Origin of the sequence: Stenotrophomonas bentonitica, from assembly GCF_002887735.1 — a bacterium.
GTDB lineage: Bacteria > Pseudomonadota > Gammaproteobacteria > Xanthomonadales > Xanthomonadaceae > Stenotrophomonas > Stenotrophomonas bentonitica_A.
Map to the genome: position 1 here is coordinate 172,208 of NZ_PKQP01000004.1, position 57,370 is coordinate 229,577.

The following is a 57,370-nucleotide window of genomic DNA, read 5'->3' on the forward strand; positions in this document are numbered from 1 at the left end:
GCGCCTTCGATCACCGCCAGCGCGCCGGAGTTGCGCACGCCGAAGCGCTCGCCGGCGCGGCCCGCGGCGAACAGCTCGCCGCCGGTGGCGCCGTACAGGCAGGTGTTGCCGATGATCGCGGTGTTGCGCGCCTCGAAGCGTGCGCCACGGGGCGGACGCACCACCAGGCGGCCGCCGGCCATGCCCTTGCCGACGTAGTCGTTGGCTTCGCCTTCCACTTCCAGCTGCAGGCCACCGACGTTGAACGCGCCGAAGCTCTGCCCGGCGGTGCCACGGAAGCGCAGCGTCAGCGGTGCATCGGCCATGCCTTGGTTGCCGTGCGTGCGCGCGATCTCGCCGGACAGGCGGGTGCCGATCGAGCGGTCGGTATTGTGGATCAGGAAGCGGTGTTCGCCGCCGAGCTTGCCGGCGATCGCCGGGGCCAGCAGGCCATCCATCTGCGTGGCCAGGCTGTCCGGCGATTCGTACAGGCGCTGCGCGGCGCAGTGGCTGCCGGCGTACTCGGCCGGGTTGAGCAGACGCGACAGATCCACCTTGACGCCCGGGCGCGGCGAGACGTCCAGCTGCTGCAGCAGGTCGGTGCGGCCCACGATCTCGTCCAGCGAGCGCACGCCCAGGTAGGACAGCCAGCCACGCACTTCTTCGGCCAGCAGGCGGAAGAAGTTCTCCACGCGCTCGGGCAGGCCGGTGAAGTACTGCGCGCGCAGGCGCTCGTCCTGGGTGGCCACGCCGGTGGCGCAGTTGTTGAGGTGGCAGATGCGCAGGTACTTGCAGCCCAGCACGATCATCGGCGCGGTGCCGAAGCCGAAGCTGTCCGCGCCCAGCAGCGCGGCCTTGATCACGTCCAGGCCGGTCTTCAGGCCGCCGTCGGTCTGCAGCAGGGTACGCCCGCGCAGATCGTTGGCCACCAGTGCCTGGTGCGATTCGGCCACACCCAGTTCCCACGGCACGCCGGCATAGCGGATCGAACTGACCGGGCTGGCCCCGGTGCCGCCGTCATGGCCGGACACGGTGATCAGATCGGCGCCGGCCTTCACCACGCCCGCGGCGATGGTGCCGACACCGGCATGGCTGACCAGCTTCACGGAGACCAGCGCGGTGGGGTTGACCTGCTTGAGGTCGTAGATCAGCTGGGCCAGATCTTCGATGGAATAGATGTCATGGTGCGGCGGCGGCGAGATCAGGCCGATGCCCGGCTTGGCGTAGCGCAGCCGCGCGATCAGTTCGTTGACCTTGTGCCCGGGCAGCTGGCCGCCTTCGCCGGGCTTGGCACCCTGCGCGACCTTGATCTGCAGCACTTCGGCGTTGACCAGGTACTCGGCGGTGACGCCGAAGCGGCCCGAGGCCACCTGCTTGATCTTGCTGCGCTTCTCGGTCCCGTAGCGCACCGGGTCTTCGCCGCCTTCGCCGGAGTTGCTGCGGCCGCCAAGGCGATTCATCGCGATCGCCAGCGCTTCATGCGCCTCGGGCGACAGCGCACCGAGGCTGATCGCGGCGGTATCGAAGCGGCGGAACAGGTCTTCGGCCGGGGCCACCTGGTCCAGCGGGGTGGGCGTGGGCGCGGCCTTGAGCTGCAGCAGGTCACGCAGCGCCGACACCGGCCGGCCATGCACGGCTTCGCAGTAACGCTGCCAGTCCGCGGCATCGCCACTGCGCGCGGCGCGCTGCAGGGTCATGACCACGTCCGGGTTGTACATGTGGTATTCGCCGCCGTGCACGTACTTCAGCACGCCGCCGACATCCGGGCGCAGCAGGTCGTTCCAGGCACGCACGGTGAGCTCGCGCGCTTCATCGTCCAGACGGGCGAAGCCGACGCCGGCCACGCGCGAGGCGGTGTCCGGGAAGCACAGGTCCACGACCTCGTCATCCAGCCCGACGATCTCGAACAGCTGCGCGCCGCGGTAGCTGGCCACGGTACAGATGCCCATCTTGGAGATGATCTTGGACAGGCCCTTGTAGATGCCCTTGCGGTAGCGGCGGCCGATCTGCGACTGCTCGCCGCCCTTGCTCAGCTGCAGGATGCCGCGCCGGCCCAGGTCGAACAGCGTCTGGTAGGCCAGGTACGGATACACCGCGGTGGCACCGAAGCCGAGCAGGCAGGCCATGTGGTGCGGGTCGCGCGCGGTGCCGGTTTCCAGGATCAGGTTGACGTCGCAGCGCAGCCCGGCGTTGGAGAGGTGGTGATGCACCGCGCTGGTGGCCAGCAGGGCATGCACCATCGGCCGGTCGGCCACCGGATAACGGTCGCTCAGCAGCAGCATGACGATGCCTTCGCGTGCAGCCGTTTCAGCCTCGGCGCAGATGCGCTCGATGCCCGCCTTCAGGCCCTCGTCCAGGCTGTAGGACAGATCGATCAGCCGGTTCTTGTCGGCGTACTGCTCCATCTTGATCAGCTGGCGCAGTTTGCGCTGGCTGAGCACCGGCGAATTGAGGATGACGTGGTTCACCGTCTCCGCGCCGGCATGGAAGATGTTGGTCTCCTTGCCGAGCTGGGTGGACAGCGACATGACGCAGTCTTCGCGCAGCGGATCGATCGGCGGGTTGGTGACCTGCGCGAACGCCTGGCGGAAATAATCGTAGAGCGGACGGCTGTGCTGGCTCAGCACCGCCATGGGCGTGTCATCGCCCATCGAGCCGGTGGCTTCCTGCTCGGTCTCGGCCAGCGGGCGCAGGATCTGCTCGACCTCTTCGGTGCTGAGCTGGAACAGCTTGTGGTAGCTGCGCAGGGTGCGCTCGTCGAAGGGCTCTTCCACCAGCGACGGATCGATCAGCTCGGTCTGCAGGTAGGTCACGCCCTGCTGCAGCCACTGCTTGTACGGCGCGCGGCCACGGTTGATACGGTCGATGGCGTCCGAATCGAGCAGGTCACCGCGCTTGAGGTCGATGGCCATCATCTCGCCCGGCCCCAGCTTGCCCTTGCGTACCACGCGCTCGGCCGGCACTTCCCACACGCCCGCTTCGGAGGCGACCAGGAAGTGACGGTCGGAGGTGAGCATCCAGCGCGCCGGGCGCAGGCCGTTGCGGTCCAGGGTACAGGCAGCATAGCGACCGTCGCAGGCCACGATGCCCGCCGGGCCATCCCACGGCTCGCTGTTGAGCCCGTAGAACTCGTAGAAGGCGGCCAGGTCGGGATCCTTGAACTCCAGCGACTGGGTCGCCGGCGGCACCAGGATGCGCAGTGCCTGGATCAGCTCCATGCCGGCGCTGACCATCAGCTCGAGCATGTTGTCCAGGCTCTGCGAATCCGAGCCGTGCATGGAGATCACCGGATCGAACTCGGCGATATCGAAGCGCGGGGTCTTCCACACCTTGCTGCGCGCCTGGGCCCAGCGGCGGTTGCCCTCGATGGTGTTGATCTCGCCATTGTGCGCGAGCATCCGGAACGGATGCGCCAGCGGCCAGCGCGGCAGCGTGTTGGTGGAGAAGCGCTGGTGGAACACGATTGCACTGGAGGCCAGGTCGTTGCGCTGCAGGTCCACGTAGAAGCGGCTCAGCTTGTCCGGCAGCACCATGCCCTTGTAGCTGATCGCATTCGGGCTGAGCGTGGTGACGTAGTAATCGGCGTGGTCACGCAGCTGCTGTTCGCTGCGGCGGCGGGCCAGGAACAGGGCCAGGGTGAAGGCAGCCTCGTCCTGCGTGGCACCGGCATCGACGAACACCTGTTCGATATGCGGCAGCGTGTCGCGGGCGAGCTGGCCGCAGACGCTGGGATCGGTGGGCACTACGCGCCAGCCGACCGGCTGGCAGCCGGCGTCGCGCAGCTGCTGTTCCAGCGTGTCGCGGCAGGCCTGTGCGGCGGTGGGGTCGTGCGGCAGGAACACCACGCCGGCGGCGAACCGCGCGCCAAGGGTGAGGCCAGCCTCGGCGGCGAGCGCGTTGAGAAACACGTCGGGACGGCGCAGCAACAGGCCGCAGCCGTCACCCGTGACACCGTCGGCGGCGACGCCGCCGCGGTGGGTCATGCGCGATAGCGCGGCGATAGCGGTGTCGACCAGCAGTCGGGACGGCTGGTCGTCGAGCTGGGCGACCATGCCGAAACCACAGGCATCTCGCTCATCTTGCGGGTCGTAAAGCCCTTGGCGGTTGCGGGGGGCCATCTCTGCCTCAATGTCGGGTGAGCGGCGACACTCGTCCCCGCTCAATCCGTTGAGCGCATCTGGAGGCACCGGATGACTCGACTAGAGCATAGTTGCTGCAACGCCGCAATACACGGTTGCAGGCGCAACCAAACCCTTGTGTTTCAGGGGTTTCCGCAGCGCCTGTTCAGCCGCAACGGACGCCGGCCACGACGTTTTTGGCATCCACTTCCACGTTCAAGCGCTCGCCGATGAACTCCATCGTGGTCATGTCGTTGGGCTTGAGCACGCGCAGGCTGCTGGCGCCGGCATCCTGCTGGGCCTGGCTGCCGAGCTCGTCGGTGTAGGGCTGGCCGACCAGGCTCTGCACCTGGGTGGCATCGCAGCTGCCGACCGGCGGGGCTTCGGTGGCTTTGCCGGCTTCGTCGGTCGGCGCGGCAGCCGCTTCGGCGGCCTTCTGTGCATCGGTGGCGACCGCTTCCTGTTCGTCCATGGGCGGTGCGCTGCAGGCACCGAGGACCAACAGGGCGGGGAACAGGGCCATCAGCCCGAAAGAACGCCGCAGGCGGCGGAACGACAAGGACGACATCGGTACTCCAGGAAGCGAGCCAGTAAACCGGGGAGGATATCGCCAAGCGCGGTGTGAGGTGTTTGTGTTGCGTTATTGACGCGGTGCCGCACCGGCAGCGGCGACACTGCGCTTCCCTGATCCGCGTCGCGTCCATGAGCCCGAGCCGCACCGTCACCCCCGAAGCCGCCGCTGCCCGCCAGGCCGGCCTGCGTTACGTCAGCGATGAACTGCCCGGCATCGCCCGCCGCAAGGCCGGCAAGGGCTTCGCCTACCGCGATGCCGACGGCGCGGCGGTGCGCGATGCGGCCACCCTGGCCCGGATCCGCGCGCTGGCCATCCCGCCGGCCTACACCGACGTGTGGATCTGCGCGCTGCCCAACGGCCATCTGCAGGCCACCGGCCGCGATGCGCGAGGGCGCAAGCAGTACCGTTACCACGCTGATTGGGCGCGGGTGAGGGGCGATGGCAAGTTCGATCGCATCATTGCCTTTGGTACCGCCCTGCCCACGCTGCGCCGGCGGCTGCGCCGCGATCTGAAGCTGCCCGGCTTCCCACGCGACAAGGTGCTGGCGATCGTGGTGGCGCTGCTGGCACAGACGCTGGTGCGCGTTGGCAATGAAGTCTATGCACGTGACAACCGCTCTTACGGGCTGACCACGCTACGCAACCGCCACCTCGCGCTGGTCAAGGGCGGCCGGGCGCAGATGCGCTTCCGGGGCAAGTCCGGGCAGGCGCATGAGGTGGATGTGGATGATCGCGAACTGGTCAAGCTGATCCGTGGCTGCCAGCAGCTGCCCGGGCAGGCGCTGTTCCAGTATCGCGATGACGATGGCGCGGTCCAACCGGTGGACTCGGGCATGGTCAACGACTATCTGCACGATGCGATGGGCGAGGATTTCAGCGCCAAGGACTTCCGCACCTGGGGCGGCACGCTGGAGGCGATCCGTCAGCTTGCCGTGACCGAGCTGCCCGAACCCTCCAGTGAGCGCGCGCTGGCAGCATTGCAGAAACAGGTGGTATGCGAGGTCGCCAACCTGCTGGGCAACACGCCGTCGGTGTGCCGCAAGGCGTATATCGATCCTTGCGTATTCGATGGCTGGCGGGCCGGCTCATTGAAGGCCCTTGCCGGCCTGCGTGGCGAGCGCCAGTGGGAACTGGCCACGCTGAAAGTACTCAAAGCCGCGCGGCGCACCGTCCGGCGTGCCCGCGCGGGATGAGCGTAGCGATCAGCCGCAATAGATCGCGGTGATGTTGTTGGTATTGCCGGTTTCGATGGTCAGCCGCTCGCCACCGCTTTCCGCACCGGTGGTGGATGGCACCGCGCCGCTGGCGGTCGGGCCGCTTTCCAGGCGCTGACCGCGCAGCAAGATCACTTCCAGGCTGTCGCTGTCCACGCGTGCCCTTTCGACGGTTGCCGCCGACGCAGCCAGCCCGGTCGCACCGCGGACCTTGTCGATATGGCACTGGCCGGAAATGACGCCGTCGATCGGCTGGACCTGCGCGACGGGGGTGCTGCTGCAGGCGGACAAAGCGAGGACGGCCACAGCCGCGGACAGGTAACGAAGCATGCGACGTACTCCATGGGAATTGCGCTCAGGGTGCATCGGCGCCCGTATGCAGCGGATGAATCCTCTACACGGTGTGGGCACGCTCCATTCACCGTGCCTGGCCGCCCGGTTGACCATAGTGGAAGTGCGCACTGCCGACACGGGATCCCCGACACGGCGCGCATTCGAGTTTGATCCACGCATCTGATCCGGCAACAGGAGTCGAGCATGGCCACGGCCAAAACCCGTAAGACCACCAAGACCCCCACCTCCCGCAAGCGCCCGCGCCCGGCCGAAGCAGCCGCGACCGCGGCCGAACCGCGCAGCCGCACCCCGGTCGTCAAAACCGCGACCCGCAAGGCCGCCGCCACCGATCCGCGCGCTGCGCGCGTGGCGGCCCGCCAGCGCCGTCTGCAGGACCAGGAAAAGGCCAAGGACGCGCGTGCGGCGAAGAAGGCCGCCAAATCCACGACCAAGAAGGCGACCCAGGCAGGCCCGCGCCGCCAGCCGGAGAAGATGCCTGCCGAACAGTTGGCCAAACCCGGCAACGAACACGCGATGCAGCTGGCCCCGCGCTTCCTCGCGCCGGATTACCAAGGCAGCGGCAAGCTCAAGGGCAAGCGCGCCATCATCACCGGCGCCGACTCGGGCATCGGCCGCGCGGTGGCCGTGCTGTTCGCCCGCGAAGGCGCCGATGTCGCCGTGCTGCACCTGGATGAAAAGAAGGACGCCAAGATCACCCGCGAGCACGTCGAGAAGGAAGGCGCCCGCTGCCTGGTGATCGCCGGCGACGTGCGCGACCCGGCGTTCTGCAACAAGGCGGTCAAGCAGGTGGTCAAGGCGTTCGGTGGGGTGGACATCCTGGTCAACAACGCCGCCTTCCAGCTGCATTGCGACCGCCTTGAAGACCTTGAGGACGAGCACCTGCAGGAAACCCTGCAGACCAACATCGGCGGTTACATCCAGATGGCGCGCGCGGTGCTGCCGCACCTGGGCGAAGGCGCCTGCATCATCAACAGCGGCTCGGAGACCGGCCTGTTCGGCAGCAAGTCGCTGGTGGACTATTCGGCGACCAAGGGCGCGATCCATGCCTTCACCAAGGCGCTGGCCAGCCAGCTGCTGCCGCGCGGCATCCGCGTCAATGCGGTTGCGCCCGGCCCGGTCTGGACCCCGCTGAATCCCGCCGACAAGAAGGCGCCGGACGTGGCCGAGTTCGGCCAGGACAGCGACATGGGCCGACCGGCGCAGCCGGAAGAGCTCTCGCCGGCGTACGTGTTCCTCGCCTCGCCGATTACTGCCAGCTACATCAGCGGCGTGATCCTGCCGGTGATGGGCGGGCCGCGCGGCTGACGGTCGGCACCGGCGCACCCGCGCCGTAGAACGCGGCGATCTGCGGAATGAAGTTCTGCGGGTTGGCCCCGACCAGGTTGGTCAGCCCCACGATGGCCAGCCCCTGGTCGGGGTAAGCAATGAACGCCGAGCGCGCGCCGCCCATGCCGGCCACCTGGCGTTGCGGGGCTCCCTGCAATACCGCCCAGCCGTCTCCCCAGGCGCCCTCACTGCCATCGTTGAGCCGTTCCGGGGTCCACATCCGGCGGGTGCTGGCGGCGTTGATCCCGGCGACATCGAACTGGCGCGTCGCCACGTAGCGGTCGTACGCCATGGCCGACTGCGCGGCGATGATCCGTGCGAGCAGTACATATGTGACCACGGCGGAATGGCACGGCCGAACGACCGTTCGTCGGCGCGCGCCATCCGGCACTTGACGACACCTGTAGTCACTGGCACGGTAGCGACACGTGTAGTCATAGGGAGTGCGCCATGCGCGGCAAGACCATCGGGGACCAGGAACTGGCCCTGCTGCAGTACATCGCGGAACAGGAGCGCCCCAGTGTCGGGGAGGTCGCCACCGGCTTCGGGGAGCCGCGCGGGCTGGCACGCTCGACCGTGCTGACCATGATGGAGCGCCTGCGCGCCAAGTCGTACCTGAGCCGCAAGCAGGTGGACGGCGTGTACCGCTATGCCACCACCAGTGGCCAGGACAGCGTGGTGCAGGGCGCCGTGGCCAGCTTCGTGGAGAAGACGCTGCAGGGCTCGGTCTCGCCGTTCGTCGCCTTCATGTCGCACAAGGTGGATGTCAGCGATCAGGAACTGGCCGAGCTGGAAGCGCTGGTCGCACAGTTGCAGTCACGCAAGCGGGAGGGCTGAGCCATGGACACGATGATGAGTGAGCTGTTGATGCGGCTGGGCTGGACCAGCGTGCAGAGCGCGGTGCTGGTGGCGCTGGTGTGGGGCGTGTGCCGCCTGCTGCCGCAGCTGCCGGCCGCCACCCGCTGCCGCCTGTGGTGGCTGGTGGCCGCACAGGCGGTACTGGGCCTGGTGTGGAGCAGCCCGCTGGAGTTGGCCGTGCTGCCCGCACCCGCCACCATGACGGCACCGACGGTGGCGTTGCCCGCGTTCGATGCCGCCGTGCAGGCGGCCTCGGTCGCCTATGCGCCGGCCGCGGTCGAGACGGCGACGATGGTGTGGTCCTGGCCCTCGCTGCTGCTGGCCTTGTGGGCCGCCGGCGTGCTGTTGATGGTGGCGCACAGCCTGCGGGGCTACCGCGCCAGCCGCGCGCTGGTGCGCAGCGCCACCGAGTGCACCGACGCCGGGCTGCAGCAGGCATTGCAGCTGGCTGCCGAAGCCCATGGCCTGCGCCGTGCGCCGCGCCTGAAGCTCTCCGCGCAGATCCGCTCGCCGCAGTTGATCGGTCCGTGGCGGCCGGTGCTGCTGTTGCCGGCGCGCGAGCTGCCGGCGATGTCAGCCGACGACCTGGACATGGCGCTGACCCATGAGCTGATTCATCTGCAGCGCCGTGACCTGTGGTGGGGCCTGCTGCCGGCGGTGTCGCAGCATCTGTTCTTCTTCCATCCGCTGGTGCACGTGGCAGCCCGCGAGTACGCGCTGGCCCGCGAAGAAGCCTGCGATGGTGCCGTCGTGGCCGGGCATGGCCATTGCCGCCATGACTATGGCCGCCTGCTGGTGCAGCTCGGTGTCGCGCCGCGTCCTGCGGTGGGCGTGGCCAGCGCCTCGCCCAACCTGCGCAGTCTCAAGCGCCGCCTGTTGACCCTGCAGCAGACCCGCAGCGTGCCGCGCGTGGCTTCGTTGGCGATCACCGCGTTGTTCGTGGTGGTCGGCGTGGCGCCGCTGCGTCTGGTGGCTGCGCCGCCGCCGCCGCCGGCCGCACCCCAGGCACCGGTCGCGCCCAGCGCACCCACCCCGCCGGCAGCGCTGTCGGCACCGGCGCCGCGACCGGCCCCTGCGGCGCTGCCCGCGCCTGAGCCTGCTCCCGCGCCGGAACCGCTGTCGGCCCCGGAACCGCCGGCCGCGCCTGCCGCACCCCGTGCGCCGGAGCCGCCGAAGGATCTGGACGACGGCATGTCCTACGTCACCCACGGCCGGCTCGACATCAGCCGGCAGCCCGCGCAGGCTTTCGTGCTGATGGGCGGCGACGACAACTTCGTCGATGCGTCCGTCGCCGACCTCAAGCAGGCCCGACGCGACGTGGGCGGCAGCGCGCCGGCGCTGTGGGTACGCCGTGGCCAGGCGCGCTATCTGATCCGCGATCCTGCCGTGCTCAGCCAGCTCAGCCGCAGCCAATCCGACGTGGCCGCGCTGGGCAACGCACAGGCTGAACTGGGCGACCGCCAGGCCGTGATCGGGCAGCAGTTGGCCAAGGTCTCGATGCAGGTCACCGCAGACGCGCTGGCGGCGGTGGATGTCGAGGCGGTAGCCAATCACGTCACCCGCCAGGCCGGCCTGGATGCGGCCGCCGAGGCCAACCAGGCCGCTCGGCAGGCGCGTGCGGCGTCAGCCAGCGCCAGCCAGGCAGCACGCCAGGCGCGCGTCGCCACAGCCAACGCGGTGGATGCCCGCCAGATCACCCTGGTGGCACGCGAGCAGGCGCAACTGGGCCGCGAACAGGCGCGTCTGGCGCAGCAGCAGAGCCTGGCCTCGGCCCGCGCCGTGCGCGAGGTCCGCACGGCCATCGATCAGGCGCTGGCCAGTGGCAAGGCCGAGCGCCTGCGCGACTGACCCCGCCTGCCTGGCACGGCGGCCCGCAGATAATGGCGGGCCGCCGCCTTCAGTCGCAGCACGCGGCAGGGTTCAACCGGTCACCCGCAGTTGGCGCGCACGATCCTGTTCTGCGCGTCCACTTCGATGCTGAGCCGGTCTTCGCGGAAATCCATCGTCATCGCCATGCCCGGCTTGAGCACGCGGGCGTTGCGCGCACCGCTGTCCTTCACCGCTTTCTGGATCACCGCCTCGGTGGCGGTCTGCCCGGTCAGGCCGGTGAGTTTTTCCGGGTCGCATTGGGAGGCGCTGCCGGCCAACGCGGGTGGCGCGGTGGAGGTGGGGCTGTCAGCCGGCGTCGCCGCCGTCTTGCCGGGATGGCTGCACGCGGCCAGCGGCAGGGCGCAGCCCAGGGCGAACAGAAGGTTCAGACGCATGTGGTGGTCCTCCCACGGTAAGGACCCGCAGTGTCCGTGGGCCGGCCTTTACACCGCGTCAATGGCCTGCAGCGCCAACGTCTCCCGGTCACGCTGTTCCTCGGCCACCAGCCGTCGCATCAATAGCGCCAGGGTCACCACGTCCTGGTGGTTGTGCTCGGCCACGCGGCGCAGGTTCACCGCGCTGCCCCCGCGCAGGTAGTTCAACCACGCCGCCGGGGCTTCCGAGCCGGGCAGGTCGTCTTCGCGCACGATCTGCAGCAGCTGACGTTCGATCGTGGCCAGCCGGCAGTTTTCCCAGGTACCGCGATAGCGGCGGCGGGTCGGGAACAGCAGGTCGACGTGATCCAGCGGGGTGATCGGGCAGCGCTGCCGCGCCAAACGGTAGCGGGTCTTGAGCAGCGGGGCGTCGTAGCAGCGGCCGTTGTAGCTGGAGAACACCGTGGTTGGCCGCAGCCACCCGGCGAACTCGCGCAGCATCGCGGTTTCGGCGGCCATCGTGGTCATCAGCAGCTGGCGGATGCGCAGGCCATCGCCGCGTTCGGGATGGGCGTGCCAGTCCGCGGCGCCGATCATGAAGGCGCGGGTGCCGGTACCGCCGGCCAGGCCAGTGGTTTCGGTATCGAAGAACAGCAGGTCCTGTGGCTGCACCTGTTCGCCCTCGCGCTTGGCGAAGGCGAGCGACAAGGGCTCGGTGGGAATGGCCTGCGCGACGAACGACTCGATCAGGAACAGGCCCGGCGCGATTTCCTCGCCCGGTACATGGCGGTCCTTGGCGTTCTCGCGCGGGTGGGCGGTGCTGAGGCTCCGCTCGCGCAGGCCGAGCAGCCGGCGCAGGCCACCGATCTCGGGCTTGCGCAGCGCGGGCGCCGGGAGGGCAGGCGCTGCCGGTGCGGTATCGCGTGCGGCCTCACCGGTGGGCTTGTGTCGGATTTCCTGCTCCACCCAGCCGAACACGGAGGCGGGCGCGGGCGTGCGCGCACGGGCGTCGTTGGCGGCGGCCGGGAGGGGCGCGGGGGCGGCGACGCCGGTAGCGATGGTGTCACCCGCATCGGATCGGCCCGCAGTGGCGATGGACGGATCACGGGCCGGCGCCGGCGTTGCATCACCGGCCTGCCGGCGCAGCAGGCGCAGCTTGTCCAGGCTCAGGCTCACGGGGCGACCATCTCGGCGCTCTGGCGCTCACGCTCGGCGGCAGACGGCAACGCCGCGCTGTCGAACAGCGCCAGCACCTTCAGGGCCAGTGCCTTGGGCGTGGTGGCATCGTCTTCCTGGCCGGCCAGGACCGGCCCCACGCAGGCGGGGCAGCCGGCCTTGCAGTCGCAGCCCTGCACCAGCTCGCGCGCGCGCAGCAGCAGCTCGGCCTGGCGCAGCCACAGCGGCTCGCTCAGGCCCACACCGCCGGGGAAGTTGTCGTACAGATACACCGTCGGCACGAACTGCTGCTGCAGCTCGATCGCGCTGGCATCGAACTCGGCGCCCCGCAGCTGCCCGCGGCCACTCTGGTCGGCCACCGCGAACCACGCGCCATCGCCATTGCCAACCGCCTTCTGCAGGTCGCGCGCATCGGCCATCACCGCCACCGTGGCGACGATGTGCAGCGCATACGCCGCGCCGAGGAAGCCGTCCAGCGCTTCCTGCTTGCTGTCGAACGCGGTCAGCAGCAGCGCCTGCGGCAACTGCCACCACACCGCCGTGGTGTGCAGCTCCTGGTCGGGCAGGTTGACCGGGCCGTAGCCGATGTTTTCATGGGTGTAGTAGCGGATCTTCTTGTAGCCGGCCACGCGGCGCACCACGTGCACTTCGCCGTGGTGCGAATCGCCGCGCCCGGCAATGCAGCCATCGAAGCGGTCCAGCACCTTGAGCTTGGTGAAGTCGATGCTGTCGGTGTAGTAGTCCACGTGGGTACGCGTGACATAGGCCTTGCGGCCTTCCCAGTCCAGCCGCTCCACCTGGTAGGGCGTGGACTGCACCATGTGGATGGCACCTTCGTACAGCGTCAGCGCGGCGGCGGAGTAATCCACCTCGGCGATGATCTGCTGCTTGCCGTCGCTGCGGTCCACCACCACGAAGTTGCCGTCGGCGACCGAGCGCAGGCTGACCGCGTTGGCCGGGTAGCTGTCGGCGATCCACTCCCAGCGGTCGCCCTCGCGATGCACGACCTCGGTCTCGGCCAGCGCTTCGAGGAAGACCAGCGGGTCGATCGGCCCGAACGGATCGCCGGCCAGGAAGGGCAGCTCGAAGGCGGCGCAGCGGATGTGGTCGAACAGGATCAGCGGCTGGTCCGGTGCGATGCGCGCATGCTCGGGCGAGGCCTCGGCGAAGAAGTCCGGATGCCGCACCACGTACTGGTCCAGCGGCTGCGAGCTGGCCACCATCACCCCCAGCGCGGGCTGCTGGCGACGACCGGCGCGGCCGAAGCGCTGCCAGGTCGCGGCGACGCTGCCCGGGTAGCCGTTGAGGATGACCACGTCCAGGCTGCCGATATCCACGCCCAGTTCCAGCGCCGAGGTGCTGACGATGCCGTCGATGTGCCCGGCACGCATCGCCCGCTCGGTTTCGCGCCGCTCGGTGGGCAGGTAGCCGCCGCGGTAGGCGCGGATGCGGGCCGGCTTGCGCGGGTCGTGGTCGAAGATGTCCTTGAGGTACTTGGTCAGCACTTCGACCATCAACCGACTCTGCGCGAAGATCAGCGTCTTCAGGCCGGATTTGATCGCTATGCGGGCAATGCGGTTGCTCTGCGAGCGGGCGGACGCACGCAGGCCGAGATCGGCGTTGACCACGGGCGGATTCCACAGCAGCACGTGCTTGGGCCCGCTGGGCGCACCGGATTCGGTGATCGCGGTGACCGGCGCTTCGATCAATGCCTCGGCATGCGCCTGTGGGTTGCCGATGGTGGCCGAGCACAGGATGAACTGCGGCTCCACCCCGTAGAACGCGCAGATTCGCTTGAGCCGGCGCAGCACGTTGGTAACGTGGCTGCCGAACACGCCGCGGTAGGTGTGCACCTCATCAATCACCACATAGCGCAGGTTCTCGAAGAACTGCGCCCACTTGGTGTGATGCGGCAGGATCGCTTGGTGCAGCATGTCCGGGTTGGAGACCACGATGTCGCCGTGCAGGCGGATCGCCTGGCGCGCATCGCCTGGCGTATCGCCATCGAAGGTGAAGGCTTTCACGCCCAGGTCGCCGGCGCGGTTGAGCTCCAGCAGCTCGGCCACCTGGTCCTGGGCCAGCGCCTTGGTCGGGAACAGGTACAGCGCCTTGGCCTTGCCCTGCATCGCCGCGCTGACCACGGGCAGGGTGTAGCACAGCGACTTGCCGCTGGCGGTGGGGGTGACGATGGCCACGTGCTCGCCGCGCTGGCTGGCCTCCCAGGCCTGCGCCTGGTGGCTGTAAAGCTGCTCGATGCCGCGCGCCTTCAGCGCATTGACCAGCGCGGCGGGCACATCGGCCGGGATCGGCGCGTACTGGCCCTCGCGGGCGGGAATCGTGAAGCTGCCGGTGATGCGGTCGTTGTAGCGGCGCTGCAGGCGTGCGGTCAGCAGCGCACCATCGCGCGAGGGCAGCCCATCGGTGGTGGCGAGGCGGCGTTCGGCGTCCTCGGTCCGCTTGGCGAGTTCGTAAGCCATGGTCACAACGGTCTGCAAAGGACGCTATGGAAACATGACCGCGTCTCAATGTCTGAGACATCGCGATGCGGGCCGGTGAATGGTTCAGTGCCCGCCGCGCCGGCCGGACAGGTGCCATCAACGAAATCTGACGCCGGCCTCCGTATGCTTTGAGGCCAGCCCGCAACCAACATGGATGGAGTCGCTGTGGCATTACGTGGAGAGCAAGGTGCAGCGTTGCTGGCCGGCCTGGTGCTGGCCGCTGCCGTGCAGGCACAGCAGGTGGCGCCACCCGACCCCGTGGAGCCGCCGCCTGCGCCGACGCAGGGGGATGTCACCACGCTGGGCGAGGTGCGTGCGCTCAAGCCCGACGACGAGCCGCTGGATCTGTACCGCTTCAAGAATCCGGTGCAGGTTCAGCCGAACCGGTTCAGCCGCACCTGGAGCGAACCCCCCTCGCCCGAGCAGGTCAGCATGAGCGGTGGCTATCTGATGATGGGCATCAACAAGGGGCTGGCCGCCGCGGCGCAGGGTGTGAACAAGCTCACCGGCGGACCCGACCAGATCCAGTCCGCGACCGCCCGCCCACCGCCGGAGTTGACCGACGACGAGCAGCGCCGGGCACAGCAGGTGTGTGTGCAGCAGGGGGGATGCCCGGCGCCGCCGGCGCGCTGATCTGGCAGGACAGCATCGCTCCGGCGCGCGTCAAGCGGGCCTCGCTCCCCGCCGCCGCTCCATCCACCACAGCAGCCCGGCCGCCAGCACGAAGGCGAGCAGCCATGGCCAACGCGGTCCTGGCGTTTCGATCACGCCGGCCGACGTTGCCGCGGTGCCCACGGCCAGACGCTGTGCGGTGGCCTCACGCAGCTGTTGGCGATGCAGCGATCGCGCAGCGGCCGGATCGAACACGTAGAACGCGTGGCGGCTCTCACCCTGCTGCAGCTGATGCCAGCCGGCCTGCGTCGGCCAGTAGCCGGCGCAGCGTTCCGCGCCGCTGGCCGGATCGATGCGCAGCGCAATGCGCGCGCCATCCGGTGCGCGCACCTGTGCAGGTTCCCGCAGCTGGCACAGCGCTACGCGCTCGCCGGCCCACGGGGTATCGGAGTCGACGCGTGGAGCATCTGCGGCGGGAAGTGGGCGCGCCACGCGGGCCAGTACGCCGCTCCACAGCTCGGCGTGGCGATCGTCGCGACCGGCCAGCACCAGTCGATAGCTGTCGGTGACCGGCAGCAGCGCAACACGGCCCCGGCCCAGCGGGCGATAGCCGCCGATCGCATTGCCCTTGTCATCGTGCAGCAGCGGTGTCGCGTCGTTGACCGTCACACCCAGCCGCTCCAGCACCGGCAGCGCAGCCTGGTGCGAGGCCGTGTCGGCTTCGTCGATGTAGGTGGTGGTGTCCGACGCGGGCCGCTGGGGACCACGGCGTGCCTGCAGCAACGCGGCATCGGCGTCGGCCGGCAGTGTCAGCGGGGCGGCCTGGTTGTTGCCGCTGATGGGCATACCCCAGCCGCGCAGCGCCTGGCGCGCGCTGTCGTTGAGGGGGCCGCTGGTGCGGACGAGCACGCCCAACCCACCGCGGATCGCCTGCTGCAGCGCGCTGCGTTGCACCGCCGACAGCCCGGCCAGACTGCGCTCATCGAGCAGCACGGCATCCGTCGCCGCCAGCGTCGCCGCAGTGAGCGCGACCGGTGCATCGCCGAGCGACACCCCACCGCCGGCATGGGCCTGCGCTTGTACGGCCAGCCCCGCATCGGTCGCCCAGCGACGCAGGTACTTCAACTCGGGCCCCGGCGCACCGGCCAGGATCAGCAGCCGCGGCGCTGCCGCGCCCACGGTGTCCACCGGTACCTCCAGCGTATCGACCACGTGCTGCCCGGCATCCAGCAGGCGCAGACGGAACGTGCTCTGCCCTGGCACGCGCGCGACACCATCAAGCTGCACGCGACCATCGGCCCTTGGCATTGCGCGGTCAACCACCAGCCCGGCCGGGTCCACAAGCTCGGCGCGTGCGTTCGGCACGCCCTGCGCACGCGCGCGGACGGTGAACACCGCACCGGGCGCAGCAACCGGTGGCGGCTGCAGTGCGATCCAGCCCTGTGGTGCGCTGGGCCATTCGATACGCACGCCACGGGGCAGCGCGGCATCGCGATCGCGGGCCGACAGGCCATCGCCGATCAACCGAAGGGAGGTGGGACCGGGATGCTGGCGCAACGCGGTGGCCAGGTCGGGCGCGGCGAGGGCGTCTGCCACTTTCGTCGCTTCCGGCAGTGCGACCACGGTCTCGCCCGGCGCCGCTGACCAGCGCACCTGATCGGCCGCGCCAGTCAGCACGGTCAGCTGGCCACCGGCCACGCGCTGCATCGGTGGCACCAGGGTCAGGTAGAGCAGCACGGTCGCCACGGCCTGCAACACCAGCAGGCTGGCGAACACACCGGGTGCCCGCGCCGGTCCACGCCATTGCTGCCAGCACAGACGCGCGCTGCTCAGCAGCAGCACGGCGAACAGCGCGATCAGGATCCAGCGCGGGTCGCTCACGGGGTGGCCTCCAGTGCATCCAGGTAGCGCTGACCCATGGCATCGGGGGCGTTGCGCCGGGCGACCTGCGGCAGTGGCCGCAGCAGCGCACGCCACAGCTGCGCGCGCAGGGCCTGGTGGCAGTCGGCGCAGTCCGGGGTGATGCGCAGTGTTTCGATGGCGGCGGCCAGGCTCAGCGGGTCCGGCAGGCGCGCTTCATTGCGTCGCAGCCAGTGGGTGAGTGCGTCCAGATCCGGCGCGCTGGCCGGATCGGCCAGCTGCTGCCAGACCTGCACGATGGCCTGGTCGGGTGCCTCCAGCGCACGCAGTGGCAAGGTGCGGCTGGCCAGGTCGGCGCGATCGCCGCTCATGCGTCGGCTCTCGTCGATCGGCGGCAGTTCCGGGCCGACCCGTGCCAGGTAGATGCGCTCGGCCTGCTGCACTTCCTTGATGAAGCCCAGCGCCTTGTAGGCGTAGGGCAGGGCACGCTCGGGCTGGCCCTGGCGCAGCTCGCCTTCCGACGACCACATCTGATCGAGCGCCGCCTTCAGCGTGGCGCGCGTCTTGGGATCGAGCAGGGTGGCGGCCTCGGCGTGATCGTGGGTATGGCCGTATTCGGAGAGCACGTCGGTGGCGCTGCCGAACACCGGGGCGCTGCCGTCGGTCGGCGCGCCATGATCGTGGTCGTCGTGGCCGGCCTGCGCCTGGGTCCTGGCATGGTCGCCATCGTGATCGTGATCGTCATCGTGCGCGGCCGCCGGTGTATCACTGGTCGGCAGGGCATCGCTGGTCGGCGGTGGCTTGGCCCCGCCTTCGCTTTCCTCGCCGAGGAACTGGCCATAGCGCAGGCGCAGGATCCGCTGGTCCACGCCGATCGCATCGGCACGCTTCACGAATTCCTCCGCCGGCAGCTGGCGACGCTGTTTGATCAGCGCTTCAGCGTCGATGATGATCTGGCGCTGGCTACGGAAATACGCGGGCAGGGTCTTCTTGACCATGCCCTCCATGTCGGTGCCCTGGATCTCCGCTGCGCTGGGCAGGCGCAGGATCACGCTGCTGCTCTGGGCGGTCTGCGCGCCGGGCGTGTGGGTGTCGCGCACGGTCAACTGCGCGATCACATCGTTGCCTTCGGTGGCGCCCAGCGCGGCGAGATCGAGCGTGCGCGCGAAGCGCCGCTGCGTCGCCGGTCCGGTGCCGACGAGGTTGAAGGTCTGCTCGCGGAAGGTGATGTTCTCGCCGCTGCCCTGGGCCAGGGTGACCTTCAACTGTGCCGCGGCAACCACGCCGTAGTCGTCGGTGGCCTCGAACTGCAGCGGCCACTGGCGTTGGCCGGGTGTCCCCAGCACGAGACTGCGGTCGGGAGCGATCACGCGCACCACGGGCGGGCGATCGGGCACCACATCGAGCCGGTACAGGCGGGTGTCGCGCAGGGCAGGCTCGGTGACCACGCGGTACAGCGCCGGACGCGTGGCGGTCCACTGCGTGGTCCATTGGTCGCCATCGCGTTGCAGCGCGATGCGCTGGCCATCGTGGAACTGGAGCGCAGCGGCCTGCGGTTGCGCCGAGAAGCGCAGCGACCAGTGCAGGCGGCTGTCCTGCGGGACCTTGCCGTCCAGCGTGCTCTGCACACGCGCGGCCTGCCCGGTGTAGGCCGGGGCGGTGATCTCCAGCCGGGCGGAACGCAGCTGCGGTGGCTGCGCGGGTGTGGCCGGCGGTGCCGCCGCGCCCGGGAACAGGGGCGCCGCGTTATGGCCGCGTGGCCAACTCAGCGCCAGTGCCATTACCACCAGCGACGTGATCACCGAGGCCAGCAGCCACCGGCGCGGCCAGCGTGGCCGCAGTTCGGGCATGCGCGCCTGCAGGGCGGCGGCGACATGCGTGCGCTGCCGCTGCTGCAACGGGTTCAATGCCGCCGGTGGGGCAAACAGCAGGTCGGCACTGTCCTGTGCGACCGGATGGTCGTTCAACCGGCGGACCAGCCATTGGCGATCCAGACCACGTGCGCGCCAGGTCGCCACGCCGACGCTGACCAGCAACGTCGACAGCAGGACTACCGTAGCCGCGTTGAAGCCGGCCAGCCGCCACGCCACCGCGCTGATCGCCAACGCGGCCGGCACCGCGAGCAGGGTGGTGATCCACCACTGCCGCCGGCGCGCGCGCTGCCAGGCGTGCTGGATGGCAGCGTTCATGCGCCGGCTCCGCGGCGCGGTGAGGTCGCGATCACCCGTTCCAGCGCGAACAGCAGCACGATCAGCACCAGCACCCAGGGGCTCAGCTCGCGCGGTGCGGGCAGCGGCGTGGCGCCGCCGCGCAGCGGCTGCTGTGTCGCTGCCGCGGCGAGGGTCGGCGGGGCGGGTGCGGCGAGGACGGCCAGCAACTGGCGCGGGAAGCCGGGATCGCGCAGCACCGGCAGGGCCGTCGGCGTCAGCGGCGACGCGAAGCGCAGCAGGCGACCCTGTCCTTCGGACCGCTGTTCCAGCACCACTGCACCGTCTGCATCGCGCAGGACGGGCATCCAGCCGGCCTCCGCAGCACCGGGCGCGACCAGTACGCTGCCGCCCTGGTGCACCCACGCCTGCCAGGCAGCAGGCAGCGGCGCAGCGGCGAGCCACACGCCGGTCTGCCCGGCATCGGGGGCGGTACCGGCACCGCGGGCAGGAGACAACGCCTGGTTGGACCAGGCACGCTGCAGCGCGGCCAGCACGCGCTGCTCGCCTTCTGCGATCTCGCCACCGACCTGTAGCACCGGCGGTGCGGCGGTGCGCGTGCTGGCCGGCGCCAACGGCACCGGCCGCCAATCCACGGCACGCGACAGGCGCGGCCGCTCGCCATCCAGTCCGGGCATCGGGTCGGGCACGTACACCGTCAGCGGTGCGCCGGCAGGCAGTGTCTGGTCCAGCTCACGCAGCAGGCTGGACAGCGCGGAAGCGGTCGCCGGGGCGGCATCGGCCAGTGCGGGGAAGCCCGGAGCCAGCCAGCGCCAATCTCCCTTCGCGTCCTGGCCACGCAGGGCCGTACCGTCCAGACCAGGGGCGACCACCGTGACCGGGTGGATGTCGGCGGCGCCACCGTGCAGCACCGGCCGCGCCAGCAACAGGGCCAGTGTAGCCAGCAGCAGCAGCCGCACCAGCAGCAGCGGCCACTCGTCGAAGCGGATCTTCTGGCGCGGCCGGATCCGGGCCTGCAGCCAGCGCAGCGCGGCGAAGTCGAGTGGCGCGTACTGATGCCGCCGCGCCAGGTGGATCAGCAGCGGGACCAGCCAGGCGGCCAGTGCCAGCAGTCCGAGCGGAAACAGCAGGCTCACGCGCCGCCTCCGGCACCGAGCAGCGCCCGCAGCGGCTGATCCAGCGGCTGGTCGAGATAGCCGGTGGCATGCACGATGCCGCTGCTCTGCAGCCGCGCCTGCAACGCGCGCTGGGCGGTATCGAAACGGGCCAGGTATTCGGCACGGATCGCACGGCCATCGCCCAGCAGCTCCTCGCCGGTTTCCGGATCGCGGAAGCGGTGGCCGTCGGTGAACGGGAAATCGCGCTCTTCGGCGGTCAGTACCTGCAGGTGCAGCACCTCGCGGCGGGCGGCGGCCAGCCGTTCCAGCAGCACGATGCTACCTTCGTCGAAACCGTCGCCCAGCGCGACCAGCAGGTCGCCGGCCTGCACCCGCTCCCAGACCGGGGCCAGGGAAGTGACCGGCGGCCACGTGCCGCTGGCCCGAAGTTGGCGCAGCAGCAGGTGCACGCGGTCGCGCTGGCGCGGGCCGTGCCCGGCGGGGACCAGTTGCACGCTCTCGCCGCTGATGGCGATCACGCCGAAGCGGTCGCTTTGCTGCAGGGCCAGTTCGACCAGGCAGGCGGCGGTGGCGCAGAGGTAGTCCAGGCGCGACCAGTCCGGTCGCGCACGGTCGCTCTGGCGCGCCGAGGCGGTCGCATCGATCAGCACCCAGGTCGTGATCGGGCTTTCGCGTTCGGATTCACGCACGAAGAAGCGGTCCGAGCGCGCGTAGAGCTTCCAGTCGATCTGGCGCAGTTCATCGCCAGGTTCATAGGCGCGGTACTGCGCAAACTCCAGCCCGGCGCCGCGGCTGCGGCTGGCGTGCTGGCCGATGCCGTGCGCGCCGCGTGCACGCCGTGGCAGCAGCCGCAGCGCCTTCAGGCGGCTGCGGACATCGGCGGGGATCGCGATCGGTACGTTGCGGCTCACGGTGTGCGGATCAACCCGGGAACGGCACGGCCTGCAGCAGCGCGGCGACCACGTCGTCGGCGCTCTTCTGCTCGGCCTCGGCAGCGAAGGACAGCAGCAGGCGGTGACGCATCACCGGTGCCGCCAGCGCCTGCACGTCCTCGCGGGTGGCCGCGAAGCGGCCCTGCAGCAGCGCGCGCGCCTTGGCCGCCAGCACCAGCGATTGCCCGGCACGCGGGCCGGCGCCCCACTTGATCCACTGGTTCACCGCCGCCGGTGCGTCGCTGCCCGGGCGGCTGGCACGCACCAGGCGGGTGATCCAGGTGAGTACGTCGTCGCTGATGTGGACCTCGCGCACGGCTGACTGCAGCGCCAGGACCTCGTCAGCCTCCATCACCTTGGGGACGCTGCCGTTGGCGCTGCCGGTGGTCTGCAGCAGGATGTCGCGCTCTTCCTGTTCGGTGGGGTAATCCACCCGCACGTGCAGCAGGAAGCGGTCCAGCTGGGCTTCGGGTAGCGGGTAGGTACCGGCCTGCTCGATCGGGTTCTGCGTGGCCAGCACGAAGAATGGCGCCGGTAGCGCATAGGTGGTGCCGGCGTAGCTGACGGTGCGCTCCTGCATCGCCTCCAGCAGTGCGGCCTGGGTCTTGGGCGGGGTGCGGTTGAGCTCGTCGGCCAGCAGCAGGTTGGTGAAGATCGGGCCCTTCTGGAACCGGAAGTGACGGTGCCCGGTGCCGTGGTCCTCTTCCAGCAGCTCGGTACCGAGGATGTCGCTGGGCATCAGATCGGGGGTGAACTGCACGCGCCGGAACTGCAGCTCCAGTGCCTGCCCGAGCGAGCGCACCAGCAGGGTCTTGCCCAGCCCGGGCGCGCCCTCGAGCAGGCAGTGGCCGCCGGCCAGCAGGCCGATCAGCAGCTGCTCGACCACGGCGTGCTGGCCGACCACGGCCTGGGCCAACGCGCCGCGCAACTGCTGCAGTTTGGGGAGAAGGGCATCAAGGCGGTCGGTCGTCATAAGGCACTCGCAGGATCGGCGTAGAGCCACGCCATGCGTGGCTGAAAAAGCAGGAAGAAGCTCAGCTGTTCAAGGCATACATCACGATGTTGACCGCGAAACGGGTGTTGTCTTCGGCCAGGAAGCGCTTGTTGCGCCAGTCGTAGTCCCACTCGCACCCGTAATCCTTGTTGCTGTAGAGCACGCCGAGGCGGCCATCGATCTGGATGCCCTTGAGGTAATCGTGCACCAGATCATCGCCCCAGCCATTGAGCTCGAACCCGGTGGCCGGCGGGCCCTCGGGGAAGCGGAAGAAACTGCGGTAGAGCGCGTGGTTGTTGGGCAGCTTGTTCAGCGCCTTCGGCCCGAACAGCTTGGCCATCTGTGCTTCAAAGGACTTCGCGAACAGACCATCGATATCGTGGTTGCAGTCATCGACGAACACGAAGCCGCCATTGCGCACGTAACGCACGAAGTTCTGCCGCTCGGCGGCATTGAACTCGACCAGCTTGTGCCCGGCCAGATAGCAGAACGGTGCCTCCAGCATGCGCGGATCGGACAGCGCGATCACGTGCTCGGTGGGGTCCACGCGCAGGGTGGTGTAATCGATCAGCGAGGTGATCACGTTGGACGGCATGCGCGCGTCCACGTCCCAGTCGCCGGAGTCGTACTTGAGGCGGGTGAACCAGAAGTCGTACCGCCCGGCCTGGGCGCGCGCCGGCGCGGGCAGGGCCGCGAACGCCGCACTGCCCAGCATCAGCCGCAGGAACTGTGCGCGGTTCATCGCCGCGCACGTTCCCGGGAGCAACCGGCCAGCCGGGGAGACGGCCAGTGGCCGTCACGACCGTTCATCAGACCGCGTCGGACAACGAGGTGAAGGTGAAATCGCGCAGCTTCATCGGCGGGATCATCATCACCAGGCTGGATTCGTCACCGGCCACACGCACCGGCTTGCCCAGCTCTTCGATGTTGTTGAGCATGATCACCGGCGACTCGTTGAAGCGGAAGTTCTTCACCGGGTGCTTGATCTGGCCGTTCTCGATGTAGAAGGTGCCATCGCGGGTCAGGCCGGTCAGCAGCACGGTCTGCGGATCGACCATGCGGATGTACCAGGTGCGCGTGACCAGGATGCCCTTCTGGGTGCCACGGACCAGCTCGGCAGTGCTCTTGTCGCCGCCGGACATCAGCAGGTTGCCCGGCCGCGCGTTGGCGGTCTTGCCCTGCTTCTGCGCCCAGAAGCGCGAGTAGTTGAGGTTGGCGATCTTGCCGTCCTTGATGATGTCCAGCTTCTCGCGCGGCTGGCCTTCGTTGTCCCACGGCAGCACGGCGGCCTCGGGATGCCATGGATCGGCGACCATGGTCACGCGCGGGTCGTAGACCTGCTCGCCCAGCTTGTTGCCGCCGCCCTTCCTGGACAGGAAGCTGCGGCCTTCATCGGCCGAGCGCGCATCGAAGAAGTTCATCATGAAGCTGATCAGGCCGGCCGCGGCCGCCGGCTCCAGGATCACCGTGTACTTGCCCGGCTCCAGCGCCTTGGCTTCGGCCGATTCGGTGGCCTTGCGCATGGCGATGCGGATGTCCTGGTCGGCCTTGAAATCGGCGGCATCCTTGAGGTTGCGACCGACCCAGCCCGAGCCGCGGCCATCTTCGGTACGCACGGTGCAGGTGTAATCGAAGTTGGTGCCGCGCTGGTAACCGAAGTTGCCGTTGCTGTTGGCGGTGGCCTGGAAGCTCTGGCCATCTTCCAGGAAGCCGGCCGCGATCAGGCCGTTGCCACGGCACGGTGCGATCGAGTCGGCGGCAACCTTGGCGCGGAAGGCCGGGTCGATGGCCGCGGTGGATTCGCTGAAGGTCGGGCTGGGCCGGTAGGTCTGCTTGCCGATCGCCGGCAGGAACTCCGGGTTCTCCGGGGCCAGGCGGGCCAGATCTTCGGCACGGCGCACCACGCGTTCCAGCGCGGCGTCGTCGAACTCGTTGATCGAGGCGGTGCCCACGCGCTTGCCGAAGGCGACCGTCACGGCCAGTTCGGTGTTGTCGACGATACCGCTGGTGGAGACGTTGTTGAGCGCGAAACGGATGTTGCCGTCGATCGAGCCGGCCAGCACGGCAGTGCACTCATCGGCCTTGGAGAGCGCGATGACCTTGTCGAGGATGGCCTTGGCCTGGGCTTCGGTGAAGATACTCATGGATTGGGGCTCCTGACCGGTCAGCCGAGGCTGCGCGCGGTGTTGATGACGTTGATGCCGTTGAAGCGCGCGGTGGACGAACCGTGCGAGACCGCCGAGACCTGGCCGGGCTGGCCCTTGCCGTCGAAGAACGAACCGCCCAGGCGGTAGTCGCTTTCATCGGCCACCGCGGTGCAGGCATTCCAGAACTCCGGCGTGCGGATCTGGTAGGCCACGTCCTCGAGCATGCGGGTGATCTGGCCGTTCTTGATTTCATAGAACAGCTGGCCACCGAACTGCGCGTTGTACCGCTGCTGATCGATGGAGAACGAGCCGTCGCCGATGATGTAGATGCCGTTCTCGACGTCCTTGATCATGTCGGCCACGCTCAGCTTGGTCTTGCCCGGTGCCATGGAGACGTTGGCCATGCGCTGGAACTGCACGCTGGACCAGGAATCGGCATAGCAGCAACCATCGGACTCGGTCTTGCCCAGGATATGGGCCTGGTCGCGGATGGTCTGGTAATCCACCAGCTTGCCTTCGCTGATCAGGTCCCAGCGCTTGGTCTTGACGCCCTCATCGTCGTAGCCGACCGCACCGAGACTGCCCGGCTGGGTCTTGTCGGCAAAGATGTTGACCTTGTCGCTGCCGTACTGGAAATGCTGCTCGCGCTTGTCCAGCGTGGCGAAGCTGGTGCCGGCGTAGTTGGCTTCGTAGCCGAGCACGCGGTCCAGTTCCAGCGGGTGGCCGACCGACTCGTGGATGGTCAGCCAGGTGTGCGACGGATCCAGGATCAGGTCGTACTTGCCTGGCTTCACCGACGGTGCCTTGAGCTTTTCCTGCGCCTGCTTGGCCGCGGCGATCGCATCGGCCTTCATGTCATAGGAGTTGCGGTAGTTGACCACGCCGTTGGGCGAGACCGCCTTGCCGGTGCCGACGCCATCGAGGTACTCGTAGCCCAGGCCCATCGGCGAGGACAGCCCGGAGCGGGTGCGGAACTTGCCGGTGCTCTTGTCGATGGCGGTGACCGTCATCGGTGCCCAGATGCGGTGCACATCCTGGTCGATGTAGGAGCCATCGGTGGAGGCGAAGTACTTCTGCTCGTTGACCAGGAACAGCATCGAGTTGACGAAGCTGGCGCCGGCGCCCATCGCGCCTGCATTGACGTCCAGCAGCAGCTCGACCTTCTCCTTGATCGGCACGTCCATCGCGTTCTTGCGGATCGGGGTGCGCCAGGACACTTCGCCCACGCCGGGCGCGGCGGCCAGCTGCACCGGGGCGGTCTGCACGCCGGCGTTGGCCTTGGCGATCGCGGCGGCCTGCTGCGCGGCACGCGCCACATCGGTGGTGCCGAGCTGGTTGGTGGCGGCAAAGCCCCAGGCGCCGTTGACGATCACGCGGATGCCCACGCCGGTCGACTCGGTGTTCACCACGTTCTGGACCTTGTCCTCGCGGGTGATCACGTACTGGCGCAGGTAGCGGCCGATACGGACATCGCAGTAGGTCGCGCCCGCCTGGCGCGCAGCGGCCAGGGCGGCGTCGGCCAGGCGCTTTTTCAGGGCCGGGTCGAGGCTGCTCTGCAGTTGCTCGGCGGCAATGACCTTGCCGAAGAACGACGGCACGATCAGTCCGCCAGCGGTAAGCCCGGTCAGGGCGAGAAAGTCACGTCTTTGCAAGGCAGCTCTCCACGTCGGTGTGGGGGTGGCAGGGAAACAGCGACATCAGGGCGACCGCTGCGGCGGCACAGCCGATTCTTGCGGCCATGCGTGCGCCGCGGTAGTGACATTCGGCACGGAGCAGGGACGGGCTCATCCCAGGCTGCGTGCGGTGTTGATGATGTTGATGCCATCAAAGCGCGTGGTCGCCGAGCCATGCGAGACCGCCGAGACCTGGCCCGGCTGGCCCTTGCCATCGAAGAACGAGCCGCCGAAGCGGAAATCGCGCTCATCGCAGATCGCGCTGCAGGCATTCCAGAACTCCGGCGTGCGGATCTGGTAGGCGGCATCCTCGACCATGCCGGTGATCTCACCGTTCTTGATCTGGTAGTACAGCTGCCCACCGAACTGCGCGTTGAAGCGCTGCTGGTCGATCGAGTACGAGCCGCGGCCGTGGATGTAGATGCCGTTCTCCACGTTCTTGATCATGTCGGCCACGCTCAGCGGGGCCTTGCCCGGCGCCAGCGACACGTTGGCCATGCGCTGGAACTGCACGCTGGACCACGAATCGGCGTAGCTGCAGCCGTGGCTTTCCTTCTCGCCGAGGAGGTGCACCTCATCGCGGGTGGCCTGGTAGTTGACCAGGATGCCGTCCTTGACCAGGTCCCAGCGCTTGGTTTTCACGCCTTCATCGTCGTAGCCCACCGCGCCCAGGCTGCCCGGGGCGGTCTTGTCGGCGAAGAAGTTGACGATGTCGCTGCCCCAGCGGAAGCCCGCCTCGCGCTTGTCCAGCGTGGCGAAGCTGGTACCGGCGTAGTTGGCTTCGTAGCCGAGCACGCGGTCAAGCTCCAGCGGGTGGCCGACGTTCTCATGGATGGTCAGGAACAGGTTGGACGGGTCCAGCACCAGATCGTACTTGCCCGGCTTGACCGACGGCGCCTTGAGCTTTTCACGGGCGTGGCGGGCGGCAGCAATGCCATCTTCGACCGGGTCGTAGGAATCGCGGTAGGCGACCACGCCGCCCGGCAACGCGATCTTGCCGCGCGCGTCGCCATCGAGGAATTCGTAGCCCATGCCCATCGGCGAGGACAGCCCGGCGCGCGTACGGAACTTGCCGCTGGCCTTGTCGATCGCGGTGGCGGTGAACGGCAGCCAGATCCGATGCACGTCCTGGTCGATGAACGAGCCGTCGCTGGAGGCGAAGAACTTCTGTTCGTTGACCAGGAACAGGGTGGAGTTGACGAAGTCGGCGCCGGCATTGAGCGCGGCCGCATTCAGCGACAGCAGCATCTCGACCTTGTCCTTGATCGGTACCGCCATCGCGTTCTTGCGGATCGGGGTCTTCCAGCTCACGTCACCCACGCCGGTCACCGGCGCCAGCTGCACCGGGCGGCTCTGGATGCCGGCGTTGGCGCGGGCGATCGCCGCGGCCTGCTCGACCGTGGCCAGCACCGCGGCCGGGGTCTGCTGGTGGGTGGCGGCAAAGCCCCAGGCGCCGTTGACGATCACCCGGATGCCGATGCCCGAGGATTCGCTGTTGGTGACGTTCTGGACGTTGGCCTCGCGGGTGATGATCGCCTGGTTGAGGTAGCGGCCGATGCGCACATCGCAGTAGCTGGCACCGGCGCGTTTGGCGGCGGCAAGCGCGGCCTCGGCCAAGGCCTTGCGGCGACCCACATCGCCCGGTTCGAGCAGCTGCTCGGCGGCGATCAGCCGGCCATGCGGCAGTACCAGGCCCGCCAGGCCCATTCCAGACAGCGCTAGAAACTCACGACGTTGCACAGCTCACATCCCCCAAGGACGGCCGGCGGCGCGCAGGCGGCCGGCGTTGGACAAGTCTTCGACTTTCGGTGGCATCGCACAGTGGCACAAGTGACTGCGGTCATGGTTGGATGGACATCGATTCCCTGCCGATGTGACATTGCGATGAGCCAGATACGCTGGTCCGAGGCCTGCGACCGCAACCGCGCGCCGATCCTGGCGGTGCTGCAGCGCCACCTCGCCGACCGCCACCGGGTGCTGGAGATCGGCAGCGGCACCGGCCAGCACGCCGAGTCCTTCGCGGCGGCACTGCCCCACCTGCAGTGGCAGGCGAGCGACCATCCGGATCACCTGCCGGGCATCGCCGAGCGGCTGGACGCCGCGGGCCTGCCCAACACACCGGCCCCGTGGCCGCTGCAGGCCGTGTTGTCCCCCGCGCCCGGGCTCGGGCCGCTGCCGCCGGACGCGCCGTTGGCGTTCGATGCGGTGTTCAGCGCCAACACCCTGCACATCATGAGCTGGGCGCACGTCCAGGCGCTGTTTGCCGGGCTGCCGGCAGTCATGGCGGCCGGTGCCGTGCTCTGTATCTACGGTCCGTTCAATGCCCATGGCGAGTACAGCAGCGACAGCAACCGCCAGTTCGACGCATGGCTCAAGGCGCGGGACCCGGCCTCGGGCATCCGCGACGCCGAGGCGGTGGATGCGCTGGCGGCGGGGGCGGGCCTGCAGCTGATCGAGGGCGTGGCGATGCCGGCCAACAACCGCCTGCGGGTGTGGCGGCGCGCCGGCTAGCGCCGACCGCTGGTCGGCCGCGCTTGGTGTCCGGCGCATGCTGCGGTTAGGATCAGGAGGGGAGGTTGTTGTGACAACCTGGGGGAGTTTGCATGGCAATTGCAAGACAGATGGTGGCCGGCGTGATGCTGGCCATGGGGGCGTGTGTGTTCAACGCGTCGGCGCAATCGCTGCCGGCCGTGCAGGAGTTCTACTTCGACAACGACGTGGCGGCCGCCCCGATGGTGGTGGTGCAGGGCCAGGGCGGGGAGCTCGTCGACCAATTGATGAAGCAGCGCGAGCGCGGCCGCAAGAGCCTGGAAGCGACCGTGCAGCTGGCCGGCGTGGCGATCGCGCAGGGCCGGCCCGAGTTGGGGCGCAGTCTGTACGAACAGGCCGCGACGACCGCATCGGCCAGTTCGGTGCCCGGTCGGTCGGTGCGCTGGAACTACGGCTGGGATCTGTTCCGGCTGGGTGAGGCCGACGCGGCGTTGGTGCAATGGACCGCGGCGCAGAACACGCTGCGCGGGAATCCGGCATGGGTGCCGCCCACCTTCGCGCTGGCGCTGTGGACGCTGGGCCGCAAGACCGAAGCCGTGCAGTGGTACGCCGCCGCCGTGCGCACCGAGCCGCAACAGTGGAGTGGGGCCGATCGCTACGCCGAACTGCTGCCTGGTTGGCGCGACAGCGAGCGCAGCACGCTGGCCGAGGTGCAGCGTGCATGGGCCGAGAAGCCACCGGCCTGGCCATGATTCCGCAGGCCGGCCCGTGCAGGCGGGCTGGCCGGCCATAGCGCGGGCGATGCGGGCTTCGACCATGGTCGGAACATGCCATGCAGGCGATTGGGCTAGGCTGTCGCGATGGCTTTCGACGCATTCGCTCTGATCCTGACCATGCTCGGCCTGGGCATGGCGTTCTCGCGCCTGCGCGCGCTGCCGGAGAACACGGCCGATGTGCTCAACCGCATCGTGCTGTACGTGTGCCTGCCGGCGGCGGTGCTGATCTATGTCCCGCGGCTGCATCTGGACACCAGCCTGATCGGGCTGGTCGCCACGCCGTGGCTGTTGATGCTGTGCACGCTCGCACTGGTGAGCCTGGCCACGCGCGCGTTCGGCTTCGCCCGGGATGTGCATGCGGTGCTGCTGATCTGTGTGGCGCTGGCCAATTCCAGCTTCATCGGCTATCCGATGGTGCGTGCCCTGCTCGGCGATCACGCCCTGCCCTATGCGGTGGTCTACGACCAGTTCGGCACCTTCGTGCTGCTGTCCACCTTTGGTCTGTATGTGATCGCGCGCTACAGCGGCGACACCCCCCCCACCGCCGCGCAGATCCTGCTGCGGATCGCGAAGTTTCCGCCGCTGTGGGCGTTGCTGTTCGCGCTGACCCTGATGCCTGAGCAGCCGCCGGGCTGGATCGGCACCGGGCTGAAGCAGCTGGCCGATGCGATGCTGCCGCTGGTGATGCTGGCGGTCGGTTTCTCCATCCAGCTGCGCCTGCCACTGGATGAGCTCAAGCCCCTGGGCATCGGGTTGCTGCTCAAGCTGCTGGTGATGCCGACACTGGCGCTGCCGATCTCCTGGGCGTTCGGCCTGCACGGCACGATGCTGCAGGCCAATGTGCTGGAGTCGGCGATGCCGACCATGATCACCGCCGCCGCGCTGGCGATGTCACATCGCCTGGCCCCGCGCCTGGCTGCCGCGCTCGTCGGCTACGGCATCCTGCTGTCGCTGGTGACGCTGCCGGCGTGGGTGTGGGTGCTGCAGCGCGGGGCCGGTCTTCCTGGGTCGCCATGATCAGGCAGCCGGCAGCCGGCTGACGGTCGGGCGCTACCCGTCCGCGCTGACGGTGCGCCCGCGGGCCCACTCGCGCAGCGCGGTGACCTGCTCGGCCATCAGCACCGACAACGGCCGGCTGCCGCGGATCTCCTGCATCAGCAGCTGGGTATCCAGCCCGCGTGATTCGGCGTGTGCGGCGTACAGCCCGGCGACCACCGCCTGTTCGATCTCCGCCCCGGAGAAGCCGTCCGCCGCGGCCGCCAGCGCCGGCAGCGCGAAATCGTCGGCGTTGAGCTGGCGCTTGCCCAGGTGCAGGCGCAGCAGTTCCACCCGGGTGTTGGCATCGGGCAGGTCGACGAAGAAGATCTCATCGAAACGCCCCTTGCGCAGCAGCTCGGCCGGCAGCTCATGGACCTGGTTGGCGGTCGCGACGATGAACACCGTGCCCTTGCGTTCGGCCAGCCAGGTCAGCAGGTGGCCGAGCACGCGGCGCGAGACGCCACCATCTTCGCCGCCACTGGCCAGGCCTTTCTCGATCTCATCGATCCACAGCACACACGGCGTCAGCTGCTCGGCCGAGGCCAGCGCATCGCGCAGGTTCTTCTCGGTCTCGCCGTGGTACTTGTCATACAGGCTGCCGAAATCCAGCCGCAGCAGCGGCACGCCGAAACCGGCGGCCGTCGCCTTGGCCAGCATCGACTTGCCGCAGCCCTGCACGCCCAGCAGCAGCATGCCCTTGGGCGGGTCCAGGCCCGCCGGGCCGGCGCCGCCGAGGAAGACCGGGCGGCGCTGGTTGACCCAGCGCTTGAGCCGGTTGGCACCGGCCACGTCGGCGAAGCGGGTGGTGTCGTATTCGTAGTGCAGGTGGCCGGCGCGGTTGAGCAGCTCGAACTTGAGCCGGGCCAGCTGCGGCAGGTCGTCCTGGCTGAGCGCACCGTCGGCGAAGATCAGCTGGCGGGCGATCCGCCGCGCGTCGACCAGGCTCAGCCCGCGCAGGTTGTGCAGGATCTTCTGGACCGCCTCGTTGTCCACCTCCACGCGCCGCCCGCCATGTTCGCGGGCATAGGCTTCGGCTTCCTCGCGCAGCATCTTCAACAGCGCGTTGAGGTCGGGCAGGCGCGGATTGAAACGGGTGGCCAGCGCTTCCAGCTCGGCCGGCAGCTCCACCTTGGCCCCGATCAGGACCAGCACGTGGGCCTGGCAGTGGCGCCGCTGGATCAGGTCGCGCAGGGCGCGCTGGTGGCTGGCATAGCCCAGGTAGGGATGGAAATCGAGCAGCAGGTAGATGCCGCGCTGCTCGGCCTGGCGGATCATCTGCAGGGCCGCGCTGGCGTCGGGCGGGCCGACCGGGTCGTCCTCGCGGTCCATGTCGATCCGGCGCAGCCCCTCGGTGATCGACCAGCGGTGCAGGGCGCGCCAGACATGCATCAGGGTCTGCCGGAACAACTCCACCACCCGGCCTTCATCCTGGGTCTCGATGATGATCAGCGGGGTGTTGGCGCGGATCAGCGCGCTCAGGTCCTGTAGTTCGCTCATGCGGGCGGTCAGTCCATTGGAACCATCCACGATAGCAAAGCCGTGGGCGCCGGTTCTGGTTCAGCGCCGCGACTATCTCCGTCACAGGCGCCGGTGTAGGCTGCGGAAACGTTCCCCGGAAGCGAGGCCTGCATGAAGACGATCCTGGTGGCCGGTTCCAAAGGCGGGGTGGGCAAAACCACCGTCGCCACCCACCTGGCGGCGCATTCGGCATTGGAAGGCAAGCGGACCGTCCTGGCCGATGCCGATCCACAGGGCTCCAGCACACGCTGGGCACAACGCCGCTCGGTCCTGGAAAGCGCCGTGCTGCCGATCGACGTGTACCGCAAAAAGAGCTGGGAACGACTGGTTCCCGACGGCACCGACGAAGTCATCATCGATGCGCCGGCCGGTGCGATGGCCGACGATATTCCGCATTTCCTTGACGTTGTCGATGCGGTGGTGGTTCCTGTGCTGCCTTCCGCGCTGGACATCGAAGCCATCGTCGGCTTCCTCAACAGCCTGTCGCGCGTGGCCCGCGTCCATGACCGCAGCCTGCCGGTCGGGTTGGTGCTCAACCGCACCAAACCCTGGACGCAGACCTCGCAGCAGGCGATACAGATGTTGGCCGATTGGCCTTACGAGGTCGTTGCGCAGTTGCGCGACAGCCAGAGCTATGTGGTGATGGTCGGGCTGGGACGGAGTCTGTTCGACTACCGCTCGGCCCAGGTGCGCGAGCACCAGAGTGACTGGGAGCCGCTGTTGAAGTGGCTGAAGAAAGCCTGACACGAGAGATCCCATGCGAGAACTGATACTGCTGCGTCACGCCCATGCCGAAGCCGCCAGCACCGGCCAGGCCGATCTGGACCGCCCGCTGTCGCCGGTCGGTCTGGCCGAAGCCGAGGCCGCCGGCCGCTGGCTGAAGGAAAACAACCTGCTCCCCGACTGCGTGCTCTGCTCGCCGTCGCGGCGTACCCGCGAAACCCTGGAGGCCGTGCTGGGCATCACCGGCTTCGTCGAAAAGCGCCTGGAGGATGCCGTCTACGAGGCCACCCCGGGCACCTTGATGGGGCTGATCGATGCGCGCCGGGACGTCGACCGCCTGCTGGTGGTCGGGCACAACCCGGGCCTGGAACAACTGGTCGCCCTGATGAGCGAGGGCACCAGCAGTGACTACCGGGGCATGCCACCGGGCGGAATCGCGGTCCTGGCCTTCGACCGTGAGGCTGCCATCGAGCCGGGTGTGGCCAGCCTGACCGCCTTCTGGTGGCCGTAACCCGTGTGGGCAGTCCGCGCGGCGTGGGTCGGGCTGCTGTTGATGGCAGGGGCGGCCCATGCCGCCCCGCCCTCATCGGTGCCGGCCGCCACCAGCCAGGCCCTTGCCTTCGATACGGCCACCTCGCGCTTCGGGTTTGAGATCCGGACGCGGCTGGGGCAGCGCATCGAGGGCATCTTCCCCCGCTTTGAAGGCAACATCGAAGTGCTCTCCGACGGCCGCCACCAGGTGCACCTGCGGATGTTCACCCGCTATGTCGAGATTCCCGGCAAGGCGCGCTACACCGGCTGGATGCGGGGCGAGGAGTTCTTCGACGCGGCCCGCTACCCGGTCGTGGAGTTCGACTCGCTGCCCTACTGGCCCGAGGTGGTCGACAAGGGGGGCAGCATCCAGGGCCGGCTGATCCTGCGCGGGGTCAGCCACCCGGAAACGCTGCGGGTCGAGCCGCCGCAGTGTGCCCGGGCCGGGTATGATTGCGACGTGGTCAGCCGCGGTACCGTCCAGCGTGGCCGGTATGGAATGGACAGCTGGCAGCTTGCCCTGAGTGATCGAGTGACCTTTGTATTGCGTGCGCGTCTGAGCGAGGCGCCGAAACCGTGAACCCATTGCTGCGTCTGTTGGTGCTGGCAACGCTGTTGCTGGGCAGCGGCTGTGCTTCGCTGTCCAACGCCGAGCGCGACCGTGCCGCCGGCATCGCCGTACAGGCGCGTTCGACCGTGGTCGATTGCGCCCAGCCGGACCGCTGCGCGCTGGATTCGCCGCTGCGTGCCCTCGGTGGCCGCGCCTTCGCCGAATCGCACGCCGGCCAGCCGCGGCACTACGCTACCATCCTCGACGAAGGGGAAGTTTCCCTCGTCGCGCGCTTGAACCTGATCCGCAGCGCCACGCGCAGCATCGACCTGCAGACCTACATCTTCGACAAGGACGACAGCGCCCGGCTGGTCCTGGACGAACTGCAGGCGGCCGCACGCCGCGGGATCAAGGTGCGGGTGCTGATCGACCAGCTCTCGGCGATCTCCGACCTGGAGATCCTCGGCGCCCTGTCCGGCAGCCATGCCAACTTCGAACTGCGGGTCTACAACCCGACCTTCGGCAAGGCGCGCCTGAACTACTTCGATTACGCCGCCAGCGTGGTGTGCTGCTTCCGCCGTTTCAACCAGCGCATGCACAACAAGCTGCTGGTGGTCGACGATGCACTGGGCGTGGTCGGTGGGCGCAACTACCAGGACGACTATTACGACTGGGACAGCGAATACAACTTCCGCGACCGCGATGTGATCGTGGCCGGCCCGGAAGTGCGTGAGATGGCCGCCAACTTCGATGCGTTCTGGCGCGCGCCGCGCAGTGTGCCGGCCGAGCGCCTCAACGATGTCGGCCGCACGCTGCTCCGCCAGGGCGTGCCGACCATGCCGCCGGCCGACTTCCGGCGGCCCGAGCGGGTCGAGCGGGTCAGTGAAGAGGCCGACGATCCGGACTACGTGCGCCGCACCTTCGTCGATACCGCCCTGCCGGTGGCCTCGGTGCAGTACGTCGCCGATCTGCCGCGCAAGCATCGCCGCGAACGTGCCAGCCAGCCGGCCAACGGCCAGCACGTGACCGAGCCGCAGCTGGATGCGCTGATCGCCAGCGCACAGTCCGAGGTGCTGCTGCAGACGCCGTACCTGGTGTTGTCCAAGCCGGCGCAGCGCCTGTTCCGCGACCTGCGCAAACGCGAGCAGGCACCGCGCGTGGTGGTGTCCACCAACAGCCTGGCCGCCACCGACAACCCGATCGTCTACGCGCTGTCCTACAAGTACAAACGCCGCAACCTGCGTGAGCTCGGGTTCAACATCTACGAGTTCAAACCGTTCCCGCTCGATGCCCCGGTGGACTACCGCAACCTGCTGCCGGCACCGCTGGGTTCCGAGGCGCCGCCGTCGCAGGGCAAGCGCAGCAGTCTGCTCGGGGGCAGCGCGGCCGGCAGCAATGCGCGCGGTGGCAGTGACGGCCGTGCCAGCGATGGCCCGCGCCGTGGCAACGCCGACCGCAACAGCGCCAGCGGGCGCCGCCGCAGTACCGATGGCAGCGAAGTGGAGCGCCGCGTGCTGCGTGCTGAAACCCGGCCCTCGTTCCTGGGCACCAAGGCGGTCAACAAGCCGCTGCCGGTCACCCGCAAGGGCGCCCGCATGGGCCTGCATGCCAAATCGATGGTGGTGGATCGCCGCATCGGCGTGATCGGCACCCACAACTTCGACCCGCGCAGCGAGAACTACAACACCGAAGGAGCGGTGATCATCGATGACCCGGTGTTCGCCGAGGCGCTGGCGCAGAGCATCCTGCGCGACATCCACCCGCAGAACTCCTGGGTGGTCGCGCCGCGTGCCAAGCCGCCGGTCCTGTCCGGCCTGAACTACAGTGTCGGCAAGGCCTCCGAGGCGCTGCCCGTGCTCGATTTCTGGCCGTGGCGCTACGCCACCGATTACGAGTTCCAGCCCGGGCCCGAGTGCCCGGATCCGCTCAAGCGGCAGGACCCGGCCTTCCACACCTGCTACGTCGCCGTCGGGGATTTCCCCGAGGTGAATGTCGGGCCGAAGTGGCTGCTGGTGCGCATGCTCACCGCCTTCGGCGCCGGGCTGGTTCCGATTCTGTAAATCTGCAACCCCACGGAGAAGCTGCATGCCCCAGGTATTCCGCGACGCGGTGTCGATCCAGGCGCTCAACACGCTCAGCCGCAACACGCTCATCGAGCACCTGGGCATCGTGTTCACCGCCGCGGGCGAGGACTGGATCAGCGCCACCATGCCGGTGGACGAACGCACCCGCCAGCCGTACGGCATCCTGCATGGCGGGGCATCGGTCGTGCTGGCCGAAACCCTCGGCAGCAGCGCCGGCAACCTGTGCGTGGATACCACCAGGGAGGTGTGCGTCGGGTTGGAGATCAATGCCAACCACATCCGCGCGGTGCGCGCCGGCACGGTCACCGGCACTGCGCGTGCGGTCCATGTGGGGCGCAGCACCCAGGTGTGGGACATCCGCATCGAGGACGCGGCCGGCAAGCTGGTCTGCACGTCGCGGTTGACCCTGGCGGTGGTGCCCGCGGTGCGCCCGGGCTGATCGCACGCATGGCACGGATGCTGTGTTGCGTGGCTCATGACAGTGCGCCGGCGCATGTGCGCACGGCCGTTGTGCCGCCGGTGGCCGTTGGCTTGACAGCGTGCGGCGGCTGGCTTGGGCCTGCCATCGATTTGTCCGGATTCCGCTGGCAGAGCCTGCGGCGCTCGGGTATCGTTCGCGGATGAATTCCCCCACTCCGGCCTCACGTGGCGGCGTGGCGCGTGTGTGCCGTTACCTGTACCGCGTACCGCTGCTGCTGGTCCACCTGTTGCTGTTCCTGCCGATGCTGCTGATCGCCATGCTGCCGCCGTGGGGGCGCGTGCGCGTGGGCCAGCGCACGTTCGAGCATGCGGCGGTGAACGCCTGGTCGGGCGGGCTGATGTGGATCTTCGGCTTCCGCCTGCACCGGATCGGCACACCGCTGCCGGGTGCGGTGCTGTTCGTGGCCAACCATGTCAGCTGGGTCGATATTTCGATGCTGCACAGCCAGCGCATGATGGGCTTCGTGGCCAAGCAGGAGATCGCCGGCTGGCCGGTGGTCGGCTGGCTGGCCGCGCGCGGGCAGACCATCTTCCACCAGCGCGGCAGCACCGAGTCGCTGGGTGGGGTGATGCAGGAAATGGTCGTGCGCCTGCGCGAGGGCAAGGCAGTGGGCGTGTTCCCGGAAGGGCGCACCCGCGGTGGCCATGAAGTCGGCCCCTTCCATGCGCGCATCTTCCAGGCCGCGGTCGAGACCCAGGTCCCGGTGCAGCCGGTCGCGTTGCGCTACGGCTGGCGCGGTGACGCGCAGACCATTGTCGCGTTCGGCCCGAAAGAGAGTTTCTTCGCCAACTTCCTGCGTCTGCTGGGAGAGCCGGCACGGCGGGCCGAGGTGCACTTCCTCGCGCCCATTGATACCCACGATCTGGAAGGCCGTCGCCGCATCGCGGAAACCTCGCGCGCGCGCATCCTGGCGGCCATGTCCGCCGAGTAAGCGGTGGTGGTCCTTCACACGCCAGCGTCGCGGCCGGGAGCAGGCTCGCGCCCATGTTGACCGCTGCCGACTATCACCCCCCGCGTTGGCTGCGCAACCCGCACCTGCAGTCGATGCTCAGCTCGAGCCGGATGCGGATGCAGCGCGGGCTGGTGCTGCTGGCGGCGACCGGCGCGCACACCGACGAGCTGATCCTCGATGGCGGTGAAGGCGTGCGCCTGCAGGGCTGGCACAGCTACCTCCAGGGGCGCCAGCCGGTCGGCATGGCGCTGCTGCTGCATGGTTGGGAAGGCAGTGCCGAATCGAGCTACATGCGCATGACCGCCGCGCGGCTGCTGGAAGAAGGCTACGACGTGGTGCGGCTGAATTTCCGCGACCATGGCAATACCCACCACCTCAACCCGGGCATCTTCCACTCCAACCGCATCGATGAAGTGGTGCACGCAGCCGGTGACATCGCCCGCCGCTGGCCCGAGCTGCCGCTGGTCGCCGCCGGCTATTCGCTGGGCGGCAACTTCGTGCTGCGCCTGGCCCTGCGCGCGCCCTCGGCCGGCGTGCCGCTGCGCCGCGTGGCCTCGGTGTGCCCGGTGCTGGACCCGGCGATCACGATGGAGAGCATCGAGAACGGCCCGGCGATGTACGACTGGTACTTCCGGCGCAAATGGGCCGGCTCGCTGCGTCGCAAGCGCGATCTGTTCCCCGAGCTGAGCGACTGGGACGACCGCGTGCTCAAGCTGGACATCCGCGCGCTGACCGCCTGGCTGGTCGAGCACCACACCGAGTTCGGTTCGCTGCAGGCCTACTTCGATGGTTACTCCATCGCGGGCGACCGCCTGGCCGGGCTGCAGGTGCCGGCCGACATCCTGATGGCGCAGGATGACCCGGTGATCCCGTTCGCCACCTTCAACGGCTGGCGGCTGCCGGCCCACGCCCACCTGGAAATCGCCCCGTGGGGTGGCCACTGCGGCTTCCTGGAAAACTGGCGTGGTGATGGCTTCTCCGAGCGCTGGGTGGCCCAGCGGCTGCGGATCGAGGCGAACACGCCGGCCTGACAGCCGTTCTGGCCGGCCGGCCCCGCTACAATCGGGGTTTGCCCTCGAGTTCGGACCGTCATGCAAGACCAGATTCTCCAAGCCCTGCGCCGCAATGCGGTGGACGATGCCGTGCAGCTGGCGCGCGAGTGGATCGCGGCCGAGCCGGAGCAGCCGCAGGCGCACCGCTGGCTGTCGCTGTCGCTGCAGCAGCAGGGCCAGTTCGATGACGCGCTGGCCAGCCTGCAGCAGGCCCTGACGCTGGCGCCGGACAACGCCGACCTGCATCTGCAGCAGGCCGGCCTGTTGCTGGCCCTGCGCCAGTTCGACGCGGCCGGCTCGGCGCTGGACCGCACCGCCGAACTCAACCCCAACGAACTGTCCGCGTACGTGATGCAGGCGCACCTGGCACTGGCCCGCAATGATGTGGACGACGCCGACCGCCTGACCCGCCTGGGCCTGCGCGTGGATGAGGAACATCCGGAACTGGCCGCCCTCTCGGGCATGGTCGCGCTGCGCCGGGGTGAGGTGGATCGCGCGCTGGCCCAGCTCTCGGCGGCCAGCCAGGCGCTGCCGGATGATGCCCGGGTGCTTTACGCACTGGGCTTTGCCTACCTGGGCAAGGACATGCTGGCCTTCGCCGAGCAGGCCTTCCGCCGGGTACTTGCCCTGAATCCGGCCACCACCGCCCTGCAGGGGCTGGTCGTCCAGCTCGCGCTGCGCCAGGGCAACCTGGAGAGCGCAGCGGACATGATGCGCCAGGTCCTGGCCGTGCCCGGCGGCGATACGCCGGCCATGCGCCGCCTGGCCGGCGAGCTCGAACTGCAGGCCGGCCAGCCGTTGCAGGCGCTGGAGCACCTGCTGCCGGTGCTGGCGCAGTGGCCCTCCGATCGGCACACGCTGCAGCTGCTGCTGATGGCGTGGCAGCGCCTGGGCCGTGAACAGCAGGCCCGCGAGACGCTGGATGCGACCCTGGCCGATCATCCCGAGGTGCATGACCTGTGGATGGCGCGCCTTACCGTGGAACCGGTGGGTGGCCCGGAAGCGGTGGCCGTGGGCGAACGCTGGCTGCAGGCCATGCCGGAGCACCTGCCGGCACTGGAAACGCGTTTGCGCCTGCACGACATGAACAACGAAGCCGACCAGGCCGAGGCCGTGGCCGAGCGCATCGTCGCGCTGGAGCCGGGCCGGGTTTCCGGTGAAGTGCGCCTGGTCGATGGACTGCTCACGCGTGAGCCGGCTGCCGCGATCGCGCGCGTGCAGGCGCTGCTGGACACGGCCCCGGAGGATGCCCGGGCGGGGCTGCGCGCCTGGCTGGGCTCTGTGCAGGACCGTGCCGGCCAGTACCAGGATGCGCTGCGGACGTGGGTCGACCTGCATGCGGCCGAGGCGCCGCAGCGCCTGCCCCTGCCGCCGCAGGCCAAGGCACCGCTGAGCTGGCCGGACCTTGCGCCGGTGGCTGAAGACAATGCGATCGCCCCGCTGTTCATCTGGGGCGCACCCGGCTCCGGCGTTGAACGCGTGGTCGCCGCGATGGCCGCCGCCAGCCCGGTGATGCGTGGTGACCGCTTCGGGCCGACGCCGCCCAACGATCCCTTCCAGCGCTATCACACGCTGCAGGAGCTCTCGACCGGCAAGCTCACGCCCGAGGCACTGGTGGAGCAGTGGCGCAGCCAGTTGCCAGCCCGGGGCATCGCCGACGGGGCGGTGATCGATTGGCTGCTGTGGTGGGACAACGCGCTGCTGTGGGCGCTGCGCCCCCAGCTGCCGGAGGCACGCCTGGTCATCGTGCTGCGCGACCCGCGCGACATGCTGCTGGAGTGGATCGCCTTCAGTGCCCCGGCCCCGCTCGCGGTGACCTCGGTGCACGAAGCGGCCGAATGGCTGGCGCGTGCGCTGGCCCAGGTCGCCACCCTGCACGAGCAGAGCCTGTACCCGCACGCGCTGTTGAAGATCGACGAGATCGGCAACGATCCGCAGGCGATGGCCGAGTACCTCGGTGCCCACTTCGGCATGCGTTTCCCGCCGGCCGGCACGCTGGGCCCGGCCCGCATGGCCCCCGGCCACTGGCGCGATTACCGCGAGGTGATGGGGCCGGCGTTCGCGCTGCTGACCTCGGTCGCGGTGCGCCTGGGTTACCCGGAAGAATGAGGAGACCTGTATGCATCTGAGCAGTGACAGCATCACCAACGGCCAACCGATCGCCGCCACCTTCGCGGCCGGCGATGCCGAAGGCTTCGCCCCCAACCGCAACCCGCAGCTGGCCTGGCACGATGTGCCGGCCGGCACCCGGTCGTTCGCGCTGCTGTGCATCGACCCGGATGTGCCGACCGTGCCCGATACGGTCGGCCGCCAGGATTGCACGGTGCCACGCGATCAACCGCGTGCGCACTTCGCGCACTGGGCGATGGCCGATATTCCGGCCGATGTGCGCGCGCTGGCCGCGGGCAGCTGCAGCGACGGCTTCACCGTGCGCGGCAAGACCCAGCCGGCCGGCCCGGCGGGCAGCCGCCAGGGCCTGAACGATTTCACCGGTTGGTTCGCCGGCAATCCGGACATGGCCGGCCAGTACCTGGGCTATGACGGCCCGTACCCGCCGTTCAACGACGAGCGCGTGCACCGCTACTTCTTCCGCGTGTTCGCGCTGGACGTGGCGCAGCTGGAGCTGCCCACGCCGTTTACCGCTGCCGATGTGCTGCATGCGATGCACGGGCACGTGCTGGCCGAAGCATCGCTGCATGGCACGTATACGTTGAACCCGGCGCTGGCGTGATCCCCCGGTGGGTGCCGACCGTTGGTCGGCGTTACATCCGGTAGGTACCGACCGTTGGTCGGTACTGCGCTGTCGGGAGCCGGCCAGCGGCCGGCACTACAGTCCGGAGCCCGCCAGCGGCCGGCACTACAGGATGAAGAAGGGCGGCCAGCGGCCGCCCTTCTGCGTTCTTATTTCTTCTCGTTCGCCGACTCGACCACCATGTCCAGCACGTAAGCGTTGGACGAGGCATCGGCCGGTGGGTTGGCGATCGTGTAGCGCTTCACGCGCACCACGTTGCGCACGCCGTCTTCGTGGGTGTAGCCCTCGATGACGTCGTAGAAGTTCTGCCACTCGCCCGGCTCGCCCTGCTTGATGCCGTTGGCGTCGTAGCGGATCTCGCGCGTCTGCAGGCACTGCTTGTCGCGGATCAGCGGGTGCGGGCACGGCTTGGTCTGCGCGGCCACCTCCAGGAACACCGTTTCGCCTTCGCCGCCGTAGCGGGTCTCAGCGGTCGGCTCCGGGGTGAACACCAGCACATCGCCGTTGGCGGTACGCAGGGTCAGTTGGCCGGCATCGCCCAGCTCGGTCTTGAGCGCGCCTTCCAGGCGGCTGCCCACGGCCTGGTCCAGCGCCATCAGGTTCTTGTCGGTGCAGGCCATCATGGTCGAGGCCATCGGCGAGACGGTCAGCGAACCATCGGCCAGCGTGTAGCCCCCGCCCATGCGGTTGCAGGTGTTGCTGATCGCGATGCGGTCATCCTTGAAGTCCAGCGTGACCGGCTTGTCGGCGCGGGCGAACAGCGCATCGATGCGCTTGCCGCTGGCATCGGTGGCCGATTCCAGGCGCCAATGGCTGCCCTGCAGGCGCTGCACATCCAGGCGGGCCACGGCAGCCTGGTCGGCGGCGGCGGTCGGTGCCGGGGCGAGGTCATCGCGGCCGGCCGGGGCGGTGGAAGGGTTGCTGCAGGCGGCCATCAGGGCCAGCGGCAGCATCAGCATCAGGGTGCGTTTCATGTACATCTCCTTGGGAACCTGGGGAAAAACGCCGACGCGCCCCCAACGGGGTCAGGTCGGCGCCGGGCCGTTCAGTTGCCAGCGGGCAACCAGAGCAGCAAGGCCGCGCCCAGTGCGATGCGGTAGACCGCGAACGCCGTGAACTTGTGCGACTTGATGTAGCCCAGCAACCACTTCACTACGATGAAGCCGGTGACGACCGCGGCAAGGAAGGCCACGCCGACGTCGGTCCAGTTCTCACTGGCGAGCTTGCCGTCCTTGGCCAGTTCCAGGAAGGCATAGCCGCTGGCGGCGAACATGGTCGGGATGCCGACCAGGAACACGAACTCGGTGGCTTTCGCGCGGCGGCTCAGGCCGAACAGCATCGCGATGAAGATCGCCGCCGCCGACCGCGAGGTGCCCGGGAACACACCGGCCACCACCTGCGCCACACCGACCAGGATGGCGACCTTCCAGGTCACCTCATCGCGCTCGGGCAGGCGTGCGGTGTAGGCCTCCACCAGGATCATCCACAGGCCGCCGATGATCAGTGCCCAGGCTACCGGCGTGACCGTCTCCGGCAGTTCCCAGCCGGCCAGGCGGACCGGCAGGCCGACCACGGCGGTGACCAGGAAGGCGGTGCCGAGCTTGAGCACGTAATCGCGGTTGGCGCGCTCATGCAGGCCGGTCGCCAGGGTCCACAGCCGCTGCCGGAACACCAGCGTGATCGCCAGGATCGCGCCGGCCTGGATGATGATGTTGAAGAAGTCCGAGCGTGCGCCCAACCAGTGCTGGGCGATCAGCAGGTGGCCGGTGCTGGAGATCGGCAGGAATTCGGTGAGGCCTTCAAGAATGCCCAGAAGGAGGGCGGAGAGCAGGTCGGACATCGGGGGGGCTGGGGCTCGGAATGGGTGAAATCGGGAGGCAGCATAAAACATCCGCGTCCCGCACCAAATGTGTGCGTGGTGCAGGGGGTGCACTATTTTGGTGCGGATGGGCGTGCACTGCGGGGGCGGGCAGCCCAGTGAAATCAAGGGTTTGTGAAGTCTGAAAAGTTGGCACGGGGATTGCTCTATCCACTCAGGCAATCACCCATCTGAGGTTTCACCGATGTCCGTGGAAAATGTTGAGAAGCTGATCAAGGACAACCAGATCGAGTTCGTCGACCTGCGTTTCGTCGATATGCGTGGTATCGAGCAGCACGTCACCTTCCCGGTCAGCATCGTGGAGCCGTCGCTGTTTGAAGAAGGCAAGATGTTCGATGGCAGCTCGATCGCCGGCTGGAAGGGCATCAACGAGTCGGACATGGTCCTGCTGCCGGACCCGTCCAGCGCCTACATCGACCCGTTCTACGCCGACCCGACCCTGGTCATCAGCTGCGACATCCTCGATCCGGCCACCATGCAGCCGTACGGCCGCTGCCCGCGCGGCATCGCCAAGCGCGCCGAGGCTTACCTGAAGTCCTCCGGCATCGCCGAGCAGGCCTTCTTCGGTCCGGAGCCGGAGTTCTTCATCTTCGATTCGGTCCGCTTCGCCAACGACATGGGCCACACCTTCTTCAAGATCGATTCCGAAGAAGCGGCCTGGAGCACCGGTGACAAGTACGACGGCGCCAACAGCGGCTACCGTCCGGCCGTCAAGGGCGGCTACTTCCCGGTCCCGCCGACCGACTCGCTGCACGACCTGCGTGCGGAAATGTGCAAGACCCTGGAACAGGTCGGCATCGAAGTGGAAGTGCAGCACCACGAAGTGGCGACCGCCGGCCAGTGCGAGATCGGCACCAAGTTCAGCACCCTGGTGCAGAAGGCCGATGAACTGCTGCGCATGAAGCACGTCATCAAGAACGTCGCCCACCGCAACGGCAAGACCGCCACCTTCATGCCCAAGCCGCTGGTCGGCGACAACGGCAGCGGCATGCACGTGCACCAGTCGCTCTCCAAGGGCGGCACCAACCTGTTCTCCGGTGATGGCTACGGCGGCCTGAGCCAGCTGGCGCTGTGGTACATCGGCGGCATCTTCAAGCACGCCAAGGCGATCAATGCCTTCGCCAACTCTGGCACCAACAGCTACAAGCGCCTGGTCCCGGGCTTCGAAGCCCCGGTGATGCTGGCCTACTCGGCCCGCAACCGTTCCGCCTCGTGCCGCATTCCGTGGGTGTCCAACCCGAAGGCGCGCCGCATCGAAATGCGCTTCCCCGATCCGATCCAGTCCGGCTACCTGACCTTCACCGTGCTGATGATGGCCGGCCTGGACGGCATCAAGAACCAGATCGACCCGGGCGCACCGAGCGACAAGGATCTGTACGACCTGCCGCCGGAAGAAGAGAAGCTGATCCCGCAGGTCTGCTCCTCGCTGGACCAGGCCCTGGAAGCGCTGGACAAGGACCGCGAGTTCCTCAAGGCCGGTGGCGTGATGAGCGACGACTTCATCGACGGCTACATCGCGCTGAAGATGCAGGAAGTCACCAAGTTCCGCGCGGCGACCCACCCGCTCGAGTACCAGATGTACTACGCGAACTGAGCAACAGGTGACGATGACGAAGGATTTCCCTCCCACCCTTCGTCATCGTCGCCGCTTTTCCGGCTGGGGAGCCGGCAAGGCGACCATGTTGTAGAGCGGACCGTCGGTCCGCTGAAAAAGGTAGAGCGGACCGTTGGTCCGCTCTACCACCAGGGGCAAGAGACCGGACGCGTGTCATGGGCCCTTCCTCCCTCCCGCGTCACCGCTGGCGTCGCCCTTCGGGCGTCGGCAACGGCGTGGCCCATGCAACGTTCGGCGCAACGACCGGCGGCCATGTGCAAGTGGCCGCCGGTTGACCTGACATCGGCCCCATGCGGGCCGGTTCCATCCACCATCGGGATATGCGCATGAAACTGATCTCCGCCATCATCCGGCCGTTCAAGCTCGACGAGGTCCGCGAGGCCCTCTCCGACGCTGGCGTGTCGGGCATCACCGTGACCGAAGTCAAAGGCTTCGGGCGCCAGAAGGGCCACACCGAGTTGTATCGCGGCGCGGAGTACGTCGTGGATTTCCTGCCGAAGATCAAGATCGAGACCGTCGTGACCGACGATCGCCTGGAGGCCGTGGTCGAGGCCATCCAGACCGCGGCCGGCACCGGCAAGATCGGCGACGGCAAGATCTTTGTCACCGCGGTCGAACAGGTCGTCCGCATCCGCACCGGCGAAATCGGCGCTGACGCGCTCTAACCCCACTCGGAGCCCACAATGAAGACCTCTTTGTTCACCGGGTGGCAAGCCCGGTTCCATGCCGTGTGCCTGATGATGGTGCTCAGCGCGCTGGCCGTCGGTGCCTTCTCCACCAGTGCGCACGCCCAGGCCCAGGTTACCCCGGCACCGTCGGAGACGGTCGCGGTCGAGCCGCTGCCGGCCACGCCGGAAGCCACGGCCGCCCCGGTCGCCGAAGCCGCCGCGGCGGCCACGTTCGATCACGGCGATGTCGCCTGGATGCTCACCTCCACCCTGCTGGTGCTGCTGATGGTGGTGCCGGGCCTGGCCCTGTTCTACGGCGGCCTGGTGCGCTCCAAGAACGTGCTGTCCATCCTCAGCCAGATCCTGGTGGTGTTCTCGCTGGTGCTGATGCTGTGGGTGGCCTACGGCTACAGCGCGGTGTTCAGCCAAGGCAACGCCTTCTTCGGCTCGTTCACCGAGTTCGCCTTCCTCAAGGGCTTCGGCCCGGATACCGTCGGCAACACGCCGATCGCCGGCCTGCCGGACTACCTGTTCGTCGCCTTCCAGTCGACCTTCGCCGGCATTACCACCGCGCTGATCGTCGGTGCGTTCGCCGAGCGCATCAAGTTCAAGGCCGTGCTGCTGTTCTCGGCCCTGTGGTTCACCCTGAGCTACATCCCGATGGCGCACATCGTGTGGGGCGGCGGCTATCTGGGTGAGATGGGCGCGATCGACTTCGCCGGTGGCACCGTGGTCCACATCAATGCCGGCGTGGCGGGCCTGGTGGGGGCGTACTTCGTCGGCAAGCGCATCGGCTACGGCCAGACCGCATTGAAGCCGCACAACGTGCCGTTCACCTACATCGGCGCGATGCTGCTGTGGGTGGGCTGGTTCGGCTTCAACGCCGGCTCGGCCGCCGCCGCCGACACCGTCGCCTCGCTGGCCTTCATCAACACCATCCTCGCCACCGCCGCCGCGGTACTGGGCTGGACCCTGGTCGAAGCGGTCAGCAAGGGCAAGCCGTCCGCGCTGGGCGCTGCCTCCGGCGCCGTCGCCGGCCTGGTCGGCATCACCCCGGCCTGCGGCACCGTCGGCCCGCTGGGCGCGATCGTGATCGGCCTGGTCGCCGGCGTGGTCTGCGTCTGGGGCGTCACCGGCCTCAAGCGCCTGCTCAAGGTCGATGACACCGCCGATGTGTTCGGCGTGCACGGCATCGGCGGCATCGTCGGTGCGCTGCTCACCGGTGTGTTCAGCGCGCAATCGCTGGGCGGCACCAAGGCCGACCTGGACATCGGCCACCAGGTCTGGGTGCAGCTGGTCAGCGTCGGCTTCACCATCGTCTGGTGTGCCGTAGCCACCGTGCTGATCCTGCTGGTGGTGCGCATGGTGTTTGGCCTGCGCGTCACTGAAGAAGCAGAGCGCACCGGCCTGGACGTCACCTCGCACGGCGAGTCGGCCTACGAGGCCTGATCCGCGCGCGCTACCGCATTAGAAACGAGAGAGAGATGTTCTACCTTTGCCGGCGGCCTTCGGGTCGCCGGTTTTTTGTGGGCGCCTGCCGGGCATTACCGTGCTTTGGCAGCTGATCGTGCAATCACGCACAATGCAGGCATGCACGTGACCCGTACTTCCCTCGCACTGCTCGCCCTTCTGCTGCTCGCCGCCTGCGCCAGCACCGAGGTCCGCAGCCCGCTCGCCACCTGGGTGCCGTCGCCGAACCACAACGCGCGCGCGCCGGTGGTGATCGTGCTGCACCACACCGATCAGCATTCCGTGCAGCAGAGCCTGGACACGCTGCGCAGCGCCAACAGCGGCGGCAAGGTCAGTTCGCACTATCTGGTCGGGGCCGATGGCCACATCTACCAACTGGTCGGCGATGACCGGCGCGCCTGGCATGCCGGTCCCGGTCGCTGGGGGACGATCACCGATCTCAACTCGGCCTCGATCGGCATCGAGATCGACAACGATGGCGACACGCCGTTCGCACCGGCACAGATCGCGGCCCTGATCCGCCTGCTGGATGACCTGTGCACGCGCCTGCGCATTCCGCCCAGCCAGATCATCGCGCATGCCGATCTGGCCCCCTCGCGCAAGCAGGATCCCAGCCGTTTCTTCCCGTGGCAGCAACTGGCCGAAGCCGGTTTCGGCGTATGGCCGCGCGCAGCCGATGGCCCGGCACCGGCCGGCTTTGATGCCTGGATGGCCCTGCAGGCCTTCGGCTACCCGATGGACGACCGGGCGGCCGCCGTCGGCGCCTTCCATCGCCGCTTCCGCGGGCGCGACGATCTTCCCGCAGATCTTGATGCCGAAGACGCCCGCATCCTGCACTCGCTGCTGCTGCAACAGGAACGCAGCCCATGAAGTCCGATTCCCTTCGCCACGCACTCAAGCACGCCGCGCTGTCGGGGGTCGGGTTGGCCATGTTGAGCGCCTGCGCGGTCGCGCCGCAGCGCCCTGCGTCATCGCCAGCGACCGTGCCCACCAGCACCTACGCAAAGACGAGTTGGAACGCATTGCCCGCCGTCGCGGACGCCGATCTGCAGGCCGGCTTCGCCGCCTGGCGCAGTGCCTGCCCGCGCCTGAAGACAGAGGCCAACTGGGCACCCACCTGCGCCGCGGCCGCCAAGGTTGCCACCACGCCGGCCGCCATCCGCCAGTTCCTGCAGGCGAATCTCGACGTCTATGCCCTGCGCGCCGGTGGCAACCGGGCCGATGGCCTGATCACCGGTTACTACGAGCCGATCTATGCCGGCAGCCTCACCCGCACCGCCAAGGCGGCGGTGCCGGTGTACGGTGTGCCCGACGACATGATCAGCGTCCAGCTCGAGAGTCTTTATCCCGAACTCAAGGGCAAGCGCCTGCGCGGACGCGTGGAAGGGCGCGTGCTCAAGCCGTATGACGATGCCGCGCGGATCGCCGCGAACGGCGTCAAGGCACCCGTACTGGCCTGGCTGACCAGCCCGATGGACCTGCAGTTCCTGCAGATCCAGGGATCGGGCCGCGTCCAGCTGGCCGATGGCCGTCAGCTGCGGATCGCCTACGCCGACCAGAATGGCCATCCCTATCGCCCCATCGGCCGCTGGCTGGTGGAGCAGGGTGAACTGAAGCAAGCCGACGTCAGCATGGCCGCCATCCGCGCCTGGGCCGATGCCCACCCGACCCGTGTGCCCGAACTGCTTGCCAGCAATCCCAGCTATGTGTTCTTCACCCGCGGCCCGGACAGCGACGAAGGCCCGCGCGGCTCGTTGAACGTGCCGCTGACCGCCGGCTACAGCGTTGCCGTGGATCGCAACGTGGTGCCGTTGGGCAGCCTGCTGTGGCTGTCCACCACGCGCCCGGGCGGCACCGCGCTGGTGCGCCCGGTCGCCGCGCAGGATACCGGCGGTGCCATCACCGGTGAGGTCCGCGCGGACCTGTTCTGGGGCACCGGCGATGCGGCCGGCGAACTGGCGGGGCACATGAAGCAGAAGGGCACGATCTGGATGTTGTGGCCGAAGGGCGTGGCGTTGCCGAAGGCGCCGGTCACGGCGAACTGACGACGCGCGGATCTGGTGGAGGCGGGTATACGTGCGGTTGTTGCAGCGCCCGGGAGGGCTCATGAAGGTCAAACGCATCATCGCCAATATCGCCGCGTCCGATCCGTCCGCCGCGGACAGTTTCTATCGGGACATCCTCGGCCTGGAGCTGGTCATGGATCACGGCTGGATCCGCACCTATGCGGGATCCGCGGATATGACCGTCCAGGTGAGTGTGGCGTCCGAAGGCGGCTCCGGTACCGCCGTGCCCGATCTCTCCATCGAGGTCGACGATCTGGACGAACTGCTTCGTCGGGTGAACGCGGCCAACCTCCCCATCGCCTATGGCCCAGCCAACGAACCGTGGGGCGTGCGTCGGTTCTACCTCCGCGATCCGTTGGGCCGGCTGGTCAACATCCTGCAGCATGCGTGAGCGAGGCAGGAAACCGGGATCAACAGGCTTGCCGTTTTGCACTACATTGGTGCAATGACCACCGCGCTCCCGCCTCCCGCCCTCGACGCCCTCGGCACCCCGGTCGCCTGGGCCGATGCCAGTGGCCGCCTGGTGGGCTGCAATCCCGCCTTCGCGCGCTGGCTGGGCGTGAGCGTGCGGCGCTTGCTGGGCCAGCCGATGGCCTCGCTGGAGGCCCAGGGCGACGCCCTGGCCCACTTCCTGGCCCGTGACGAGCGCGACACCCTGCGCCTGCACCGGCTGGCCCTGGCGCTGCCGGGCGATGCGCCGCGCTTTGCCGAGGGCTGGCTGAGCCGCTGGGACGAGGGTGGCTGGTTGCTGGAGGCGCATCCGGTCGATGAATTCCCGGGGCTGGATCCCACGCAGGCGCTGCCCAGCGCGCTCAGTGCCGCGCTCAAGGGTCTGGCGCACGAGCTGCGTAACCCGCTGGCCGGGTTGAAAGGCGCGGCCCAGCTGCTGGCACGGCGCAACGCGCAACGCGATCCGGACGAGCGTGAACTGATCGAGCTGATCGGCTCGGAGATCGAACGCCTCAACGGCCTGCTCGAGCAGCTGCTGTCGCCGGCGCCGGCCGCGCCGCATGCAGCGCTCAACATCCATGCCTCGCTGGAGCGCGTGCTGCGCCTGGCCGAGAGCGAGGGTGGCTGGGCCGTCCGGATGCAGCGCGATTACGACCCCAGCATTCCCGAGTTCGATGGCGACGCCGACCGCCTCACCCAGGCCGTGTGGAACCTGGTCCGCAATGCGATCCAGGCCGGTGCGGGCACCGTCACCCTGCGCACGCGCGTGGAGCACGGCGTGCGGATCACCGATCAGCTGCACCCGCTGGCACTGCGGCTGGAAATCGCCGATGACGGCCGTGGCGTGCCCGAAGACCTGGCCGAGCACCTGTTCCTGCCGCTGGTCAGTGGTCGTGCCGAGGGCACCGGGCTGGGCCTGGCGCTGGCGCAGCAGGTCGCGCGCGAGCATCGCGGCACCCTGACCTACCGCTCGCGCCCGGGCCATACCGTATTCACCGTGCTGCTGCCGATCGGGCAGGGCACCCCCGCCGAGGACACCGCCACTCATGGCTGACCAGGTCGATACCACTGCCCACCGCGTCTGGGTGGTCGACGATGACCGCGCGGTGCGCTTCGTGCTGTGCACCGCGCTGCGCGAGGCCGGCTACCGTGTCGAAGGGTTCGACGGTGCGGCTGCCGCGCTGGCGATGCTCGCCGAGCAGGTGCCGCCGGATCTGCTGTTCACCGATGTCCGCATGCCCGGCGATGATGGGCTGGTGTTGCTCGACAAGCTCAAGGCAGCGCATCCGCAGCTGCCGGTGATCGTGATGTCGGCCTATACCGATGTGGCGAGCACCGCAGGTGCCTTCCGCGGCGGTGCACAGGAGTTCCTGTCCAAGCCATTCGATCTGGACGATGCGGTCGCCCTGGCGCAGCGCGTCCTGCCGGCCCCGGATGTCACCTTGGCCGAGCCGAGCGAGACCGCCAGCACGATACCGCCCGATCAGCGTCCGCAGCTGGTCGGCGATACGCCGGCGATGCGCGCGCTGTTCCGCGCGATCGGGCGCCTCGCGCAGGCGCCGTTGTCGGTCTTGATCAACGGCGAAACCGGCACCGGCAAGGAGCTGGTCGCGCATGCGCTGCACCACGAGTCGCCGCGCGTGCAGGGGCCGTTCGTCGCCCTCAATACCGCGGCGATTCCGTCCGAGTTGCTGGAGAGCGAGCTGTTCGGCCACGAGGCGGGTGCGTTCACCGGTGCACAGCGTCGCCATATCGGCCGCTTCGAGCAGGCCAATGGCGGCACCTTGTTCCTGGATGAAATCGGCGACATGCCGTTGCCGCTGCAGACGCGCCTGCTGCGCGTCCTGGCCGAGGGCGAGTTCTTCCGCGTCGGCGGGCGCGAGTTGATCCGGGTCGATGTGCGTGTGATCGCCGCGACCCATCAGGATCTGGAAACGCTGGTCGCGCAGGGGCGCTTCCGCGCCGATCTGCTGCACCGGCTGGATGTGGTGCGGTTGCGATTGCCACCGCTGCGTGAGCGTCGCGACGATGTCGCGCAACTGGCCGAGACCTTCCTGGCCGCGGCCGCGCGCAAACTGGATACGCCACCCAAGCGGCTGACCGCGGCGGCGCTGCAGGCGCTGCGCGAACACGATTGGCCCGGCAACGTGCGTGAGCTGGAGAACGTGTGCTGGCGCATGGCGGCGCTTGCCGCGGCCGACAGCATCGGCGTGGCCGATGTGGACAGCGCACTGCACCGCGGTGCCGGCGCACCGCGCTCGCGCAGTGCCGGCGATCCGGGGCAGTGGGAAACGTTGCTCTCGGCATGGGCGCGCCAGCGTCTGGCCGAAGGTGCCGAAGGCCTGCACGCGCAGGTGCGTGACCGGGTCGACCAGGCCCTGCTCGAAGCGGCGCTGCAGATCACCCACGGCCGCCGTGCCGAGGCCGCCGCGCGGCTGGGCATGGGCCGCAACACCCTGACCCGCAAGCTCGGCGCCGGCCGCCGTCGCGGCGGATGAACCGCATGTCCACACCGCGTGTGCGCCATGTCCGGGCCGCTTTCATGGCCTGTGGACGAGCACACGGTTAGTTTGCAACCAAGGAGTCTTCCATGCGCAGTTCCCATGTCGTCCTCGCTGCGGCGATCACGGTCGGTCTGGCCGCCTGCGGCAGCACACCGCCGCCGCGCCCCGTCGCCCCCGTCGTACCGGTGGTCAGCACCGCGCAGATGGCCGAGGCCAACCTGTCGCCGGCCTCGGCCAGTCTGGTCAGTGGTCGCCTGGCGCTGGTGCCGGATGCCCGTGGCGTGCACATCACCGGGGTCATCGGTGGCCTGCAGCCGCTGCAGGTGGCCGGGTTCCACGTGCATGAGCGCGGCGACTGCAGTGCGGTCGACGCGAGCAGCGCTGGCGCGCATTTCAATCCCGCCGGTCAGCCGCACGGCCGCAACAGTGCCGGTGCGCATCACGCCGGTGACATGGACAACCTGCGCGCCGATGCGCAGGGTCGCGTCAATGTCGACATCCGCCTGCCAGCGGTTACGCTTGGCGGCGGCGCAGCCACCGATATCGCCGGGCGTGCACTGATCGTGCACGCCAACGCCGACGATTACCGCAGCCAGCCGGCCGGCAACGCCGGCGCCCGCATTGCCTGCGGCGTCATCCGGGTCGTGCGCTGATCGCGCCCTCCCACGACGTCGTTTCTATCAACGCTACCCGCAAGGAGATCCACATGCGCCTGATCCACACCACGCTGTTCGCTGCCATCGCCGCGCTCGGCCTGACCGCCTGCAACAAGCCGGCCGACACCACCCCTGAAGCCACCCCGGCCGCCGAAGCCACTGCCGCCCAGCCGACCGCTGAAGCGACCCCCGAGGCACCGCCGGCGATGACCAGCGAAGCCCATGCCAACCACACCGCCAGTGCCGATCTCGCGGCCACCCAGGGCAATGACGTCAAAGGCACCGTGACCTTCAGCGTCGTTGACGGCAAGGTGCACGTGAAAGGCCAGGTCAGCGGCCTGAAGCCGAACAGCGAGCACGGCTTCCACATCCATGAGAAGGGCGACTGCAGCGCGCCGGACGGCGCCAGCGCCGGCGGCCACTTCAACCCGGGCCAGGAAGACCATGGCAGCGTGGCCAGCGAACCGCATCACGGCGGCGACATGCCCAACATCAAGGCCGACGCCCAGGGCAACGCCGTGGTCGACGCCCCGGTGTCGACCAACGTCAACATCGGCAAGGGGGATGGCTTTGACATCATCGGCCGCGGCCTGATCGTCCATGCCGACGCGGATGACTACAAGACCCAGCCGACCGGCAATGCCGGTGCGCGCCTGGCCTGTGCGGTGATCAAAGCGGCCCCGTAATCCGGGCCGTGTTTGACGAAAAACGCCGGCGAACGCCGGCGTTTTTTTTGAACGTTGGTAGAGCCACGCCATGCGTGGCTGCAATGAGCGATATCGATTTTCCCGAGGGAGCCGGCCAGCGGCCGGCACTACCGTCAACGCGCCAGCAGCTCGCGCGCGTCCTGTCCGGCCTCGCAATGCACGAACAGCACCGGCAGGCCATGCGCTTCGAGCACGGCGGCCATCTGCCGCTGGCGGATCAGGTACTGGTCGTAGATGCCCTGCAGGCGATCGCAGTCGCCGGTGCCGTGGTTGTAGTACGCACACCAGCCGGCGGGATCGAACAGCGCCATACGCACTTCGCCATCAGCGTATCGAAGCAGCGGCTCCGGCGCAGCATCCAGCCACTCTTCCACGTGCGGTGCCATCAGCGCGGTTTCGATTAGCGGCCACAGAATCGCCAGGCCCTGGTTGTCGTACTGCATCGACATCATCGCGGCGAGATCATTCACCGTGAAATAGCGGGCGTGCTCGATCTGCGCGCCGAAGGCGTTCTGCGCCTGCAGCGCGGTATCGGCCTGCGCCATGCCCTGGGCCAGCAGCACCTCTTCCAGTGCTTCGGCCACGGCCTGGGTCTGGACGACTTCGGTGCCGGTCAGCAGGAACGGGACGACCCGCAGGCCGCCACCGGTCAGGCTGGCATCGGCCTGGAACGGCAACGGCACATCGCCGTCGGCGCCGGCTCCAAAGGCCAGCACGCGCGGGCCCTGGTTGCGGCCCGGGGCGCGCATCTGCAGTTCTTCCAGGCGCCGGTGCACCGGCCAGCCCGGGCGCAGGATTTCCGCCGGATCGAAATGGGCGCCGGCGAACACGAAGTCCAGCCCGCTGACGCCGGGCACCAGCTTGGCCAGATCGCGGCCGACGCGCTCGGCCAGTTCACCAGCCTGTTCGGAGGACAGCGCGGCATGGCGCGGGGCGTCGCCGCCGGCCAGTTCCAATGCCAGTACGCCAATGGCATTCATGCCGTGGTCGGGTTTGCTCATGGTTTCACGGTTGGCCCATCACAGGGCGGCAGCTACACTTGGCCCCATTATGCCTGCTCCTTCGTGCAGGCCATGTTGCAGACACCCCTCCCATGCCAGGTATCTCCATGCCCAACGCCCGTCCCGTCGCCATCCTCGGCGGCGTCCGCATTCCGTTCTGTCGCCAGAACACGGCTTATTCGGACGTCGGCAACCTCGGTATGTCGGTGCGCACCCTCGGTGCGCTGGTCGAACGCTTCGGCCTGCACGGCCAGCAGTTGGGCGAAGTGGCGATGGGCGCGGTGATCAAGCACTCCAGCGACTGGAACCTCGGCCGCGAAGCCACGCTGTCCTCGGGCCTGTCTCCGCTGACCCCCGGTATCACCATGCAGCGCGCCTGCGGCACCTCGCTGGATACGATCATCGCGGTGGCCAACAAGATCGCGCTGGGCCAGATCGATTCGGGCATCGGCGGCGGTTCGGACACCACCTCCGATGTGCCGATCGTCTATGGCAAGAAGCTGCGCGCGCGCCTGCTGGCGGCCAACCGCGCCAAGAGCACCGGCGACAAGCTCAAGGCACTGACCCGCGGCTTCAAGCTGAGCGAGCTCAAGCCGGAGTTCCCGGGCGTGGCCGAGCCGCGCACCGGCAAGAGCATGGGCGACCACTGCGAAGACATGGCCAAGGAGTGGAACATCTCCCGCGACTCGCAGGATGAGTGGGCGGTGTCCTCGCACAAGAAGCTGGCCGCTGCCTACGAGCGCGGGTTCTTCAACGACCTGATCGCGCCGTTCCGCGGCGTGGAGCGCGACAACATCCTGCGCGCCGATACCTCGCTGGAAAAACTGGCCACGCTGAAGCCCGCCTTCGACAAGGTCTCCGGGCGCGGCACGCTGACCGCCGCCAACTCCACCCCGCTCACCGACGGCGCCTCGGCGGTGCTGTTGGCCAGCGAAGAGTGGGCGCGCGCGCATGGCCACGAGCCGCTGGCGTACCTGCGTGATTCGCAGGTGGCGGCCGTTGATTTCGTACACGGCGAAGGCCTGCTGATGGCGCCGACCATCGCGGTGCCGGAGATGCTCAAGCGCAATGGCCTGACCCTGCAGGATTTCGATCTCTACGAAATCCACGAGGCCTTCGCTGCACAGGTGCTGTGCACGTTGCGCGCGTGGGAAAGCGAAGACTACTGCCGCAACCGGCTGGGCCTGGAGGCGCCGCTGGGCAAGATCGATCCGGCCAAGATCAATCCGCTGGGCTCCTCGCTGGCCACCGGCCACCCGTTCGCCGCCACCGGCGCCCGCGTGATCGCCACGGCGGCCAAGCAGCTGGCCGAACGCGGCGGTGGCCGCGCGCTGGTCTCGATCTGCACCGCCGGCGGCATGGGCGTGGTGGCGATCGTCGAGCGCTGATCGCCGACGCAGGAAATGAAGAAGGCCGCCCAAGGGCGGCCTTCTTCGTTTCCGGGTAGATCCACGCCATGCGTGGATGTCCCAAATCCCGCGCCGGCTGTTACGGCAGGCGCGGGTTGCCGAACGCGTCGCGTTCCACGTGCAGGCGATCTTCCTCGGCGTGCATGCGGCCCTGCTCCACGTGCAGGCGATCGTGCACCGGCGCCGGTTCACCCATCAGCGATTGCTCTTCGACGGTGGCGCGCTCGGGCACGATCGGGTCCAGCGGCGTCGCGGTCGCGGCACGGGCCAGCGCCACGCTGTCATCACCGCGCTGCTGGCGCAGCGCATTGGCGAAGCACTGCGAGGCCAGCGCGGTTTCGCCGCGTTCCAGGAACAGCTCGCCCAACGCTTCCCAGGCGGCCGGGCCGGCACCAGCGGCAATCGCGCGGTGCAGGTAATCCTCGGCCAGGGTGTGCTGGCGCTGGCGGGCGGCAATGCGGCCCAGCGCCAGCAGCAAGGCCGGGCTGGAGGGCTGGGTGGTCAACCAGCGCTGCAGGTTGGCCTGGCGCGTGGCCAGCTTCTCCACCGGCATCTGGCCGTAGAGCGTCACCACCGATTCGTCCCAGCGCGTGTCCAGCGCCTGCTCCAGGTTCAGCAGGGCCGGTTCGTCCCAGTCCAGGGCAACCGCCCGCAGGGCATAGGCCGAAACCACGTCCGGATCGCTGCGCAGGGCCTTCGGCGTGGCCTCCCACTGCGCGGCCAGTGCGTTGACATCACCGGCCTCCAGCAGCGACTGGGCCGCCAGGCGGATTTCCAGTTCGGCCACGGCGGTGTCCGGCAGCACCTTCTGCTTGCGCAGCGCGCCCAGCTGCCCGTACGCCTCATGCGCGCGATCGGCACGGGCCAGTGCCTCGGTGCGCAGCCACAGGCCGCGCGGCGGCAGCGGCTGGATCGCGGCGATGTCGAGCACGTTGATCGCATCCACCGGACGCTCCTGTGCCAGCAGACGTTCGGCCTGCAGCAGGGCATGGCTGGTGGCGTCTTCGGCGGCCAGGCGCTGCAGATACTGGTTGACCGCGGCGTCGTCGTCGCGCGCCTGCGCGCTGCGCACCGCAGTGACCAAGGCGACAGCACTCACTTCCTTGTCTTCGGCGGCGCTGGTCAACAGCTTTTCCGCACGCTGCCAGTGGCCCTGTTCATGGGCCTGCAGGCCCTCGGTCAGGCGCGCACGGCCCTGCTTGCGGCGGTAGCGGCCCCAGGCGCGGAACGGCGAGGCCAGCAGGCTCCACAGCAGCCACAGCACCAGCAGACCCACCAGCACCATCAGGGCGACCTGCGGCACGGTGGAGCGGTAGTCGGTACCGCCGTAGCGGTAGATCACTTCGCCGAACTGCCGCAGCTGTTCGGTGCCGAGCCACTGTGAGGCGATCACGCCCAGGGCGACGGCCAAGAGCAGGACCACCAGAGATTGAAAGGGCTTCATCGATTACCTCCCGTTACGCATCGAGCGCAGTTGCTGCAGGGTGCTGCCCAGTTCGGGCAGCGATGGACGCAGCTCGCAGGCGCGTAGTTGATGCAGTTCAGCACGTTGCTCGCGCAGAGCAGGTGAATCCGGCCACAGCCGCGGCAGCCACAGCGCCACGCGGTCCAGCGCCTGCACATAGCCGGGTTGATCGCCGCGCTCCACCGCGGCCCGCGCCAGGGTCAGTTCCAGCTGCAGCGAATCCCACGCGGCCACCCGCTCGGCCTCGGTCAACGGGCCCTGCAGGCGGGTGGGGGTGATGGTCACGAACGGTGCCAGCACCTGGTGCCACCAGGGGCTGCCAACGGCGGTATCGGCCGGGGCGTCGATCTGCTCGGGCAGCGCGGTCAGCGCCTGGGCGAACCGGCCCAACCGTGCCTGGGTCTGCGCGCGCACCCCGGGGCCGAGCGCGTCCACCGCATTGCGCTCCTGCATCAATGCCTGCCGCAGGTTCAGATACTCGTTGCCCTGCACATCGTCCAGCGAGGCGGCCGCCAACGCGTACAGGCGCTTGGCGCCTTCTGCGTCATCGGCATAGGCCAGCCGCTGGCCGGCCTGGCTCAACAACAGTTCGGCTTCTTCCAGCTGCAGTGCCTGCGCGCCGTGGCGGGTGCTGTCGGCCAGCTTGGCCAGGTTCTCTTCAAGCAGCGCATTGCGCTGGCTCAGGCCGA

The 57,370-nt window shown here is 68.7% G+C and carries 50 protein-coding genes (2 of these 50 cut by a window edge); 28 read left to right on the top strand and 22 right to left on the bottom strand.

Features of this window, described 5'->3' with window-relative positions:
- Both gltB and C0R07_RS09865 read right to left on the bottom strand, forming a co-directional pair.
- On the bottom strand, positions 1-4,097 hold the 5' portion of the coding sequence (gltB, locus tag C0R07_RS09860) for a glutamate synthase large subunit (RefSeq protein ID WP_102788795.1). Its footprint begins 358 nt before the window's first position; the window shows 4,097 of its 4,455 coding nt (coding positions 1-4,097); its start codon is at positions 4,095-4,097; its stop codon lies off the left edge, out of view.
- A 166-nt stretch (positions 4,098-4,263) separates the two neighbouring features.
- Positions 4,264-4,620 (bottom strand): I78 family peptidase inhibitor, encoded by a 357-nt coding sequence (locus tag C0R07_RS09865; protein WP_254427818.1) that lies wholly within the window; start codon positions 4,618-4,620, stop codon positions 4,264-4,266.
- A 179-nt stretch (positions 4,621-4,799) separates the two neighbouring features.
- Between C0R07_RS09865 and C0R07_RS09870 the strand changes: the two genes are divergently transcribed.
- Positions 4,800-5,864: a DNA topoisomerase IB gene (locus C0R07_RS09870; protein WP_019184130.1), complete on the top strand. Its 1,065-nt coding sequence runs from the start codon at positions 4,800-4,802 to the stop codon at positions 5,862-5,864.
- 9 nt (positions 5,865-5,873) lie between these two features.
- Here the strand turns inward: C0R07_RS09870 and C0R07_RS09875 are convergent, their stop codons facing one another.
- Positions 5,874-6,215 carry a hypothetical protein gene (locus C0R07_RS09875; RefSeq protein WP_102788796.1) on the bottom strand — a complete coding sequence of 114 codons (342 nt, stop codon included), beginning with the start codon at positions 6,213-6,215 and terminating at the stop codon, positions 5,874-5,876.
- Between the two features lie 207 nt (positions 6,216-6,422).
- On the opposite strand from C0R07_RS09875, the gene C0R07_RS09880 reads away from it, so the two are divergent.
- Complete coding sequence (locus C0R07_RS09880; protein ID WP_070472659.1) at positions 6,423-7,544, top strand: SDR family oxidoreductase; 1,122 nt, start codon at positions 6,423-6,425, stop codon at positions 7,542-7,544.
- Here C0R07_RS09880 and C0R07_RS09885 read toward each other — a convergent pair.
- Complete coding sequence (locus C0R07_RS09885; RefSeq protein ID WP_146027594.1) at positions 7,501-7,905, bottom strand: beta-lactamase family protein; 405 nt, start codon at positions 7,903-7,905, stop codon at positions 7,501-7,503. The two genes, C0R07_RS09880 and C0R07_RS09885, sit on opposite strands and share 44 nt — an antisense overlap.
- A gap of 110 nt (positions 7,906-8,015) precedes the next feature.
- Between C0R07_RS09885 and C0R07_RS09890 the strand changes: the two genes are divergently transcribed.
- Both C0R07_RS09890 and C0R07_RS09895 read left to right on the top strand, forming a co-directional pair.
- Complete coding sequence (locus C0R07_RS09890; RefSeq protein WP_102788798.1) at positions 8,016-8,402, top strand: BlaI/MecI/CopY family transcriptional regulator; 387 nt, start codon at positions 8,016-8,018, stop codon at positions 8,400-8,402.
- A gap of 15 nt (positions 8,403-8,417) precedes the next feature.
- Positions 8,418-10,271, top strand: coding sequence for a M56 family metallopeptidase (locus C0R07_RS09895; protein ID WP_341987022.1), 1,854 nt, complete (start codon positions 8,418-8,420; stop codon positions 10,269-10,271).
- Between the two features lie 80 nt (positions 10,272-10,351).
- On the opposite strand, the gene C0R07_RS09900 is transcribed toward C0R07_RS09895, so the two are convergent.
- From C0R07_RS09900 to C0R07_RS09910, 3 genes are read right to left on the bottom strand one after another with little or no spacing between them, the layout of a single operon-like run.
- Positions 10,352-10,687, bottom strand: a complete 336-nt coding sequence (locus tag C0R07_RS09900; RefSeq protein ID WP_070473849.1) for an I78 family peptidase inhibitor — start codon at positions 10,685-10,687, stop codon at positions 10,352-10,354.
- Between the two features lie 48 nt (positions 10,688-10,735).
- Positions 10,736-11,842 (bottom strand): ribonuclease H-like domain-containing protein, encoded by a 1,107-nt coding sequence (locus tag C0R07_RS09905; RefSeq protein ID WP_070473847.1) that lies wholly within the window; start codon positions 11,840-11,842, stop codon positions 10,736-10,738.
- Positions 11,839-14,319, bottom strand: a complete 2,481-nt coding sequence (locus C0R07_RS09910) for a DEAD/DEAH box helicase (RefSeq protein ID WP_026070064.1) — start codon at positions 14,317-14,319, stop codon at positions 11,839-11,841. Before C0R07_RS09910 ends, C0R07_RS09905 begins: the two co-directional genes overlap by 4 nt.
- Before the next feature lie 171 nt (positions 14,320-14,490).
- Here C0R07_RS09910 and C0R07_RS09915 point away from each other — a divergent pair, with 171 nt between their 5' ends.
- Entirely contained in the window at positions 14,491-14,973 is a 483-nt protein-coding gene (locus C0R07_RS09915) for a hypothetical protein (RefSeq protein ID WP_102788800.1), read from the top strand.
- 30 nt (positions 14,974-15,003) lie between these two features.
- On the opposite strand, the gene C0R07_RS09920 is transcribed toward C0R07_RS09915, so the two are convergent.
- The 9 genes from C0R07_RS09920 to C0R07_RS09960 form a co-directional block, all read right to left on the bottom strand.
- Positions 15,004-16,833: a hypothetical protein gene (locus C0R07_RS09920; RefSeq protein WP_070473843.1), complete on the bottom strand. Its 1,830-nt coding sequence runs from the start codon at positions 16,831-16,833 to the stop codon at positions 15,004-15,006.
- Entirely contained in the window at positions 16,830-19,001 is a 2,172-nt protein-coding gene (locus C0R07_RS09925) for a hypothetical protein (protein ID WP_102788801.1), read from the bottom strand. Before C0R07_RS09925 ends, C0R07_RS09920 begins: the two co-directional genes overlap by 4 nt.
- Positions 18,998-20,116, bottom strand: coding sequence for a BatA domain-containing protein (locus C0R07_RS09930; protein ID WP_102788802.1), 1,119 nt, complete (start codon positions 20,114-20,116; stop codon positions 18,998-19,000). Before C0R07_RS09930 ends, C0R07_RS09925 begins: the two co-directional genes overlap by 4 nt.
- Complete coding sequence (locus tag C0R07_RS09935; RefSeq protein ID WP_070473836.1) at positions 20,113-21,009, bottom strand: DUF58 domain-containing protein; 897 nt, start codon at positions 21,007-21,009, stop codon at positions 20,113-20,115. Before C0R07_RS09935 ends, C0R07_RS09930 begins: the two co-directional genes overlap by 4 nt.
- 10 nt (positions 21,010-21,019) lie before the next feature.
- Positions 21,020-22,003: an AAA family ATPase gene (locus C0R07_RS09940; protein ID WP_019184930.1), complete on the bottom strand. Its 984-nt coding sequence runs from the start codon at positions 22,001-22,003 to the stop codon at positions 21,020-21,022.
- Between the two features lie 61 nt (positions 22,004-22,064).
- A complete protein-coding gene (locus C0R07_RS09945; RefSeq protein ID WP_070473832.1) occupies positions 22,065-22,766 on the bottom strand; it encodes a DUF4159 domain-containing protein in 702 nt (233 codons plus the stop codon).
- 67 nt (positions 22,767-22,833) lie between these two features.
- On the bottom strand, positions 22,834-24,168 hold the full coding sequence (locus C0R07_RS09950; RefSeq protein WP_070473830.1) for a TldD/PmbA family protein: 1,335 nt from the start codon (positions 24,166-24,168) through the stop codon (positions 22,834-22,836).
- Between the two features lie 20 nt (positions 24,169-24,188).
- On the bottom strand, positions 24,189-25,823 hold the full coding sequence (locus tag C0R07_RS09955; protein WP_102788803.1) for a TldD/PmbA family protein: 1,635 nt from the start codon (positions 25,821-25,823) through the stop codon (positions 24,189-24,191).
- A gap of 132 nt (positions 25,824-25,955) precedes the next feature.
- Positions 25,956-27,584, bottom strand: a complete 1,629-nt coding sequence (locus C0R07_RS09960; RefSeq protein WP_167390351.1) for a TldD/PmbA family protein — start codon at positions 27,582-27,584, stop codon at positions 25,956-25,958.
- A gap of 144 nt (positions 27,585-27,728) precedes the next feature.
- On the opposite strand from C0R07_RS09960, the gene C0R07_RS09965 reads away from it, so the two are divergent.
- The 3 genes from C0R07_RS09965 (at position 27,729) to C0R07_RS09975 (ending at position 30,127) form a co-directional block, all read left to right on the top strand.
- Positions 27,729-28,355, top strand: a complete 627-nt coding sequence (locus C0R07_RS09965; RefSeq protein ID WP_102788804.1) for a DUF938 domain-containing protein — start codon at positions 27,729-27,731, stop codon at positions 28,353-28,355.
- 92 nt (positions 28,356-28,447) lie between these two features.
- On the top strand, positions 28,448-29,086 hold the full coding sequence (locus tag C0R07_RS09970) for a tetratricopeptide repeat protein (RefSeq protein ID WP_019184922.1): 639 nt from the start codon (positions 28,448-28,450) through the stop codon (positions 29,084-29,086).
- A gap of 108 nt (positions 29,087-29,194) precedes the next feature.
- Positions 29,195-30,127, top strand: coding sequence for an AEC family transporter (locus tag C0R07_RS09975; protein WP_102788805.1), 933 nt, complete (start codon positions 29,195-29,197; stop codon positions 30,125-30,127).
- A 33-nt stretch (positions 30,128-30,160) separates the two neighbouring features.
- On the opposite strand, the gene C0R07_RS09980 is transcribed toward C0R07_RS09975, so the two are convergent.
- Positions 30,161-31,645: an AAA family ATPase gene (locus tag C0R07_RS09980; RefSeq protein WP_070473824.1), complete on the bottom strand. Its 1,485-nt coding sequence runs from the start codon at positions 31,643-31,645 to the stop codon at positions 30,161-30,163.
- Between the two features lie 132 nt (positions 31,646-31,777).
- Between C0R07_RS09980 and C0R07_RS09985 the strand changes: the two genes are divergently transcribed.
- The 9 genes from C0R07_RS09985 (at position 31,778) to C0R07_RS10025 (ending at position 40,770) form a co-directional block, all read left to right on the top strand.
- Entirely contained in the window at positions 31,778-32,410 is a 633-nt protein-coding gene (locus C0R07_RS09985) for a ParA family protein (protein ID WP_102788806.1), read from the top strand.
- Between the two features lie 13 nt (positions 32,411-32,423).
- Positions 32,424-32,900, top strand: coding sequence for a SixA phosphatase family protein (locus tag C0R07_RS09990; RefSeq protein WP_070426355.1), 477 nt, complete (start codon positions 32,424-32,426; stop codon positions 32,898-32,900).
- 42 nt (positions 32,901-32,942) lie between these two features.
- Positions 32,943-33,500 carry a YceI family protein gene (locus C0R07_RS09995; RefSeq protein ID WP_051010531.1) on the top strand — a complete coding sequence of 186 codons (558 nt, stop codon included), beginning with the start codon at positions 32,943-32,945 and terminating at the stop codon, positions 33,498-33,500.
- Positions 33,497-35,530 carry a phospholipase D family protein gene (locus C0R07_RS10000; RefSeq protein ID WP_102788807.1) on the top strand — a complete coding sequence of 678 codons (2,034 nt, stop codon included), beginning with the start codon at positions 33,497-33,499 and terminating at the stop codon, positions 35,528-35,530. Before C0R07_RS09995 ends, C0R07_RS10000 begins: the two co-directional genes overlap by 4 nt.
- Positions 35,531-35,555: 25 nt before the next feature.
- Complete coding sequence (locus C0R07_RS10005) at positions 35,556-35,993, top strand: hotdog fold thioesterase (protein WP_019184915.1); 438 nt, start codon at positions 35,556-35,558, stop codon at positions 35,991-35,993.
- Positions 35,994-36,174: 181 nt separating this feature from the next.
- A complete protein-coding gene (locus C0R07_RS10010) occupies positions 36,175-36,966 on the top strand; it encodes a lysophospholipid acyltransferase family protein (RefSeq protein ID WP_019184914.1) in 792 nt (263 codons plus the stop codon).
- Positions 36,967-37,022: 56 nt separating this feature from the next.
- Entirely contained in the window at positions 37,023-38,018 is a 996-nt protein-coding gene (locus C0R07_RS10015) for a YheT family hydrolase (protein ID WP_026070062.1), read from the top strand.
- Between the two features lie 60 nt (positions 38,019-38,078).
- Entirely contained in the window at positions 38,079-40,148 is a 2,070-nt protein-coding gene (locus tag C0R07_RS10020; protein WP_070473816.1) for a tetratricopeptide repeat protein, read from the top strand.
- Positions 40,149-40,158: 10 nt separating this feature from the next.
- The gene (locus tag C0R07_RS10025; RefSeq protein ID WP_019184911.1) at positions 40,159-40,770 is read left to right on the top strand and encodes a YbhB/YbcL family Raf kinase inhibitor-like protein; all 612 of its coding nucleotides are present in this window, start codon (positions 40,159-40,161) and stop codon (positions 40,768-40,770) included.
- 170 nt (positions 40,771-40,940) lie between these two features.
- Here the strand turns inward: C0R07_RS10025 and C0R07_RS10030 are convergent, their stop codons facing one another.
- Entirely contained in the window at positions 40,941-41,765 is an 825-nt protein-coding gene (locus C0R07_RS10030) for an META and DUF4377 domain-containing protein (RefSeq protein WP_026070061.1), read from the bottom strand.
- A 71-nt stretch (positions 41,766-41,836) separates the two neighbouring features.
- Positions 41,837-42,631, bottom strand: coding sequence for an undecaprenyl-diphosphate phosphatase (locus tag C0R07_RS10035; protein ID WP_026070060.1), 795 nt, complete (start codon positions 42,629-42,631; stop codon positions 41,837-41,839).
- A 223-nt stretch (positions 42,632-42,854) separates the two neighbouring features.
- Between C0R07_RS10035 and glnA the strand changes: the two genes are divergently transcribed.
- The 10 genes from glnA to C0R07_RS10085 all read left to right on the top strand — a co-directional run bounded on the left by glnA (position 42,855) and on the right by C0R07_RS10085 (position 52,785).
- A complete protein-coding gene (glnA, locus tag C0R07_RS10040; RefSeq protein WP_019184908.1) occupies positions 42,855-44,264 on the top strand; it encodes a type I glutamate--ammonia ligase in 1,410 nt (469 codons plus the stop codon).
- Between the two features lie 347 nt (positions 44,265-44,611).
- On the top strand, positions 44,612-44,950 hold the full coding sequence (locus tag C0R07_RS10045; RefSeq protein ID WP_019184907.1) for a P-II family nitrogen regulator: 339 nt from the start codon (positions 44,612-44,614) through the stop codon (positions 44,948-44,950).
- Between the two features lie 18 nt (positions 44,951-44,968).
- A complete protein-coding gene (locus C0R07_RS10050; RefSeq protein WP_070473814.1) occupies positions 44,969-46,402 on the top strand; it encodes an ammonium transporter in 1,434 nt (477 codons plus the stop codon).
- Positions 46,403-46,543: 141 nt separating this feature from the next.
- Positions 46,544-47,293 (top strand): N-acetylmuramoyl-L-alanine amidase, encoded by a 750-nt coding sequence (locus tag C0R07_RS10055; protein WP_102788808.1) that lies wholly within the window; start codon positions 46,544-46,546, stop codon positions 47,291-47,293.
- Entirely contained in the window at positions 47,290-48,468 is a 1,179-nt protein-coding gene (gene mltA / locus C0R07_RS10060) for a murein transglycosylase A (RefSeq protein WP_070473810.1), read from the top strand. Before C0R07_RS10055 ends, mltA begins: the two co-directional genes overlap by 4 nt.
- A gap of 61 nt (positions 48,469-48,529) precedes the next feature.
- On the top strand, positions 48,530-48,880 hold the full coding sequence (locus C0R07_RS10065) for a VOC family protein (protein WP_070473808.1): 351 nt from the start codon (positions 48,530-48,532) through the stop codon (positions 48,878-48,880).
- A gap of 54 nt (positions 48,881-48,934) precedes the next feature.
- Positions 48,935-49,993 (top strand): two-component system sensor histidine kinase NtrB, encoded by a 1,059-nt coding sequence (locus C0R07_RS10070; RefSeq protein ID WP_070473806.1) that lies wholly within the window; start codon positions 48,935-48,937, stop codon positions 49,991-49,993.
- On the top strand, positions 49,986-51,437 hold the full coding sequence (gene ntrC / locus C0R07_RS10075) for a nitrogen regulation protein NR(I) (RefSeq protein WP_070473803.1): 1,452 nt from the start codon (positions 49,986-49,988) through the stop codon (positions 51,435-51,437). Before C0R07_RS10070 ends, ntrC begins: the two co-directional genes overlap by 8 nt.
- Positions 51,438-51,529: 92 nt before the next feature.
- On the top strand, positions 51,530-52,096 hold the full coding sequence (locus C0R07_RS10080) for a superoxide dismutase family protein (RefSeq protein WP_070473801.1): 567 nt from the start codon (positions 51,530-51,532) through the stop codon (positions 52,094-52,096).
- Positions 52,097-52,149: 53 nt separating this feature from the next.
- Positions 52,150-52,785: a superoxide dismutase family protein gene (locus C0R07_RS10085; protein ID WP_102788809.1), complete on the top strand. Its 636-nt coding sequence runs from the start codon at positions 52,150-52,152 to the stop codon at positions 52,783-52,785.
- A 134-nt stretch (positions 52,786-52,919) separates the two neighbouring features.
- Here the strand turns inward: C0R07_RS10085 and C0R07_RS10090 are convergent, their stop codons facing one another.
- Positions 52,920-53,807 (bottom strand): hypothetical protein, encoded by an 888-nt coding sequence (locus tag C0R07_RS10090; protein ID WP_070472014.1) that lies wholly within the window; start codon positions 53,805-53,807, stop codon positions 52,920-52,922.
- 92 nt (positions 53,808-53,899) lie between these two features.
- Between C0R07_RS10090 and C0R07_RS10095 the strand changes: the two genes are divergently transcribed.
- A complete protein-coding gene (locus tag C0R07_RS10095; RefSeq protein WP_026070059.1) occupies positions 53,900-55,195 on the top strand; it encodes an acetyl-CoA C-acetyltransferase in 1,296 nt (431 codons plus the stop codon).
- Between the two features lie 100 nt (positions 55,196-55,295).
- Here the strand turns inward: C0R07_RS10095 and C0R07_RS10100 are convergent, their stop codons facing one another.
- Together C0R07_RS10100 and C0R07_RS10105 are read right to left on the bottom strand one after the other, a co-directional pair.
- Positions 55,296-56,660 (bottom strand): heme biosynthesis protein HemY, encoded by a 1,365-nt coding sequence (locus C0R07_RS10100; RefSeq protein WP_046273862.1) that lies wholly within the window; start codon positions 56,658-56,660, stop codon positions 55,296-55,298.
- A gap of 3 nt (positions 56,661-56,663) precedes the next feature.
- On the bottom strand, positions 56,664-57,370 hold the 3' portion of the coding sequence (locus C0R07_RS10105) for a uroporphyrinogen-III C-methyltransferase (protein WP_102788810.1). 271 nt of this gene lie beyond the right edge of the window; the window shows 707 of its 978 coding nt (coding positions 272-978); its start codon lies beyond the right edge, outside the window; it ends in the stop codon at positions 56,664-56,666.

Coding starts and splice junctions, on each gene's coding strand:
- C0R07_RS09865 (WP_254427818.1), bottom strand. CDS start 4,620: ATGGCCCTGTTCCCCGCCCTGTTGGTCCTCGGTGCCTGCAGCGCACCG.
- C0R07_RS09870 (WP_019184130.1), top strand. CDS start 4,800: ATGAGCCCGAGCCGCACCGTCACCCCCGAAGCCGCCGCTGCCCGCCAG.
- C0R07_RS09875 (WP_102788796.1), bottom strand. CDS start 6,215: ATGCTTCGTTACCTGTCCGCGGCTGTGGCCGTCCTCGCTTTGTCCGCC.
- C0R07_RS09880 (WP_070472659.1), top strand. CDS start 6,423: ATGGCCACGGCCAAAACCCGTAAGACCACCAAGACCCCCACCTCCCGC.
- C0R07_RS09890 (WP_102788798.1), top strand. CDS start 8,016: ATGCGCGGCAAGACCATCGGGGACCAGGAACTGGCCCTGCTGCAGTAC.
- C0R07_RS09895 (WP_341987022.1), top strand. CDS start 8,418: ATGAGTGAGCTGTTGATGCGGCTGGGCTGGACCAGCGTGCAGAGCGCG.
- C0R07_RS09900 (WP_070473849.1), bottom strand. CDS start 10,687: ATGCGTCTGAACCTTCTGTTCGCCCTGGGCTGCGCCCTGCCGCTGGCC.
- C0R07_RS09910 (WP_026070064.1), bottom strand. CDS start 14,319: ATGGCTTACGAACTCGCCAAGCGGACCGAGGACGCCGAACGCCGCCTC.
- C0R07_RS09915 (WP_102788800.1), top strand. CDS start 14,491: ATGGATGGAGTCGCTGTGGCATTACGTGGAGAGCAAGGTGCAGCGTTG.
- C0R07_RS09925 (WP_102788801.1), bottom strand. CDS start 19,001: ATGAACGCTGCCATCCAGCACGCCTGGCAGCGCGCGCGCCGGCGGCAG.
- C0R07_RS09940 (WP_019184930.1), bottom strand. CDS start 22,003: ATGACGACCGACCGCCTTGATGCCCTTCTCCCCAAACTGCAGCAGTTG.
- C0R07_RS09945 (WP_070473832.1), bottom strand. CDS start 22,766: ATGAACCGCGCACAGTTCCTGCGGCTGATGCTGGGCAGTGCGGCGTTC.
- C0R07_RS09950 (WP_070473830.1), bottom strand. CDS start 24,168: ATGAGTATCTTCACCGAAGCCCAGGCCAAGGCCATCCTCGACAAGGTC.
- C0R07_RS09965 (WP_102788804.1), top strand. CDS start 27,729: ATGAGCCAGATACGCTGGTCCGAGGCCTGCGACCGCAACCGCGCGCCG.
- C0R07_RS09970 (WP_019184922.1), top strand. CDS start 28,448: ATGGCAATTGCAAGACAGATGGTGGCCGGCGTGATGCTGGCCATGGGG.
- C0R07_RS09975 (WP_102788805.1), top strand. CDS start 29,195: ATGGCTTTCGACGCATTCGCTCTGATCCTGACCATGCTCGGCCTGGGC.
- C0R07_RS09980 (WP_070473824.1), bottom strand. CDS start 31,645: ATGAGCGAACTACAGGACCTGAGCGCGCTGATCCGCGCCAACACCCCG.
- C0R07_RS09985 (WP_102788806.1), top strand. CDS start 31,778: ATGAAGACGATCCTGGTGGCCGGTTCCAAAGGCGGGGTGGGCAAAACC.
- C0R07_RS09990 (WP_070426355.1), top strand. CDS start 32,424: ATGCGAGAACTGATACTGCTGCGTCACGCCCATGCCGAAGCCGCCAGC.
- C0R07_RS09995 (WP_051010531.1), top strand. CDS start 32,943: ATGGCAGGGGCGGCCCATGCCGCCCCGCCCTCATCGGTGCCGGCCGCC.
- C0R07_RS10005 (WP_019184915.1), top strand. CDS start 35,556: ATGCCCCAGGTATTCCGCGACGCGGTGTCGATCCAGGCGCTCAACACG.
- C0R07_RS10010 (WP_019184914.1), top strand. CDS start 36,175: ATGAATTCCCCCACTCCGGCCTCACGTGGCGGCGTGGCGCGTGTGTGC.
- C0R07_RS10020 (WP_070473816.1), top strand. CDS start 38,079: ATGCAAGACCAGATTCTCCAAGCCCTGCGCCGCAATGCGGTGGACGAT.
- C0R07_RS10025 (WP_019184911.1), top strand. CDS start 40,159: ATGCATCTGAGCAGTGACAGCATCACCAACGGCCAACCGATCGCCGCC.
- C0R07_RS10030 (WP_026070061.1), bottom strand. CDS start 41,765: ATGAAACGCACCCTGATGCTGATGCTGCCGCTGGCCCTGATGGCCGCC.
- C0R07_RS10035 (WP_026070060.1), bottom strand. CDS start 42,631: ATGTCCGACCTGCTCTCCGCCCTCCTTCTGGGCATTCTTGAAGGCCTC.
- glnA (WP_019184908.1), top strand. CDS start 42,855: ATGTCCGTGGAAAATGTTGAGAAGCTGATCAAGGACAACCAGATCGAG.
- C0R07_RS10045 (WP_019184907.1), top strand. CDS start 44,612: ATGAAACTGATCTCCGCCATCATCCGGCCGTTCAAGCTCGACGAGGTC.
- C0R07_RS10050 (WP_070473814.1), top strand. CDS start 44,969: ATGAAGACCTCTTTGTTCACCGGGTGGCAAGCCCGGTTCCATGCCGTG.
- C0R07_RS10055 (WP_102788808.1), top strand. CDS start 46,544: ATGCACGTGACCCGTACTTCCCTCGCACTGCTCGCCCTTCTGCTGCTC.
- mltA (WP_070473810.1), top strand. CDS start 47,290: ATGAAGTCCGATTCCCTTCGCCACGCACTCAAGCACGCCGCGCTGTCG.
- C0R07_RS10065 (WP_070473808.1), top strand. CDS start 48,530: ATGAAGGTCAAACGCATCATCGCCAATATCGCCGCGTCCGATCCGTCC.
- C0R07_RS10070 (WP_070473806.1), top strand. CDS start 48,935: ATGACCACCGCGCTCCCGCCTCCCGCCCTCGACGCCCTCGGCACCCCG.
- ntrC (WP_070473803.1), top strand. CDS start 49,986: ATGGCTGACCAGGTCGATACCACTGCCCACCGCGTCTGGGTGGTCGAC.
- C0R07_RS10080 (WP_070473801.1), top strand. CDS start 51,530: ATGCGCAGTTCCCATGTCGTCCTCGCTGCGGCGATCACGGTCGGTCTG.
- C0R07_RS10085 (WP_102788809.1), top strand. CDS start 52,150: ATGCGCCTGATCCACACCACGCTGTTCGCTGCCATCGCCGCGCTCGGC.
- C0R07_RS10090 (WP_070472014.1), bottom strand. CDS start 53,807: ATGAGCAAACCCGACCACGGCATGAATGCCATTGGCGTACTGGCATTG.
- C0R07_RS10095 (WP_026070059.1), top strand. CDS start 53,900: ATGCCAGGTATCTCCATGCCCAACGCCCGTCCCGTCGCCATCCTCGGC.
- C0R07_RS10100 (WP_046273862.1), bottom strand. CDS start 56,660: ATGAAGCCCTTTCAATCTCTGGTGGTCCTGCTCTTGGCCGTCGCCCTG.